This is a genomic window from Arenibacter troitsensis (assembly GCF_900177645.1).
GTDB classification, from domain to species: domain Bacteria; phylum Bacteroidota; class Bacteroidia; order Flavobacteriales; family Flavobacteriaceae; genus Arenibacter; species Arenibacter troitsensis.
In genome coordinates this window covers 271,061-328,731 of sequence record NZ_FXAO01000004.1, presented here as the reverse complement: position 1 = coordinate 328,731, position 57,671 = coordinate 271,061, and the positions used below count along the sequence as shown (strand labels likewise).

Below are 57,671 nucleotides of genomic sequence, written 5' to 3'. Positions count from 1 at the left end.
CGGTACTTGGAAGAAAGCAAGGTACATCCCAGTTTGCCAAGAATTATGACCATACAGAATCCATACAGCCTTTTAAATAGGCTTTTTGAAGTGGGATTGGCAGAAATTTCACATCGTGAAGATTTAGGCTTGTTGGCTTATTCCCCTTTGGGATTTGGTACTTTAAGCGGCAAGTATTTGGGTGGGAGAAAACCTGGGAATTCCAGGATTGCCCTTTTTCCGAATTACAATAGGTACAGTAGCGATACGGCCGTTAAGGCAACCCAAAAATATTATGACTTGGCCCAGGCCAATGGTTTGTCATTGGCGCAAATGGCACTGGCCTTTGTAAATTCGAGACCATTTTTAACGTCCAATATAATTGGTGCCACCACTATGGATCAGCTCAGGGAAAATATAGGGAGTATAGAGGTGCAATTGAGCGAAGATGTACTTAAGGGTATTGAGGCAATACATAATGAAATTCCTGATCCAGCTCCTTGAGAATATGATAGCGATGAATTTTTTAAAAGTAGGTTTTTGGCAACTCGGCTTAATTGTAGTGGTTGTGGTATTGATGATGGTTCTGGCAAGGATGTTTAATTCAAAAAAATAACGAACAAATATTAAGGAGTTAGGAGAATAGACTATTGGCCACATCTTCGATCTTGGAGGCCAATTGTATTCGGATTTGGGTATTTTTCAAGGTTATCTTGTTGTTTTTGGAAACGTAGATGGTGCTGAAACCCAATTTTTCAGCTTCCAAAATGCGTTGATCTATACGTTGTACCGGCCTTATTTCGCCAGCAAGACCTACCTCGGCAGCAAAACACACCCCTTTTTCTATGGGAATGTCCTCGTTACTGGAGAGAATGGCTGCAATAACGGCAAGGTCAATAGCGGGGTCGTCCACAGATATTCCCCCGGTAATATTGAGAAAAACATCCTTTGCCGCTAACTTAAATCCGGCCCTTTTTTCCAGAACTGCCAAAAGCATGTTTAACCTCTTTGCGTTGTAGCCGGTGGTGGAACGCTGTGGTGTGCCATATACTGCCGTGCTTACCAAGGCTTGTATTTCTATCATTAAAGGGCGCATACCCTCTACGGTAGACGCAATGGATGTGCCGCTTAATCCTTCATCATTCTTGGAAATTAGAATTTCGGAAGGATTGTTGACTTCCCTTAAACCGCTTCCCTGCATTTCGTATATTCCCAATTCCGAAGTAGATCCAAAACGGTTTTTTAGAGATCTTAGGATCCGGTATACGTAATTTCTATCGCCCTCAAACTGCAATACGGTATCTACCATATGCTCCAATATTTTGGGCCCTGCAATGGTACCGTCTTTGGTGATGTGGCCAATGAGGATAACCGGAGTGTTGGTTTCCTTGGCAAATTTTATTAGTTCCGCCGTGCATTCCCTTATCTGGGAAATGCTACCTGCCGTAGACTCAATGTAATCTGTATGAAGGGTTTGTATGGAATCTATTACTACAATGTCGGGCTCGGTGGCTTCGATCTGTTGAAATATATTCTGTGTTTTGGTCTCGGTGAGTATAAAACAAGTTTCGCTATTGGGATGAATGCGATCGGCACGCATTTTAATTTGTTTTTGACTTTCTTCCCCGGAAACATATAAAGTTTTATAGGGGAGTTTAAGGGCTATCTGAAGTAACAAGGTACTTTTTCCAACTCCCGGTTCCCCGCCCAAGAGGGTTAGGGATCCAGGGACCAATCCACCACCTAAGACCCTATTGAACTCAAGATCGAAAGTATTGAGTCTTATTTCCTTATCGATGCTAATTTCATTGACCCGTAATGGTTTTGCAATTTTTTTTGAGGGTTGGGAAGAACTTTTCCAGGATACTTTTTCCTCTTTCTGAATCACCTCTTCCACAACGGTGTTCCATTGCTTGCAAGCTCCACATTGTCCTACCCACTTGGCATATTGCGTTCCACAATGCTGACAAAAAAAAGCAGTTTTTATTTTGGCCATTATTTAGATTATGGTTTACGCTAAGGTAGTAAGAAGTTTGAAAAGGAGGCAGGGATTTGTACACTTAGGTTAAAATGAAACCGACTGCATTGTAGTTTATTGGGTAAGGACAATACCTTTTTCCCTGCAAGATGGATTAGTAGCTAGGAAGTTAACGTCGTGGGTAGTGCAACCTGCTTCAGGGTTAAAGGATTTCTTAATTTCCCCTAAGTATTTATGCAAAGGCTATTTTAGTATCCAAAATCTGCTTTGAGGGCATCAATTTTTTCCAAAGCCATTTCTTTGGTAAGAAAATCAATTTCTTCCATGCCAAAGGCCTTTTCAAAAGTTCTAAGAGCCTTTTTTGGTTCGCCCAATTGCTCGTAATATTCGGCTTCAAAATAAAAACCCAACATCGTATTGGGATACTCTCTTTTACAAAGATCAGACAAGGGTTTAAGGGATTCAAAATCTTCCTTTTTTCTAGAGGCGGCGTAAATGGCCATAATGTCGTTTAGACTGGTTGTTTTTTTAAAGCCAAAAAGATTTTCTATAGAAGCCTGTTTATCGGCCAAATAATCAAAGACAGGTCCAACTTGGGTTAGAATCTTTTCTTTGTACTCCTTTGGACTTATGGGTTTAAACATTCCGAAGATATTGTCGAAGGCTTTCCCAATGCCGTAGGTGGCAACAGAAATATGGTCGGCGTTCTCGTATTTATCAAAGAAATAGTGCAAATTATCACTATCCATTGCTTTTAAGTTTTGATCCAATGTCAGGACCCTATTACTATTTTCACTTTTTTCGCCCTCCAAGATCAATTGGTAGAATATTTTCTTTTTCATCACCGATAATCTGGCAGGTACCCTTGTTTCCATTTCGGGGGCCAAATAAGGTGATATACTTATATAGGCATTGAAAAGGGAATCGTCCTTAAAGAGGTAGAAGTTTCCAAAATTCGCAGTGATATCGTATCCCACGAACATTTTAAAAGGGGCCGTACTGAATTTGGTTTCCAAATAGGGAATAAGTTCCATTCCCAAAAATTCGAAGAACAGTTTACCTTTTTCATTGGGGAGGCCACTGTCGGGCTCAAAGGCACAATCCTGATCCCTTAGGTTATTTTTAGATTGATGTACGCCAACTACTATAGCTTCCGGCATACCGTGGAAGTTACTATAAAATTTTGCATTGGCCACCACTTGGTCAAATAGATATTCCCCATCGAGGACAACAATGACCGGATATTTTTTTTCTGCGGTATAGGTTTCGGGGAAGTAGTATTGAACATCCCTGCGCTCCTGTAACTTGAAGGATTCGAATATTTCTTGGGTTACCTGAGCATTGCTGCCAACACAGACCAACAAGGCCAATAAAGTAAAAAAACGTTGCATAGAACAGTATTTGGGCAATAGAAGACTATTTGTTTCTGTTCCATAACGGTAAAATCAGAAAAGATATTGCGCCAAAAACCACTATCATCAAAGTTTGCGAAATCCACATAATCCATCCAAAGGCATCCCCGGAAACCTTGCTAATACCAAAAATTGCCAAGGCACTACTTACGGCAATGGGATAAATGCCTATACCGCCATTGGTAGCAGACATGGCAAAGGCTCCTGCTACAAAGCCTACCAGTAGCTGACTAACACTTAGGTCCATGGTTTCCAGAACCGTATATTTTATTACCCAAAACATTGCTATATAGGCTAGCCAAATAAATAAGGTGTGTAGAACAAAACCCCATTTATTTTTCATTCTAAAAATGCTGAGGATGCCCTCCAAAAGGCCTCGTAGAAAGGTTTTTAGTTTAAGGGCAAATTTTGATTTTGATTTTTTTACCACGTACATCCCCAAGGAAAGGACTAAAATTCCGGCTGCAAGTAGTACCAACAGCAGTGCAAGATTAAAACCTTTTTGTTGCAGGAAGCCCCATATGATGTCGGTTTGAAGGAAGAATGCAATAGCAACAATCAGGAATAGCATAACCAAATCGATGACCCTTTCGGTAACGATGGTTCCAAAGCCTTTTTGGAAGGGAACATGCTCATAGGTGGCCAAGGCGGTAGCCCTTAATATTTCTCCGGATCTTGGTATGCCCAAGTTGGTAAAATAGGCTGATAATATAATCAATATATTGTTGAAAAGCTTTGGCCTATATCCTAATGGCTGTAACAGGTAATTCCATCTTACAGCTCGGGAAAGGTGTGTAAGGATTCCCAGGAAAACGGATACCCCTACCCAAAAAAGGTCTGCATTTTTTATGTAATGTATAATAACCGACCTATCCTCTTCGGAAGTGGAATAATAAGAATACCACACTAAAAAAACTCCCAGCAGGATGGGGAGAATTGTTTTTAGGGTATTCTTTATGGAAGACTTCAAAACTAGGTCAAAAGATTGGTTTCCTCATTGGGGAAAACCAAGGATGGATTGAATTTCTTGGCCAGTTCAATATCCATGGTAGCGTAGGTTATTAGAATTAAAACGTCGCCAACGGCTACCTTTCTTGCGGCAGCGCCATTTAAGGTTACCTCCCCACTGCCTCTGGCTCCGGGAATGGCATAGGTTTCCAGCCTTTCACCATTGTCGTTGTTGACAATCTGAACTTTTTCACCTCTAATAATATTGGCCGCGTCCATTAAATCTTCATCAATGGTAATACTGCCTATATAGTTGAGGTCAGCACCCGTCACTTTTACGCGGTGTATTTTAGATTTTACTACTTCTATTTGCATGGGACAAAGTTAATCATTTATGCCAATTAGATTTCCAAATTAATTGTGGTCGGCAGTGTGGAAATGGTTTTCAGCCTTAAAGGGCAATGTTGTCTATAAGCCTAACATCTCCCGCATAAACGGCGATAAAGGCCCTATATTTTACCTTATTGTTTTTTCTTTTAACCGGTTTCAATTGGTCTGCATCTGCAATTTTAACATATTCCAGGTTTAGTTTTGGATGGGCATCGAATTGTTTTTTAACCCAATCCACTACAAAATTAGCACTTTTCGTGCCAAATTTTTGTTTGGCAGCTTTTAGGGTTTTGTAAATAAAACCAGCCTCTTGTCTTAATTCGGTGTCCAATCGTTCGTTTCTGGAGCTCATGGCCAGTCCGTTGGCTTCCCGAACTATAGGGCAGCCTATAATTTCTACGGGCAAATTGGTGTTCTCTACCAGTTTTTTGATGATTTGGAGTTGTTGAAAATCCTTTTCCCCAAAATAAGCCCTGGTTGGAGAGATTAAACGCAATAGCTTTTCTACAATAGTTCCTACACCGTCAAAATGTCCTTCCCTAAATTCCCCTTCCATAACATTCTCCAAACCCTCAAAATCGTAAGTTTTGGAGGTGATTTCTCCAGAATAAATTTCTGAGGCAGATGGGGCAAAAACCACAACGGCATCGGAAACAGATTGTAATAGAGCCAAATCGGCTTCCAAGGTGCTTGGGTACTTGTCCAGATCTTCCTGGTTATTGAATTGGGTAGGGTTTACAAAAATACTAACCAAAGTGAGGTCATTTTCTACAACCGATTTTTTAACCAATGATATATGTCCCATATGCAATGCCCCCATGGTTGGTACCAAACCAATCGATTTGGTTTTTTTATGGGAGTCTAAATAAGACTTAAGTTTCTTTTTAGTGCTAATTAACTGCATTCGATTTACTTAAAAGAGAGCAAACTTACTATAATTACTGCTAATCTGCATAATTTTTGTAATTTTGCACTTTCTCTTACTCTATTAATAAAATATTGCTTTTATGAATGGCAAAAAGATATTGTTTGTATCTTCAGAATTAGTACCCTATCTTCCAGAGAACGAAGTTTCCTTAATGTCTTACGAAACCCCAAGAATGGTCAATAGTAACGGTGGCCAGATAAGGATTTTTATGCCAAGGTTTGGGAATATCAATGAGCGTAGGCATCAATTGCACGAGGTCATTAGGTTGTCTGGGATGAATTTGGTGATTAATGATATGGATATGCCATTGATCATAAAAGTAGCTTCTATCCCTAGGGAACGTATTCAGGTTTATTTCATTGATAATGATGAATATTTTAAAAGAAAGGCAACCTTTACGGACGAGGATGGAAAATTATTTTCGGATAATGACGAAAGGGCCATATTTTTTGCCAAGGGTGTGGTAGAGACGGTCAAGAAATTAAATTGGTCTCCCGATATTATACATGTGCATGGATGGATGGCATCTTTGCTTCCGCTCTATCTTAAAAAATTCTATGCCGACGAGCCTTTATTTTCCGAGAGTAAGATCATTATGTCCGTTTATGGTCAGGGATTTGATGGTATTTTGGATAAAGACCTTATTAAAAAGATTGCCTTCGATGGGGTTCCTGAGGAAAGTATAAAAGTGCTTGAGGAGCCCAATTATAATAATTTGTTAAAAGTTGCTGTGGATTATGCCGATGCTGTTATTTTAGCCGCAGAAGATATTCCGGCCGACTTGGAAAACTACATATCCAAGCTTGAAAAACCTGTATTGCCATTTGTTCCTTTACAGGAGTTTGAGGAGGCTTACGTGAATTTTTATAACACCAAAGTTTTAAAATAATCTAAATGAATTTATTGAACAGATTAAAAATGCCTACCGCAGTAGGTATATTGCTTGTTGTGGTCTTGGGTTCCTGTGAGGAGGATTTGACTACCGTGGGTAGTGGTGTAGTAGGGGGAGAACCATTTACGGCCGGTAAGGCGGTTTACGATGTGTTTGCTTTTAATAAAAGGATTGAAGCTGTAAGGACCAATAAATTACCGGTTTATCAAATAGGGAATTATACAGATCCCATATATGGGAAAACTGCAGCTAGTATCACCACTCAGGTACAATTGTCCGTGGCCAACCCTACTTTTGGAAATTATTCCGCATCGGTCGAAGAAACTGCAGATACAGATTCCAGTACCCTTACCATAAAAGAAAATGAGACGGTGGAAGAGGTAGTTCTTTTCATACCTTTTTTAACAAATCCGAAAGGTGATAGGGATTTGGACGGTGTTGCCGATGAGTTTGATGATGATCCAGAGGATGCCAATAGCGATAGTGATGGGGATACCTTAACGGATATCCAGGAAAAAGCGCTTGGCACGGATCCCTTAAATCCGGATACGGACGGCGATGGCACCAATGATAGTCTGGACGATGATACTGCTGCAAACCGGTTCCCTGTAAAATATGACCTGGACAGTATTTTTGATATAAATGGGAATATTCCGGAATCCTTTAATTTTAAAGTAGAGAGATCAACTTATTTCTTAAGGGATTTGGATCCCAATACCAATTTTCAGGAAGCGCAACAATATTATTCATCCCAACAGTTTTCTCCTACCTTTGTGTCCGATCTATTGTTCGAGGGTCCGGTAGAGGTCAGTAATGTGGAGGAATTGATCTTTAAGGAAGACGATCCCGAAACCGAGGATGTGGACGAATCGGAGGAAGCGCCAACGAGGATAGCACCTGGAATTAGGGTATCCTTGAATGCAGCATTTTTCCAAGAAAATATTTTAAATAAGGAAGGTTCATCAGAGTTGTTGAGTCAGGCGAATTTTTCCGAATTTTTCAGAGGGGTACATTTATCCATTCCCGACGATGTTTTGGTGTTGTTGGATATTACTCGGGGTAATATTACCATAAAATATAAATATGACAGTGTAACCAGCTCTGCGGACGATACTATAATAGAAAGTGAGAAAGAATTTGTGCTAAATTTTATTAGGCGCGATACCAGTACCGGATCAGTTATTGGCAATGCAGTAAATACTTTTATTAATGAAGCCTATCCCGCTGAAATTGCGAATGGATTGGATAATGGCGAAAATGCCTCTAAAATCTATTTAAAAGGTGGGGCGGGTAGTTTTGCCCAAATTAAACTTTTCGACGAATTAAATGGAGATGAGATCATCAACCAGATTAAGGACAAGAATTGGATCATAAATGAAGCCAATTTGGTGTTTTATGTAGATCGAAGTACTTTGGATGCTGCGGGCACTGTTATAGAGCCTACAAAGTTGTATTTGTACAAGGACAATACCAATGCTCCTGTATATAACCAATTTTTGGAATCCGAGGAGGATTTTAATTCTGGTAATTTTACAAACTATGATGGTGGGCTAAACAAGGTAAGTGGTAAAGGGCAGTCCTATAAAATTAAGATTACCAATTACATCAACGACCTAATAGTGAGGGATTCTACCAATGCTACACTTAACCTGGCATTGACTTCGGACATAAGGATTTCATCCACCGGAAAGGCCATGTTGGCGAATAGCACGGAGGGGGAGGTACCTGTAATGTCCTCTGTAAACCCTTTTGGGACTGTTCTTTATGGGAGTGATAATTTACCCAGTGGGCAGGAGGATAAAAGATTAAAACTCGAAATTTTCTACACCAAAGCAAATTAATAGCCAGAAAAATACCACTTATAGTGTTTTTACGTTAATTAACTAAAAGTTAAATGGTGTTATATAACAAGGAGTTAAATTTGTTATATAATACCTTTTATTTATTGCTAACCATTAAACTTTAACATATGTGTGGAATTGTTGGATATATTGGGCATAGGGATGCCTATCCCATTATTATTAAAGGACTTCAGCGATTAGAGTACAGGGGATATGATAGTGCGGGGATAGCCTTGTATGACGGAAATGAAATAAATCTATCCAAGACCAAAGGGAAGGTAGAGGATTTAAATAATAAGGCCAAAAGTACTATTTCTTTAGAGGGGAAACTGGGGATAGGTCATACAAGATGGGCTACACATGGTGTCCCAAATGATATGAATTCGCACCCCCATTATTCCAATTCTGGAGATTTGGTAATTATCCATAATGGAATTATAGAGAATTATGATGCTATAAAGAAGGAATTAACTAAAAGGGGCTATACTTTTTCTTCAGAAACGGATACGGAAGTATTGGTAAACCTTATAGAAGAAGTAAAGCGCAAAGAGGGGGTAAAGCTTGGAAAGGCCGTTCAAATTGCTTTGAATGAAGTGGTTGGGGCATATGCCATTGCCGTTTTTGACAAGCAAAAACCAGATGAAATAGTAGTAGCCAAGCTAGGTAGTCCTTTGGCAATAGGTGTAGGGGAGAACGAATTTTTTATTGCTTCCGATGCTTCACCATTTATAGAATTCACCAACAATGCCATCTATTTGGAGGATGAGGAAATGGCGGTTATTAGATTGGGGAAGGAAATTAAACTTAGAAAAATAAAGGACGATGCCATTGCCTATCCTTCCATACAGGAATTGGCACTTAATCTTGAGGAAATTGAAAAGGGCGGTTTTGATCACTTTATGTTAAAGGAGATCTACGAACAACCAAGAGCTATTTTAGATACTTATAGGGGGCGCCTATTGGCTAAAGAAGGGATAATAAAAATGGCGGGGATAGATGATAATCTGGAAAAGTTCCTGAATGCCAATCGAATTATTATTGTGGCGTGCGGTACGTCTTGGCATGCAGGATTGGTGGCAGAATATATCTTTGAAGATTTGGCCAGGATTCCTGTAGAAGTGGAATACGCTTCTGAGTTTCGCTATAGAAATCCAGTTATCACCGATAAAGATGTGCTTATTGCCATTTCCCAATCTGGAGAAACGGCAGATACCTTGGCAGCCATTAAATTGGCCAAGGAAAAGGGAGCCTTTGTGTTTGGAGTGTGTAACGTGGTTGGTTCATCCATAGCCAGGGAAACTGATGCTGGTGCCTATACCCATGCCGGTCCCGAAATTGGAGTGGCTTCGACGAAGGCATTTACTACGCAAATAACCGTACTGACCTTATTGGCATTAAAATTGGCCAAAGAAAAAGGAATTTTCAATAAAACCCGTTTTCATGAACACCTGAGTGAATTGGAGAATATTCCCTCTAAGGTAGAAAAGGCCTTGCTTTCCAATCCTCTGGTAGAAATAATATCCAATGTTTATAAAGATTCCACCAACTGCCTTTATTTAGGGAGAGGGTACAATTTCCCTGTTGCCTTGGAAGGTGCTTTGAAATTAAAGGAAATAAGTTATATACATGCCGAGGGCTATCCTGCGGCAGAAATGAAGCATGGGCCAATTGCTCTTATAGATGAACATATGCCGGTAGTGGTTATAGCAACCAATAAAGGACATTATGAAAAAGTAGTGAGTAATATACAGGAGATAAAATCGCGAAAGGGAAAAATTATCGCTGTGGTTACTGAAGGAGATGTTCAGGTTAAGGAGTTGGCGGACCATGTAATAGAAATCCCGGAAACCTTGGAGAGCCTAACCCCTTTATTGACCACTATTCCACTTCAGTTGTTATCGTATCACATTGCGGTGATGAGAGGCTGTAATGTGGATCAGCCCCGTAACTTGGCCAAGTCGGTTACCGTGGAGTAGATTCCTCTTAATAAAACTATAAAGACATCCGTAAATGGTGGTCCAAAATGGCCATTATTTACGGATGTCATTTTTTTGTGACCAATATTTTGCCAAAATTTTAATTAAAAATGTTAAATTTTGAGTAAAAAATACTATGCACGCATAATTTATTTGATTTTCCTATTGTCAAATTGAAATTTGGTGTATATTGGCAATTAGGTGATATCTTACCATAAACTGATACTAATTTAACTCAAAAATTTATGAGATCAATTCTTCTATTATTCTTTTTCATGTTTGGAATGTTGGCGCATTCACAAACTATTATTAAAGGGAATGTGGTGGATCAAAACAATGACCCGGTACCTGGAGCCAATATTGTAATTATGGGCAAAGCCATTGGTACAGTATCCGATTTTGACGGGAATTTTATATTGAACACTTCTGAGAACCCCCCATTTACATTGAATATTACCAGTATTGGATTTGTAGCTTCTACCGCTAATATTACCCAAAACAATCAGACTATTGCAATTGTATTAAACGAGGAACAGACAAGTTTGGACGAGGTGGTAATTTCTGCATCAAGGACTCCGGAACGCGTTTTTGAATCCCCGGTAACGGTGGAAAGATTTGGACTTAGTGAGATCCAGAATACCGCTTCGGCCGATTTCTATGATGGGCTGGAGAATTTAAAAGGGGTAGATGTAAACACTAATAGTTTAACTTTTAAATCCGTTAACACTAGGGGTTTTGCTTCTTTCGCCAATACGCGATTTATGCAATTGGTCGATGGGATGGACAATTCTACTCCCGCGTTAAACTTCCCTATTGGAAACTTGGTGGGAATGATAGAGACGGATGTCCTAAGTGTTGAGCTGTTACCTGGGGCATCTTCGGCACTTTATGGGGCCAATGCCTTTAACGGAATACTTTTTATGCGCAGTAAAAGCCCTTTTGATCATGAAGGAATTAGTGTGTCTATAAAAAGAGGAGTCACCTCTCAAGAGTCGGCAGGAACTAATCCGTATACTGATTTTGGTATTCGTGCTGCTCATAAATTCTCCGACAAATTCGCTGGAAAAGTAAATTTCGGATATTTAAAAGGTACAGATTGGGCAGCAACTAGTGAGGTTGATAAGTTTGATCCATCTAGGACAAGGGCCAATTATAACTATGATGGAATTAATATATACGGAGATGAAGTCTCCACGAACATTAGATCTGCTTCCGGCTTGGGAATTATACCAGATGTAGAGGTAAGTAGAACAGGGTACAATGAGGGTGACTTAACCAACTATAACGCAGAAAGCATTAAAGCAGATTGGGGATTATACTATCGTCCAATTGAAGACAACAGCCTTGAACTTTCTTACGTGGGTAAAGTGGGTACTGGGACTACCATTTATCAAGGAACAAACCGATATAATATCAATGGTTTTTTTCAAGAACAACATAAATTGGAAATTAAAAATGACAATTTCTTTTTACGGGGATATGTAGTAGGGGATAAAGCAGGAGACTCTTATGATATGGTGTTTACGGGGATTAACATTAACAGAGCTTGGAAATCAGACCAAGACTGGTTTGGAGATTATATAGCAACTTATGCCGGAATAGAATTGTCCGGAAATCCTTCTGGTTTAACCGATGATCAAAAGCATGCACAGGCGAGAGCTGTTGCGGATACGGGTCGTTACCTGCCAGGAACACCTGAATTTGAAGCCGCATTTAATAAAAGTATAAATGATCCGGATCTATCAACGGGTTCTAAGTTTCAAGATGCCTCTAAATATTACCATGCCGATGGTAATTATAATTTTAGCCATTTGATTGATATTGCCGAAATCCAAATTGGAGGATCCTATAGAAAATATAGTTTAAATTCGGGCGGTACCATATATACCGATACTGATGGTCCAATTGATTATTCTGAATATGGTATTTATACCCAAATTCAAAAAAAGATTGAACTTTCTGATGTGAAAAGTATAAAATTGACAGGATCGGCACGTTATGATAAATCTGAATTTTTTGATGGTTTCTTATCGCCACGTATTTCTGCTGGTTTGACACTTAATAGGGATCACAACATTAGAGCCTCCGTGCAAACAGGATTTAGAAACCCCACCACACAAGATTTATTTATTGGGTTAGATGCGGGAAGAGCAATTTTAGTTGGTTCCGCACCGGATAATTTAAATCGTTATTCTGATACCTATGATGTAAGCTCAAGCGGTCAATTGTCCGGGCAGCCTGCCTCAGTAGTACAAACGGGAAGAGCGGCCTATGAAAATTCCTATTCAGCGCAGTCCGTGGAGACTTTTAAGATTACGGATAACGTGGCTGATTTAAAGGTTTCAAATCCGGAATTGGTAAAACCCGAACAAGTTACTTCTATTGAGGTTGGGTATAGAGGAAAGATAGATAAACTTGTAGTTGATTTTAGTGCCTATTACAATAGTTATAAAGACTTCATTTCTCAAGAAGTTGTTGATGCACCTTTTTATGGTATTGCCGGTGATGGCAACCTCTCTATTGATGCTATCCGAAACGATGATGTTCAGCGCTATAGTGCCTACACCAATACTGATGCCGATGTTAATTCTTACGGAGCTTCAATTGGTTTAGACATGAAAGTTCTAGGTAATTTTGATTTAGGAGGTAGTTATACTTTTACAAAGTTGGATTTTGATAGGGAAGCCAATCCAGATGTTATGTTGAATTTTAATACCCCGGAGCATAAGTTTAAGGCCAATTTTGGGAATGAGGAATTATTCAAAAACTTTGGCTTTAATATCGCCTACAGATTTAGTGATGATTATTTTTGGGAAGCCACTTTTGGCAATGGTGTTGTGCCGGAATTCCATACACTTGATGCACAAATTAGCTACACTGTTCCGAGCATCAAATCTTCCTTTAAGTTAGGTGGAACCAACATTACCGGCAAGGAGTATTTTACTGCCTTTGGAACTGGTTTTATTGGTTCTATGTACTACCTATCTTGGACAATTAATAACTAATATCAAATCATAATTTGACATGAAAAATTTAAAATATATATTCTTAGCATCTTCACTGGTTTTTTTTACAAATTGTAACGATCCGGAAGATGTTGATTTGAACCCTATTGTGGAAGAGGAGGCAAGACCCGCATTGACTGCTGGTTCTGCTGATTTTTCCAAATATGTAGCTATAGGAAATTCATTTACGGCTGGTTTCACTGATAATGCGCTATTTATTGCATCACAGCAAAATTCTTTTCCTAATCTATTATCGCAAAAATTTTCATTGGTTGGCGGTGGTAATTTTTCCCAACCATTAGTGAATGATAATTCTGGAGGACTTGTATTAGGAGGGAATCCTGTTTTAGATCCGCAATCCGGAAAAAATCTATTCGCTCCAAGACTCTATTTTTATTCTGATACCAATTCGGCATGCCCCGATAATACTGGTCCTGTTGTTCTTGGAATTGACCCTAACGATCCCAATACACAAGCAACTAGTTCTACAACAGATTTTTTATTGAATAATCCAACCGGACCATTTAATAATATGGGTGTTCCTGGCGCAAAAAGTTTCCATCTATTGGCACCGGGTTATGGAGCCTTGGCCAACTTTTCCTTAGGCTTGGCAAATCCTTATTTTATAAGAATGGCCTCAGAACCCAATGCTAGTGTTTTAGGTGATGCTCTTGCACAATCACCAAGTTTTTTCACACTTTGGGTCGGAATTAATGATGTTTTGGGGTATGCACTTTCTGGTGGGGATGGGTCTAATGCCATCACGCCATTGGATGGAGCGCCAGGAGTTGGTTTCAATCAAACTTATGCAACCTTGATCGGAGCTGTAACGGCAGGTGGGGCAAAAGGTGTAGTGGCAAATATTCCTGATGTAACAAGTATTCCACATTTTACAACGGTACCATATAATCCCTTAGACCCTAATGACGAATGTTTACAAGCTTATTCGGATCAAATACCTACATTAAATGGGGTGTTTGGTCAGTTGAATCAGGTATTTGCCTATTTGGAGAGTCAAGGAGTTCCAAATGCAACAGACCGACAAATTGCTTTTTCCACGACTGAGGCAAGTGCGGTTGTGGTCAACGATGAATCTTTAATCGATTTATCAGCTCAAATTGCAGGAGTATTGAAGTTGAGTCCTACGTTTCCTGCGTTTGTGCAATCATTTGGTTTGCCAGTTGAAGCGGCGCCGGTGGTAGCCGATCTTTTTGGTTTGACTTACGGACAAGCAAGGCAGGCTACTGCAGACGATTTGTTGGTATTGCCTAGTTCATCTATTATTGGTACGGTAAATACCAGTTCGGTAGCCTTTTTAATGTCTCAAGGACTATCCCAGGCGTTGGCTGGTCAATTTTCAGTAGAAGGGGTGTCTTTGCCATTAGCAGATAAATGGGTTTTATTGCCAAGTGAACAAGCAGAGATTGCTGCAGCAACGACAGCCTTTAACACAACTATCGCAGCAACGGCTACTCAAGCAGGTTTGGGCTTGGTGGACGCCAATGGCTTAATGAAAAAATTGGCAGATGGAGGAGTTACCAGTGGTAATTTTATCTTAACGTCCGAATTGGTGCGCGGTGGGGCATTTTCTTTAGATGGTGTTCATCCAACAGCCAGGGGTTATGCTTTGATAGCCAATGAATTTATGAAAGCGATAGATGTTACTTATGGTTCAAATTTTGAGGCATCAGGTTCTTTATTGGATATAGGCGACTATCCAACGAATTATTCTTCAACACTTCAATAATATATAGTTAACTTAAATACAAATACAGCACCTTATTAAAGGTGCTGTATTTGTATTACTGATTTTAATTTTCTGTGTTTAAGTTAATATTGCTTATTATTTGAAAACTTTTTCCGGTTGAATAGCAAACGCTAAGAAAGGAGAAAAAGCTAATTAAGGGGTGGAAAGCAAGATTTTTTAGCAACTGGGAAAAGTATACCTGAGTTCTTCCATAAAAATTAAAAAAACAATTTCTTTTTAAGAATGGAAAACATATCTTTGCAGCCTTAAAAACAAAGCGGTATGTCGCGCTGTTTTTATTTTAAAGATAACAGTAAAACGTAAATACTCAAGTAATGTCTAAAGTTACAGGTAAAGTTTCCCAAATCATCGGCCCGGTAGTTGATGTTGAATTTCAGTCCGGAGCGGACCTTCCCAAGATTTATGATTCTTTGGAAATTATCAACAAAGATGGTTCCAAGTTGATTTTGGAAGTACAGTCCCACGTAGGTGAAAATACGGTTAGGACTATTTCTATGGATTCAACAGATGGGTTAAGTAGAGGAGTTGCCGTTGAAGCAACAGGAAGCGCAATCCAGATGCCAATTGGTGATGATGTTTATGGTCGTTTGTTCAATGTAATTGGAGATGCTATTGATGGACTTGGGGATTTGCCCAAAGCCGGTAAAAACGGTCTTCCAATTCACAGGGATGCCCCTAAATTTGAGGATTTATCAACTTCTACCGAAGTTTTGTTTACTGGAATTAAAGTAATCGATTTGATAGAGCCTTATGCCAAGGGTGGTAAGATTGGTCTATTTGGTGGTGCGGGTGTTGGTAAAACCGTACTTATCCAGGAATTGATCAATAACATTGCAAAAGGACATGGTGGACTTTCAGTATTTGCAGGAGTAGGGGAACGTACCCGTGAGGGGAACGATCTACTTCGTGAGATGTTGGAGTCAGGAATTATAAAATACGGAGATGATTTCTTGCACTCTATGGAAGAAGGCGGATGGGATCTATCCAAAGTAGATAAAAAGGTAATGAAGGATTCCAAAGCGACATTCGTTTTTGGACAGATGAACGAACCTCCTGGAGCCCGTGCACGTGTGGCCTTGTCTGGATTAACAATTGCGGAATACTTCCGTGATGGTGCTGGTGAGGGGCAAGGAAAGGACGTTCTTTTCTTCGTAGATAATATTTTCCGTTTTACCCAGGCTGGTTCTGAGGTATCGGCCCTTTTAGGACGTATGCCATCGGCGGTAGGTTACCAACCAACTTTGGCAACAGAGATGGGTGCCATGCAGGAGCGTATTACATCAACCAAAAGAGGTTCCATTACTTCCGTACAGGCGGTTTACGTACCTGCGGATGATTTAACGGATCCTGCTCCGGCAACAACATTTGCCCACTTGGATGCTACTACTGTATTGTCTCGTAAAATTGCGGAGTTGGGTATCTATCCTGCTGTGGATCCTTTGGATTCAACATCAAGGATTTTGACCGCAGAAATTTTAGGTAAGGACCATTACGCCTGTGCCCAAAGGGTAAAGGAGTTATTGCAACGATATAAAGAACTTCAGGATATTATTGCCATCTTGGGGATGGAAGAATTATCTGAAGAGGATAAATTGGCCGTAGGTAGGGCTAGACGTGTACAACGTTTCCTTTCACAGCCATTCCACGTAGCTGAACAATTTACAGGTATCCCCGGAGTTTTGGTAGATATTAAGGAAACTATTAAAGGATTTAATATGATTATGGATGGGGAGTTGGATCATCTTCCAGAATCTGCCTTTAACCTTAAAGGTACCATAGAAGAGGCTATTGAAGCTGGAGAAAAAATGCTTGCTGAAGCGTAAATGAGTAGACCGCAATCAGTTAACGATTAACAGGATTTAATTGAATACTGGCTGCTGAATACGAAATACCGATAAATATATGTATCTAGAAATAGTATCACCGGAAGCAACATTATTTGCAGGAGAGGTAACAGCAGTAACGGTACCTGGCGTAGATGGTGAATTTCAAATGTTGAACAACCACGCCCCTATCGTTTCCCTACTACAGGAAGGAAAGGTAAGGATAAAGGGTTATATAGTATTGGACGAGATTTATGGAGACAAGTTTTCCAAAGCTTCCAATGGCGACACTATCCTTGAAATTAGTAGTGGTACTGTTGAAATGAAGAACAACAAAGTAATTGTACTGGCAGATTAACAATTTATTATGCCATTCATAAATTAAGCAAAAGCCGTACGTTTCGTATGGCTTTTGTTATTTTAAGGCCGATGGGTAAGAGCAAAATTATAATTTCTGAGGGAGTAAGGCCATTATGGCAGACCTTGATAGCTTCGGTTTTTTATACCTTGGCCATTATATTACTGGCCATGTTCTTTTTTGGATACGAAATTGTTCCTTCAGACGTAAAGGACAACAGCCGAAATTTTGGAGTATTTTATATAGCTACGGCCTGTATGGCACAGGGAATTATATTTTCCAATATAAAGAGCATTTTCTTCGATCTTGAAAATCAAAAATATAAGGAAGAATATCGGGTAGGGCCTATAGGTTTAGGGAGATGGAAATCCTTACCCAAAATAGAGTATGTATCCGTTTTTAGACAATTAAAGGAGAATAGATCGTATACCTATGAGGTTAACTTGTGGGTAAAGGGGAACAGAAGCTTTACCATTTATGAGGGCTTGGACCTGGGAACCACCTTTGCCATGGGTGCAACTACGGCCAAGACTTTAAATGTTGATATGTTGGATGCAACAGTGCCCAATGATTATAAATGGGTAGATCCTTAGTTTCCTTGTCCATTTTCTAGTCTTTTATCTTAATAGTACGTCCTGTTTTTGAACTCTTTACGGCTGCGTCCAGAATTTCCATGCTAATCATATTGTTTTCCAAAGAATATGGGTCGTACCTTTCTAGGATAGTTTCACCTCTAATTACGGAAGCTAAGAGGGCAAAGGGTTCGTCAAAAGGGGCGTCCCTTTCCCCCAGTTTAAAAATTTCCTCATCATAACCACTGTATCCTTCCGAAATACGTAGCCGCAGGTCATGTTTGTTATCGGCATATATAGCTCCCCTTTCCCCATAGATTTCCATATCCTTACGGCCAATGGGCCAGTTCCATGAGGGTTCCAGTATGGCCATGGCCGTGTCATAGGTAAGAATAATGGTAGCATCATCGTCTACTTTCGGGTTGTTTTCGGGCTGTAATTGTTGGGTTACCGCGGTGACCGAATTGGGTTTTTTACCCTGTTGGATCCATGTCATTAGATTGGCACCGTAGCAGCCAAAGTCCATGATGGCACCTCCTCCATTGAGCTTGGGATCGGTTAGGAAATTTAAAAATTCGTCACTTACCCCTATTTTTTTTGGTCCTTTATGTCCGTCTCTCACTATTACCTTTCTTAGAGCGCCTATAGTGCCCTTATGCAGCAGTTCAAAGGCCTTTACATTGGTAGGATACCAAGAGGTCTCATAGTTGGTGAGTAAATGAATATTATGTTTTTTGGCCAGGGCCTCCATTTTCTTGGCATGTTCCAAACTAACGGCCAAGGGTTTTTCTACCATGACATGGATGCCTTTAGGGGCACAGGTTTCTACAATGGCAAGGTGGTCGTATATGTTTCCGAAACCTGCCACGGCCTCTGGCTTAACGGCCGTAATCATCTCCTCTATGGTATTAAAGACCATTTCCATGGGAAAGCCGTGCTTCTCCGAAAGGCGCTTCGCTAGATTCCGATCGGTCTCCACTATACCTACCATGATAACATCGTGCTTGGCTTCCCTACTTAAAATCCAGCCTACATGGCCATGGGTAAGTCCGACCACTCCCAATTTTATAGGTTCCTTCTGTGCCAAAGCACTCGTTAGCGTCAATAAAATGAAACAAAGGGAAAGTGTAATGTATTTTTTCATGGTTATATAGTTCCTAAGAGACCACGGTAATTAGGCTTACCATGGTCTTTGAAAGATACTACATTTTTGAATGCAAAAGATTCAACTAACAGGGGATAATTGACCTATAACGACCTCTATTACGGCCCCTTCGGTAGCCTTTCGGTGAGCTGCTATATGTGCGCTGTTGTTGTGTTGTTGCCAATGATCATAACTCACCCAATTTTCATAAAAGAAAAAGCGATCTGGGTTTTCATTGTCCTGGTGTAGATCGTAATTTAGGCAGCCTTCCTCCTTCAGAGTGGGAGGTATAAGTTTTAATAGGGCTTGCTTTACAAATTCTCGCTTTTCGGTTTTTGCCAAAATACTGGCCGTGATGGTCAATTGCTTGTTACTCATTTTTAAGTTAATTTTTATTTTTTAAATATATGGAACTTCTGGGGCATGGGGAAAGCTACTATATATTCTTTGGAACTAATAGTTGGAATTATCAATTTGACTTTTGAACATTTATTTTCCATTTTTTTGGGGAGTAGCACGCTGCTAAGGGATCTGGTCTAAAATGCACCTTTGGCGTTATTTTTTGTGGCGTTTAAACTTTCCCCCGGCATTTCTCCCCTTATATTATGAAATTCCGTTTTTATTAACCCGGCTTCTTTTAGATACCAATCCTTGGTAAGGTTTTCCGGGATATTATCACTTGTTTCCTTCATCCATTGGTTTAATATTTTTCTCATACTTTTCAAGGTTTCGGCGTACTCTGGCAAGGAGGCAACATTGAGTAATTGAAGGGGATCCATACTATAATCGTAGAGTTCTTCATAAGGCCTTGGCACCATGAACACATCTGCCTGTATGGCAGAAAGTTTTCCTTGATCTTTTAAAATTTCCAATTCCTTAAAGGAAGGACTGCCAACAGCATCTGCCGGCCCGTTTTGTGGTTGCATGGGTCTCGAATTTAAGATATACATATAATTATTGTTCCTGACCATACGTTCAAGTGCTTCATAATCGTGCCAATTGTGCTCGGCAAAAAGATGGTTGCGAAAATCTAGCTCCGGGTCTATTAAAAGTTTGGCGAAACTATAGCCCTGAAATTGGGCGGGACTTTCAATACCTACCAGAGTTAATAGTGTAGGGGCAATATCCACGGCACTTATCAGGCTTTTACTACTAACATTTTTATTTTTTATTCCGTTGGGCCAATGCATGACAAATGGAGTTTTCATACCTCGGTCGTTAACCCTTGTTTTACTGTGGGGAAAGGGTCGTCCATTATCCGACATAATAATTATTAGGGTATTGTCCAGCTCTTTTTGTGCCTTCAGTTCTTGGACCACCTCTCCGATATAGAAGTCGAATCTTTTAATTTCATCATAGTATTTGGCTAAATCGGCCTTGGTTTCGTCTCCATCGGATAAATAGAATGGGGGTTTTAATTGGCTGGGTTGGTGTGTTCCCGAAAATTTATTGGGTCCCCATTCGCGGTGGGCATCATAGGATGCGAACCACATAAAAAAGGGTTTGTTTTTAGGTCTTTTCTTTAGTGAGTTGACCCAGCTCTCCTCGCCTCCATCCCCGTTTTCAATGCGTTGCTCATGCATTACATCAAATCCACGTTTGGCATAGGGCCCCATATGGAACTTGCCGGCCAGGACGGAATAATACTTATTGTTCCTTAATAATTCCGGAAAGGATACCATGTCCATAGGAGGGGAGGTATGTAATTCGGCAGCTCCGGTATTATGGGGGTATCTTCCTGTAATTATGGAATTTCTGCTGGGGCTACATGAGCTTGCCGTTAAATAGAAATTATCAAATTTCAACCCCTCTTTTGCAAGTTTATCAATATTGGGAGTTTTAACCTGTGTATTCCCGTAACAACCAAGGTCGTCCCAACTAACATCATCGGCTATAAAGACCATGATGTTCAACTTTTCATTTTGCGCATAGACCGTACTGTAGAAGGACAGGTATAGTAGTATTGGGATAAAAAAATGCTTCATAATTTTTGAGTTTGACTTAAAAAATTGATTAACAGCTTTTCCTTTTTTTGAGGTCGGGGACTTAAAAGTATACAAAACTATTAAGCAGGGAAAATGCTATTTTACCAGTGGTCTGGATGAATTATGATATATTCTATTGTTGGACAATTGAATTGGATTAATCAAGGGTCTCCAATATGCGATTACCAAGGTTGTCTATGTTCATATGGTTTTTGTGAAAGGCGGATAGATTGGAAAGAATAATTACCCCATTTTGGTTCGCAATATTAAGCACAATATTGGACCTGTAGCCTCCTGTACCACCGCTATGCATAATCAATGTTTTACCTATGTTTTTTTGAATGGCCCAGCCCAGGCCTATCTCCGCTTTATTGGGCTCCAGACTAAAAGTAGCTTTTCTTGTCAATGATAATATTTTATCGGAATCATTGAATTGTGCTTGGGCAAATTTTGATAGATCGGCTACCGATGATAGTATTCCGCCGGCGCCCACCAAAACGTTCAGATCCCAGTTTGGAGTTTCATTTCCATTTTCATCAAGTCCCCTGATCAATTGGGACCTAATTTGGTCTCTATCCGTTGTAGTGCGGACCAGTTTGTATTTTGTGCAAATTTTGGATTGGAGTAGGTTTTCATAGGTTGTGCTATCTATTTTGCTTAACATAAAACCCAACAATCCTACTCCTAGGTTGGAATATTCGGATTTTTCCCCAGGATTTTGGTTTAGTTGCAGGTCCTGGGTTACATATTGTTTTAATTTTTGTTCGTCATAATCTTTGTAAGGGTTCTTTAGGTCTACAGAATCTAGGTGCAGGTTGGTGGGTAGTCTTGGCAGTCCTGAGCAATGGTTGGACAACTGCTTAAAGGTGATTTTAACATTGTCTTTAAGCGGCCAATCCAAATAATCGTTGATATTGTCATCCAGGCCTAGTTGTTGGTTTACTACCATATCCGCCAAAAGGGTAGCGGTAAATACTTTGGAGATAGAGCCAATTTCAAAAACACTGTCATGGTTGTCAATATTAGAAATAGTATCGTTCTCACGTTTTATTCCATAGAAGTTGGTGGTTCCATTGTGTAAAATGGCAACGGCCAACTGGGTGTTATTGGGGAATTCTTTGGTTTCCGCAAAAATATATTTGGCCTGGAGTTCCGTGATATGTTGGCTATAATCTTTTTGACCGTTATAGGCGACTTTTTCATTTGTACATCCACCAATGGCATATAGGAGTAGGATTAAAATAAAATATTTTTTCATCTGTTAGGTATTCCTTAGGATTAAAACAAGGAACATTTCCAACCGACCAATTTGCAAATTAAACATGTTGATCTATTAAAATCTGGTTACCATCCGGATCGGTGAGCATAATACTTGCCGGTCCCGTAGTTTTTTCATCTGCCTCCTGCTCCAATTTTAGTTGGTTACTTTTTAGATGTGCCTGAATTTTTCTCACGTCATCAAAATTTTTCAGGGTGTTGGCATTCTCGTCCCAGCCCGGATTAAAGGTAAGGATGTTCTTAGGGAACATGCCTTGGAACAAACCTACCAAGGCATTTCCATTTTTCATAATCAGATAATTCATTTTTAGGTCTCCAGCAAACACGGTAAACCCCAATTTTTCATAAAATTCTTTGGACAGGTTTAAATCCTTTACGGCCAAACTAATCGAAAATGCTCCTAGTTCCATAATTGTTTTTTTAAGGTGTTAATTCTAAACAACAATTTGTTTAAGATGTGATTTGGGGAATGAGGCAGGAAAGTGCCAACTATACTAAGATAGGGATTTTCAGGGATTGGAGTTAAAATACGTGCTAAGCATTCTTAATAAAAGGAAGGGTATAAAAACGATCAGTAGCCTTTCTCGCAACAAGAATTCATGATGCCTTTATTTTTGAAACGGGGCAATTATGCAAACCTTTGCACATTTAATATAGTCCTATCCTTATATTTACATTATATTTAAATATCTATTACTATATTTAACAATACTATATTATCCTTTTTGATCAAGGAATCGTTTTAATATAATCTTTATATGTTCCATTTAAATAATGGCCTGATATTCCAAACAAGTCTGACCATAAGGCCAAGTTAAAATCAATATCCCCAAACACAAATAGTATAAAAAAATAAACCATGAATAACTTAACCAAAACCGCTTTTCTGATTATTCTATTTTTGTTATTTAATCCTTTAAGCGCAAATGAAACCCCAATAGATTCTGTAGACTCCTATTTAAATGCCGTACAAAGCCTAGTAAAAAGTAAGGATAGCTTTAAGGAGGATTTTTTGGATATTGAATTCTTGCTACACAAAAATAAACATGCCCAGGGCAAGGAAAAAGTGCGGACTTTATTGAATCTATACACTGCCTATATCTATAAATCTGGAGAAATTGCCAATGACTACAACGATCAGGCCATGGCTCTTGCGGAGAAATTGGCGTTTAAGGAAGGAATACTCAAGGCAAACTACAACAGGGCATATTTTATGTTTGTCCTAGGTGATTTTGAGGAGTCCATGAAAATGGTCCTCGAAATCCAAAAGGTTGTTGGGGCTACAACCTATGAGGAAATTTACGCCGATATTTCAACTTTAAAGTCGTACATCTATTCAGAAAGAGGTGAATATGACAGGGCTCTGGAAACGGGTCTAAAATTATTGGATAGTGCGGAAAAAAGTAAAAACGACTATCTTTTGATGAAGGCCAATTCGGCCTTGTCACATTATTACCTCAGGATTGAGAACTATTCCAAATCCCTTAGTTATTGCTTAGAAGGTCTTCGCTACATCCTTAAACTAAAAAAAACGCAATACATCTACCCAAAAATAGATGAAATAGCCCGAATGACGGCAAAATTAAACGACCCCAAGGGAGCCTTGAAAATCTATGCCTTTTTCCTCGAAGTTGAAAAAGAACTACCCCCTGCCGGCAGTTATATATTGGCTTCCGTGCACAGCAATATGGCCAATATTTATATATCCATAGGGGAACACGAAAAGGCCTTGACCCACATTTCAAAAGCGTTGGAAATTAATTTTGAGAATAATTACCTTTTTAGGATACCAAGGGCACTTACCATACAGGCCGAATTATATTTGCAGACCAAGGACACTGCCCAAGCGATTTCCAATTATGAAAAAAGCATAGAAGCTGCAGAAAACATTGACGCCTTCGATGTTGTAAAACAAAATAGTTATATTTTGAGCCAGCTTTATGAAAAAACCAATCAAATCGCCAAGTCCAAGGATTATAGGTCTTTATATAGGGCCATAAGCGATTCATTGTTTACCAATGAAAAGGAACAAAAGATCATTATTCTTGAGACCAAAAGAAAAATAAAGGAAGTCCTCCAGAACAAAAAAATTCTGGAATTGGAAAACAAGGCACAAAAGGCAAAGTTCCGGGCCATTATCATTGTACTCATTTTATTATTTGTGATAAGCACAATTTCCATTTATTCCTATTTGAAAGTAAGGAAAAAAAATAGACTACTGTTGTTAAGAACGATAGATCTGGCGGAAATACAACTCAGAATGAGCGAAAAAATCAGTGGATTTCAACATATGGAAACCCAATGGTCCGTTGAAAGAAAAACTTCAGACATTCCTAAAACACAACCTAGAATAGATAAGGATATTAAGAATATTATATTGACCAAATTGGAGAAACTGGAAAAAGAAAACTTTTTCTTGGACCCAAATTGTAATTTGCACCAACTTTCCGAACAACTAAAAACCAATCCCAAATACCTTTCCCAAGTCATAAACCAGGAAAAGAAATCCAATTTTAATAATTACATCAACGAATTAAGAATAAATTACTTACTCCCCAAGTTGCTTAAGGATATAGAGTTTAGGAACAGCAAATTAAGTTACATTTCATTTTCTCTTGGGTATAACAATTTAAACACCTTTAATGCAGCCTTCAAAAAGCGACTGGGTATACTTCCCTCCAACTTTATTAATGAACTTAATAACGCTTTTGAAATTAAAAGCAAATCTCCAGCACAACCTTCCTATAAACTAAAAAAGATTGGGTAACCGGCTTTTCGTTTCCATTTTTACTGTTTTGGCACTTGGGCAAGCAATGATGAGATCCATACTTTTTATGTGGACTAGTGAATAGTGGATTGTTTAAAACTGGAGCAAAACCGGTAAAATTAACCCTACTAAGAATAGGAACCGGTAATAAGGACAATTGGACCGGATTACATTAGGGTTTAAACTTTAGTTTCAAGATAAAATGGGTCTTGGCTGAAAAAGGAATATAGGCGCATCACCTAAGTAAAACAAAAAGGCAGTACCCGATAAAGGGTACTGCCTTCCATAATTACAAAACTAATTTACTCAAACAACAATCTTAATCTATATAACCATACAGATCAATATTACTATAGGTGCCTTATTAATTGTACCCCGGGTTTTGAGGTGTCAAATTTGGATTGTTGATCATTTCCTGCTCAGGTAGAGGGAACAATAGATGCTTCTCCTGCAATGCCTGATCCGAACTAAGGTTGATATGCCCTACGAAATCATCAAAAGTCCCAGTTTCACTGTTCAACACTTTTCTAAGACGTACCATATCGAACCAAGTAATCTGCTCATAGCATAGCTCATGCCATCTTTCCTTCCATACGGCTTCTCTTAAAGATGCCTGGGTAAAAGCACCAAGAAGCGGAGTGGTCAGCTGCGCACGATCCCTTATCCTGGTCAAGGCATCCACTGCATCTTGATTTGGACCTGCAGCTTCGTTGGAAGCCTCAGCATAGATCAACAATACTTCCGCAAAGCGAATTATAGGCATATTCAGGTTGTCTTTTGCGGTACCCGGAACACCAAAAGTACCGTTAGCTATAACATTGAAGTGCTTAAAAATATAGGGGGCGCCCAAATCAAAAAGTTCACCACTACCATTGGTATAGTAACTGCTATAAAACCAACCCTCACGGTCTACTGCCCTAAGATCACCAGCCTCGTAGGAGTTATAAAATTCTATTTCGGGTACCGTACTTCCAGTTCCGGATGGCCCTCTATAGGTTACCGGCTGGAAATTAGGGAACATATTGCCCATAGGGTTTCCTGCCACTTCATCATTGTATTGTAAACTAAAAACGTGTTCTACCATATTGCCCAAAGTCTCATCGTGTACCTCTCCGTAGGTATCAAAAAGATCTAATGGTCCTGCATTATCTATAACCTCCTTGGCCTTGCTGGCGGCATCGGCATAGCGTGCCGTTTCATTCAGCGGATGGCCGGCCATGGTAAGATAGACCTTGGCCAATAAGGATTTAACAGCGGACTGTGAAACTCTACCACTTTCATCTGTCCATGATAAACCAGCTCCTTCGGCCGCCAACAAATCGGCTACAATTTGATCATAGACTGCACTCTGCGGGCTACGGGTAGGATTAAAATCTTCGGACGTAGCACTCTGTGGCAAGGTAATCAAGGGAACATCGCCCCAAAGTCTAACCGCATAAAAATAACCCCAGGCCCTAAAAAACCGTGCCTCACCCAAAACCTTGTTTTTCTGTGCCTCATCCATGTCAATACCTGGTACATTTTCAAGTACCAAATTGGCGTTGGCAATAAGCTTGTAAACTCCTCTCCACCAATTCCTGATATGTAAGGTATTTGCATCGTAGGACAAGGAATACAAGTTGTTCAAATCTGAATTCTGGGCCGTTTGCGTGGTAGAGGTCCCTGTAACCGCTTCCAATAATTGCCAGTTGGACGAGAAGATTCCTGCACCATCACCCACAAACCTTGCATCCGCATATACAGCAGCAATAGCCGATTCTGCATGTTTGGCCGTGGTGTAAAAACTGTCCGGCGTTAGATTTGATGGATCGGATTCATCCAAAAAATCGGAACAACCCACTGTTGTAAGCAACATTAGCAAACAGAGGTAAAACTTTCCAATGTGTTTTGTTATATCAAATTTCATAATATCTTATTTTAAATTTTATTAATTACAGACCGACTTGCAGACCTATTACGAATGTTGTCGATTTTGGATATTCATGCCACTTCATCCCTTGTGAAAAGACATTGTTGCCCTCACCACCACGAATAGGGGTTACCTCGGGATCTCCAAGTAGTTCATCATCCACCAATAAAAAGAAATTTTGTGCCGAAGCGTACAATCTCAATTTATTCAAATGCATTTTTTCAACCAAATTTTGATCAAAAGTAAAGCCTAACATAATGTTTCTACCACGAACAAAGGAACCATCCTTTACCCAATGTGAATCCACGTTGGTCACATAACCAGCACGCGTATCCCTCACCTGTGCAATCATGGTATCTTGGTTATCAGGAGTCCAAGCATTCAAGACAGTAGTGTAGCTATTGGCAAGAGCCTGCCTATCTTCACTGGAGTGTAGGTTCATGTCCATTACATCGTTACCCCAAGAATATTGTAGTTCCAAGGTAAAGTCCAGGTTTTTATAGGAAACATAGTTCGTAAGTGTTCCCCATGCTGTTGGGTATCCGTTTCCTATAATGGACCTATCCTCATCATTTATAATATAATCCCCATTAAAATCCTTATACTTAATATCTCCAGGCAATATGGTAAGTCCGTTTCTATAACTTACAAATTTAGCGGCTTCAGCGGCCTCATCCGTACCCCAAGTTCCCAAACGGGTAAGTCCCCAGAAGGCCCCTACTGGCTCACCAACCCTAATAATACTGGTCTCATTGGTTATTCCTGGTCCACCTACACCAAAAATATCGGAAGGTGTGGCCAAGGAAAGTACCTTGTTCCTGTTCATGGAAATATTAAAGTTGGTATTCCATGTTACATTTGCGGTAGCTATGTTTTTGGTGGAAAGCCCTAGTTCAAGACCTTTGTTTTCCATGGACCCTACATTTCTCCTAATAGTAGCATACCCACTGGATTGCGGTACAGGGGCATCCAAAAGCATATCGGTCGTTTTTCTATAGTAATAATCGGCTTCCAAGCTAATTCTATTTTCAAATAGCCCTAATTCTAACCCAACATCGTACTGCGCGGTCTTTTCCCATTTCAAATCCGGATTCGCCAAGCGATTTAAACCGGTTCCACCAACACGACTATCGCTCCATATGGTAGCGTAGTTAGAGCTTAAAAGAGACAAGGAAGAATAAGGAGGTATTTCGGAGTTACCGGTAACCCCATAACTGGTTCTAAGTTTTAAATTGGAAATAAGAGCATTGTCTACAAGAAAATCCTCGTCCGAAATCCTCCAGGCAACTGCTGCTGAGGGAAAGAAGGAAAACTTATTGTTGTCCCCAAATTTTGAGGAACCATCTGCCCTACCTGTAACCGTAAATAGATACTTGCCATATAGGTTATAATTCAATCGTCCAAAATAGGAATTCAATGCTTCCCTGTTTGCAAAAGATTGAACCGCTATATTATCCGATCCTGCACCCAAGTTGTTAAATTTAAAAAAGTCGGTTGGGAAGTTCCTGGAATCAGCATTGACAAAGAATTCATTGGATTGTTGCCAAGACACCCCCAATAAAGCGGTCAATGAATTGTTCTCGTTGATTTCCTTATTATAGGTAAGGTAATTTTCAATAGACCAAAACGTCTGCTTTTCATTGCTCGCTTGTGCACGGGCCACTGCATTGTTATCCAATACACTGTTTCGGAATTCATTGTTCTCCTGGGTAAGGATATTGGCTCCGATTACCGTCCTCATTTCCAATTCCTTGGTTAAATTAAGATTGGTATAAAAACTTCCGGCCGTAGTTTGGGTATTTAAAATATACTCATTATTTTCAAGCCAGTTCACCGAATTTCGGGTACCTTCCGCATAGGGATAATCCCTGTTATTGGCGTAAAGACCTTCCAATGGTCCCCCAGTGTGCAAAGGACCGGGATAAAAAGGATAATCCTCCACCATTCTACGTGGCACCTGATCGTTGGTATCGGCCAAATTCTCTGTCTGGTTATTATAGCTCAGGGAACCTCCGATCTTTAACCATGTCTTAATCTGATCATCAATAGAGAAACGTCCTGAATAACGCTTTAAATAGGTATTCTTAAGAAGTCCTTGTTCATCCCTAATACCAAGGGAGATGGCATATGTTGTTCTTTCGTTGCCCCCTGAAAAACCCACCTGATGGTTTTGTGATAATTTATGTTGCACCACTTCTTTGGACCAATCCGTATCATAGATGGCATTACCTTCACTATCAAACAAATAAGCCACATTGGGATTGGCCCTTTTAAGCCTGGGCTCGTACTGTGCATAGTTCCCAGCTGCCCATCCAGCAGGATCAAATTTCTGGGTGTTTTCCCAAGAAAGCTGCTCTATCATGGCATATTGTTCGGAATTTAAAACCTTGGCCCTATTGGGACCAAATTGGTTTACACTGTACTCCACATCGTATGTTACCCTACCCTGTCCGGCACGACCTCTTTTAGTAGTTACCAGAATAACACCGTTGGCACCACGAGCCCCGTAGATAGCTGTGGATGAAGCATCTTTCAACACTTCAATAGATACTACATCGTTAGGGTTTAGATAATCAATAGCCGAACTAAAGTTAGCTTGATTCCCTTGGGGTAATTGCACTCCATCTATAACGTACAGCGGGTTGTTGGAGGAGTTTATAGAACTAAAACCCCTAACCCTAATGTTGGATTTACCACCTGGGCGACCCGAGTTGGTGTTCACCTGTACCCCAGCAATTTTACCAGACAAGGCCTGATTTAGGGAAGTGGCAGGACGTTCCTGAAGCTGGTCTGCATCTACTTGCCCTACGGCACCGGTAAGATCCGATTTCCGCTGACTACCGTAACCGATCAATACTACCTCTTCCAGTTCGCTGGCATCCTCCTCCATAACTGCGTTAATAGTAGATTTGCCTCCCACAGGTATTTCCATGGTTTTAAAACCTATATAACTAAAAACTAAAGTGGCATTACTACTCACATTGTCCAAGGAGTAGTTACCGTCAAAATCTGTTTGGGTTCCGTTGGTTGTACCTTTAACCAATACGTTCGCCCCAGGCAAGGGTCCGGATCCATCCGAAACACTTCCTGTCACTGTTTGTGCCCCAGCCAGTCCGAAACATAAGAATGCTCCCGCCAACAATAGGCATTTACCTAGTGTAATCTTCATAAATAAATTTTTTAGTTAGTTAATTGTTTTTAATTGCATGCCCAGCCTGGTTAAAAGCCTAACATACATTCGTTAAATATATCTTAACGAAAATGGAAAGTTGCGGATAAGAAAAAAAACAACTCTAAAATTCATGAATTTTAGAGTTGTTTCCTACATTTTTTCAAGTATTCCTAATTGCTGCCGTTATTAACCTGGTACGTTACACAAATGGGAACATCTGTTTACGGTTGCATAAAACTTGTATGTTCTACTTCCCTTGACCTGCTCTCTATTGTATTTTGGCTTACCTATCTTATTATCATTATTCTATTTCAAAATTATTTTTCTCAAGGAATTGCCATACGGGGTTTCGAGCAATACGGCATATACCCCAGAGGGCAGACCGGAGATATTGAAGGGAATGTTATAAGACCGCTCTCCCCTTGCTATTTCAGAGGCCATTAGGGCGTTGTTGTAATTAGTTGTTTTTATTATAGACAGTAAGACCAGCCCTGATTCGAATTATTAAAACTTTCTGCATTGAGCTATTTTAAATAATTAATTACAACCGGTCAAGTATAAGCGTAGTGCGGGATTTTGGAGCAATTCACTGTCTGCCCACTGTAAAGTTTATTACAAGCAAAAGTGCTCAATTTTAGCACTTCAGCCCTCATTACGCTTATACAATGTTACCATGCGTTTTTATTATTTTCTTAACCAAGTTACCAACCACTCAGCATTTCCATCGGGATAAAAAATCGCATAGTCGTATTTTGAACCATCTTTACTGTTTGCTTTCTTTATATACCCATATATGGAATAATATTCTTGCTCTGCCCAATAGCTCCCTTTGTTAGTTATAGGCAAAATCGCAACGTGTTGGTAATCTATAAATCCATCTCCTAAACCGAGTTCCCAAGGAATCCATTTTGATTCTGATGAGTTCGGTGTTGCCATTAATATAAATTTATCTGAAGCTTTTATTCTACTTCTTAGTATGGCGGCAGTTTCGCTACTTGGTTTATCAGGTAAAGTATCATCCAAATAATCAATGTATATTTTCACTCCGAGACTTTTCAGAATATTTACAATAGGCCTTACAAACTGACTATCTTTTCTCCTGTATGATAAGAATACTTGTTTTTCAATTTTTTCATCAGATCTGAGGCTTTCATTAACTGAGAAAGCTTTGGTAAAGGTCTGTCGTTGAAGGTCATTAAACGTGATATACGCCATTATTCACTGATTTTAGATACCCATAGTTTATGTTCTCTACTTATAGATTTTTCAGTATCGTATATAATCTCTTTTGTTTTCTGTTCTGATGGTTGAAATAGCAACTTTTTCTTAAAATCTTTAAGTTCATCGATAGCAACACTATAGGTAGAACTCAATTCTTCATATCGTTTAGTTTGCTTCCATGAAAAAATGGCAGCAGCTAAAGTTGTGAATAAGCCTAAATATGCAAAATTGGGAATGATTCCTATCATTGTGAGTATTGTCAAAAATGCTCCTAACCCCATTGATAAGATTCCCAACCAAAAATAAGTCTCGCCTTTTCTGGAATTAAAAAGTGTTTTCTTGTAATAATATTTTTCTTGATCGTTTAAACGATGTTTTATGTAGAATTCAATTTTTTCAGAATTGCTCAAGTCAAAATTGTTTCTTATCCAGTCAGGGTTATCATTATCGCTGGAAACTGGCGAAAGAAATTTCAAATAGCCTGATAAATCAACTTCAGATTTCATGAATTTAATTTTTTCGTGAAATATTGAAAGTGCGTTTGAAAAAGAGTCATCATATTGATTTACCTTGAAAAACAATAACCAAGACTGGCTCAATGTGCTTTCAGCTAAAAATCGAGCCTTCTGCCATCCATCCATGAAATTTGATTTGAATTGCATTACCATGAGAATTAAAACTCCAATTATCAAAATTAATTGAATAGTATGCTTTGTGTTCTCCAAATTGGAGTTAAGCTCAGGTATTGATGCAATTATGGATATAGAAAGCAAGAGCATTAATTGGGCTCCAACATTTCTTAAATATCTTTTTTGGCAATATTTGGATAAGTTATTAAAGCATTCGTATGAATCTGGGCCTAATAAATCTCTATCAAAAGCTGTTCTTTTCATAAATCTAGTCGTTTAGCCCCAAACTCTGGTAAACTGAATCTTTGTAATGCCAATCTTCTCTCTTAGATAAATCCAAGGTTTTATGGAAGGGAGGAAAATCATCTAAAGCGTATTTAATCATTCTCATTCTGAAAGGAATGTGAATTGCATTTTGACCTTTTATAATTGGTGGGCACAAATTATTGTCAATGCTTCGATAATTATTGAGATTTACTGCTATAATAGGTATATTGTTGGTCAGAGCCTTGTCTAATTCCCATCTTACAAAACGGTATAGGTTTTTCGTGCTATTTCCTATCAAAACAATAGCCTGTTTGGCATTAGACATTCTTTCTGATAACCTTTGTTTTATGTAATCTTCACTTCTAGCTTGATTAGTCAATGGCTTTAAATCATGGGCATCGTAAAAATTAAAGTCAATATTCTCAAGTGCTTTCCAACCTTTCATTCTTGCATATGCCCACATGTCATTATCTCCGTCAAAAATTACATAGGTTTTGTTCTTGTAGCTCATAAGTTTCTTGTTTTAAATGCATGGTAACAATGGTATATGATCAATGATCATATATCTTTTATAAGGTAGGGTTTGGTTATAAGTCATATCTTTCCATAGGATCATAAATTGTCAGATATTTATTAATTTCATCTATTTATTGTGAATTGGAAGTATCCTATTTTTCTTAAGTACCTGAAAACTCATTGTTGGTATGATTTATTTCTGTATTTAATATTAACATCTACTCTAAATAATAGCAGATTAATATGGGGGGAAGTAATCGCTAATATAATTTAATTTTTAAATATAAAGAACGGAGATTTGTTGGCAATTTATTTACGGTAAACCGCAATAGGACTTGTTTTTTAAAGATGTCGTAACTTCAGGTTTGAAAAAGCTCAAAGTCGGGAGACTTTGCCTTATGAATGTAGTCGTATATTTCCGCAAGGTCCTCAACGGCTTTTTTAGTCAGTTTGTATTCAGCCATGCGAATGTTTTTTCGCTTTTAAGGATTCGAGATGCTTTTTTGGGTCAAAATCCTTCGCAATTTCACTTTCAATTCCTTCTTGAATAGCAGTTTTCAAGGCTATGACCTTATTTTCTTCTTCCTCTAATAGTCTTAAACCAGCACGAACAACTTCACTCACATTTTTAAATCGGCCTTCTTTAATTCGGTTTTGAATGAATTGGTCAAAATAATTTCCCAACGATATGGATGTGTTTTTACTCATTATGATACATTTATTTCAAATATACCAAAAATTGGTAAAAAATAAAACTCTAAAAGAACACTCAACGCTTGTAGTAACTAGGTTATTGTAGTAATATTTTTGTTGCCAAGTTTGTTTAATGGCCATATTAATTCTTTAAATCACGACTTAAGTTTTGTAGTAACGGGCTTTGTGTGCTGGCATGGATATGCACCGCCAAAGAAATGTGATCCATTAGAATTTGTCTAACGAAAATATTTCCAGGCTGGCGCATAGTTTGTGTTAGATGGAGATTATCTCACTTCATATGCACTACCACATCTTGAAACATAAACGGATTTCTGCTAATTAATAAGTCCTTGCCGCTTGCGGTGGTTACATTCTTAAGGATTATTTCATCGGTTCTGATATATGGAAATTTCTCCTGATACGTATCATCCGTCATTTCTTCATTAAAGTTTTTAAAAATGGCTGGCCCTTCGTAGTCTTCAGGATGATTGCTGTCATCTATGCGTAGGTTTTCTATGGTAATCCTTTCCGGCATATAACAGGTATAGCCAAAATTATGCTGCCCGGAGTAGGAACCTCCTATAATGTTGGCCTCGCTGGGTTTGCCCCCTTCGGGTATAAAAACGCAGTTGCGGATCACTATCTCTCCCTGCCATGTACTACCATAATCCTCGCGCAAATTAATTAGGGTTTTACCCAGGATAGTACTGTTCTCCACGGTCAAGAGACCGCTACCTATGGCATTGATACCCATATGGCCAAGGGTAGAATTTAGGATGGTGGCATTGGCTACTCCCTTATGGGCATCGAATCGGGACAAGGTGCAGTTGTCATAGACAAGGTTCTTGGAGTAATTGGAACTCATTATGCCCCAATAGGTATTGTCATTTATATCATTGGTCTGACTGCAGTTCTCAAACGATACATTAAGGCTACGGTTTACGAGAAGGTCGTAGGAGCCCATGGATACCGGTTTGCCAGCGGAGCCTATAGTACGGTAGGTTTTATGTCCTGTAAACAGGGAGTTCTTCACAGTTACATAGGCACAGTCACGGATATTGATAAAACCGCCATAGGGCGCTCCCAGTTCTCCTTCCCCAATGATGTGGTGCTCAAGGCCATCGACCACCACATTGGAACGGTTGACCCCGATGTTTCTACTATAATAATTGTACTTGGAATCCGCCTTATTGGCAATGGTGGTAAAACGCCCTCCCGTTATGTTTAGCGTTGTGGTGTCCAAGGGAATGGCGGTCACATTCGAAATCTGCTCAAAATCCCAAATAACGGGGGCATCCAAATCCACATTTCCGTTTTTGTCAACGACAAAGATATCGGTTTGCTGGGAGCCATTGTCTTGGTTCAGCCCAAAACGGATATAGTGCCTTACATTGGAATTCGTAACCGTGATAAGACAGGACTGAGGCAAAAGGACGTCTATTTTTTCCTGGTTTCTTTTAAGTGATGTTATGCCATCCAGTGTAAAGGGTTGCAGGTTCGAAATCACCTTAAAAACGGAGGCTTTGTGGTTTTGGACTTCGGTATCATCAATGATAAAGGCTGCCGATCCAAAATCGGTATCGGTTTGGATGACCGCCGTACGTTCCTTGCCTCCTATGTAGTAAGTGAAACCCTGGTCGGCCTTCACCTTAAGTCCATAAAGATTGGCAAAGGCATGGGTTGCAGCAATAGCGTCCATATCATCTGTTTTGCCATCACCTATGGCGCCGAAATCACTATAGCGTACCCATCCAAGCCCTTTAAATTTAAGGACGTTTTTTGGGGATATATTTACATGCAATTGCCCATTGATATCCGCTTTTACTTGGGTTTTTTTCTTTTTGGAGGTGATTATTACATTTTCTAACTGCCCATGTGCCAAAAATAAACACGAAAAGAAGAAGATTGTTAAAACGTAATATTTCATCATGGGCGCATGCTTTGGGTCATTAAGTTGAAAAAATCTAACTGACCTTATAAATATATAAAAAGTTGGTATTAAACAGCAAAGCATGCATTGTCGAAGGGCACCCTTGCTCACCAGTGTCCTAGAAATACCGGTTAAGTAATTTGGGTTACTATTTAATAATATGGGACATACGAGCATGCCGATTCGGACAGGGTTGAGCTAGCAAAGGAATTTGTGGAGAAAAACTATTTAATCTGCACTAACGGAGGTTAGTGTGGCATATTTTTCAAATCTTGCCTACCAATAATGGCCTTTATTTCAACAGTGTCATTCTGTATTCTGTAATAAATACTATCTGAACCGCAAACACAACGTCTATAGCCTTCTTTGATAAAATCAACTGCTTCAAATGAAAAAGGTAGTTGGGCAATAATGTGAAAATATTCGAAAAATGAATAGTAGTATTGATCAGCTTGTTCAACACCAAATTTTCTTACTAAGTATTGATGAATTCGTATCAAATCCACTCTGGCAGAGTTGCTTAATTTATAGTTAGCCACGAAGTAAGGACTTGGATTGCTCTAATATTTGTTCTTTACTATCTTCAGTAAATCCGCTGTTCTCTGCTTTTTCTAATTTAGCTCTGATCCAATCTATTTGGACATGTTGTTTTCTAGCTTGTCTGATCAAATCATTGACCAGTTCACTTTTGCTAGAGTACTCCTTATTGTCTACTTGTTTTTTTAACCATTCATCGTTGGGTTCTGTGAATGTAATACTTTGTCTACACATAATTTTAATTTTGGTGTAAAAATACACCGAAAACGAATCAAATACAAATTTCTCATGTATCTTACCTAGCTTATCGCATGGGTAGAGCCTGCCTGATGGCTAAAATAGGCTTACGGTTATTCCATCTTATTTCCCAAAAATCATTACCGCAATACGATCAACTTCCAATCCTGCCCTCCTGCATGGTAGGTTTTTAGTTCCTCAAATCCCACAGCGTAATGGGCTTCCAAAGAACGGAGGTTGGTGGCATCTACCTCGGTAACGATACTGGTAAAATTGGGCAGTAGGGTATTCTTCATGGTTTCGTACAACTTTCTAAAAATACCCTGTCGCCGGTACTCCTTGTCTATACAGATTTGCCCCATAACCATATAGGGGTCCTCTTTGGGTATTACCCCAGCTATTTCCAGAAACATGGGCTTTAAGACCTCTACGTCATTTCCAAACCGGGGATGCATGCAAAGTGCGTAGCCCACCACTTTATCTTGGTCTTTGGCAATGATATGGGGACAGGCAGCATTCATTTCGGTCAGGAGTTCCAAAGTATGGGATACCGTAACAAAGCCTTCTTTTTCCTTTTCATCCGCATCCACATTTTGTAAGTGGTTCTTTTGTTGCAGATCCAATATTTGCTGTAATTCAGCTTTTGTGGTACAGCGGGTGAGTTTTATTGCCATTTAATCCAATTTTAACCAAGCCTTTCTATTTTTTAACACCTGCTTGCTGACTTTGTCTCCATCCTTTTCAATTAATTGTATGCTGTAGGCCGGGTTTCCGGTTAAAACCACCGTGGTAGATTTTGGAAGGCCATAACGGGTATAGGCCACTTGTAGAGTGTCGCCTACTTTATATTGGTTTATAAGGTCGTTAAAACGCTGTGTTGCAGTCAAAGGAACGTTATTGATGGCGGTAATAACATCCCTGGCGTCCAGGCCTGCGGTATAAGCTGGGCTCCCTATTGGGGTATTTTCCTGAATGCTACCCATACCAAATCGGTTGGTGCTCACACTCGCCCCAAAATAGGGTTGGTCCATGGCCTGCTTTAATGCAACCCCTACCGAGGCAAACAATGCAGCATAATCCGGCATTTCACTTTGGTATATGTAATTATCAAAGAAACTGTTTCCAAATTCCTTGCCCGCGTATTGTACCAAGGTTTGGCGCAGGTCATGCAGGGTATAGGGAACATCATTTTTCCCATAGGTCCGCCACACCAATTTCATATAATCGTCCAAGTTAAGTCCGTTTTGTCGCAACGAAAGGTCCAGGGCCAGTCCCAAAACACTGCCATAGGAATAGTAGGAGATAAAGGTGTTTTCCCTATTCACCGGATCCACAGAGGTGGCAGCGTCCACAAAGGGCGCTTGGTAGCTCATTTCTATAGGGTTAAAGAATTGCCTGGCCGGAGAGTTCCAAACATAGTTAAAAGTACCCGTTAGGCCCTCTACATATTCCTCTGGGGTGATGATTCCGGCCCGACAAAGGATAAAATTGGTGTAATAACTGGTAAAACCTTCCGCAAACCAAAGTTCCCCGCTCATATTGGCTTCGGCAAAATTGAAGGGTTCCAAGGCCTGGGGACGAATACGTTCCACGTTCCAACCATGAAAAAATTCATGGGCTACGGTGCCTATATTGTTCTTCATTCCGCCTTCGGCCAAGCCTTCCCTATCCGTTAAAATGGTAGAATTCCTATGTTCCATGCCATCCCCGGAGGCATTGGGGATATAACAGGCCAAGAAGGTATAGGTGCCATAATCGTAGTTGGGCAATTCACCAAACACTTCCATTTCGGCGAGAACTACTTTTTTTACCTGTTCAAAATAGGTGTCCAGCTCTGCTTCCGTTCCGTTGTGGTGCAATACAAATTGTATGTTCTGTGGGGTACCGTTATTATCTACCACAAATTGGCGTAGTCCATAATTACTGATTTCCGTTGGACTGTCCATAAAATACTGTAAGTTGGGTGCTGTATATGTAGTGCCCGATACCTGTGGCATTTGGGTAGCCACCTTCCAGTTGAGGTCTTCCCTTACCTTAAAATCAACTTCTATTTTCCGATCGCCCAAATGGTCCACATACATAAAGGTGGCAGGGATGTTCAAATGGGCATGGGTCTCATCAATTTGGGCATAGGTGCCATCCCCACGATTGGCAAAAAGCGTATAACTTACTTTTACTTCCCCATCATGGCCGCTAATATCCCACTGGTAAGGATTGGGCCTGGAGATTTCCAAGGCCTTTCCCTTGCTATCGGTTGCCTTAAAATTGTATACGTTTTTTGCAAACTCATGTAGGGCGTAGCGCCCAGGGGAGGAACGGCCCATGCGTACTGAAAGTACACCCGGATTCAGCGATGGAAATGTGGCCGTGATTTCAGCTTCGTGGTGTTCGGCATTTTCAAAAGAAATGCTGTATTGGTTGGTTTGGCCATGTAGGCCACAGCTAATGGCAAGAAAAAGGAGGCTTAGAATATTGATTTTCATATAATTTGATTTCGATACTTTTTTATTGTCGGGAAATCTAAACTGTTCTAAGGTCCCCCAATGATTATTTTACAAGGCTTTGTACAAACGAATATACTATATAAATACAGGATATGCTACATTTGCAATATGACGGAATTCCCAAAAAAATTGATGGCAAAACTAACCGAAAGACAGACGAATAATGCCCTTCGGAAATTGCCAATGCCCAAGGGTCTGATCGATTTTTCCTCCAATGATTATCTGGGCCTTGCCCAAAACAGGACCATTTTTAAGAACGCCTCAAATATCCTGAAAAAGAAAGGTGTCATTGCCAATGGAGCTACGGGGTCCAGGCTGTTATCCGGTAATAACGGACTGTATGGGGAATTGGAAGTGGTGTTGGCCAGCTTTTTTGGGTCTGAATCGGCCTTGGTCTTCAATTCGGGATACGACGCCAACATAGGGTTTTTTAGTGCCGTGCCACAGCGCACGGATGTTGTTTTTTATGATGAACTCTCACATGCCAGTATCCGTGATGGCATTGGGATGGGCCTTGCCCAAAGCTATAAGTTTAAACACAACCAATTGGAAGGTCTAAGCGGGCAAATAGACCGTGCCAGGGAAAGAAAGCCTGATAGCGATATTTATGTGGTTACGGAATCGGTTTTTTCCATGGATGGGGATACTCCGGATTTAAAAGCGCTGGTGGAATTGTGCATCTCCAAAGGGGCCTATTTGGTCGTGGACGAAGCCCATGCGGTTGGGGTATTTGGTAGCAGGGGAGAGGGATTGTTACATGAGTTGGGGCTGCAGGACAAGGTATTTGCCAGGATCATCACCTTTGGGAAGGCCATGGGCTGTCATGGTGCCGCAGTATTGGGAGGCGATGCCCTAAAAGGTTATTTGGTAAATTTTGCACGCAGTTTTATTTATACAACAGGAATGCCCCCACATTCCTTGGCAACGATATTGGCAGCTTGTGAACATTTGTCCATTTCAAGAGGTGGGCAAATGCAACTTAGGCGGAATATCAACTTTTTTAAGGAGCAGTTGAGGGGCCATAACCTTGCGGCCCATTTTATTCCCAGTGATTCGGCTGTGCATTGTTGCTTGGTGGAAGGCAATGAAAAGGTAAAAAAATGGTCGCTACAGTTGCAGGATAAGGGTTTTGATGTAAAGCCGATTCTTTCGCCTACCGTGCCAAAAGGTCAGGAGCGATTGCGATTTTGTTTGCACAGTTTTAATACCGAAAATGAAATTAAGGATGTACTTTTAATATTGGCCGAAGTATTTGATTAGAGATGAATCCAGAATTTTATACCCTTGCTGCCTTTGAATATGTAGCTGACGTTCAAATACTAAAAGGCCGATTGGAGGCCGATGGTATCCCCGTATTTCTTAGGGATGAGAATACCCTTAATTCGGACCCCCTGATCAGTAATGCCATAGGCGGAGTGAAGCTACAGGTATATTTTTCCGATAAGGAAAGGGCTACTGAAATCTACAATGAAATTAGGGCCTATGCCGTGGACGACGAAGGTAATTTTAGGCGTTGTCCAAACTGCAAGGCACAGAGAATGGAGATTTATTATAACAGGAAAGGGATTTTTTATAAACTTTTTCCATTTTTTGAAAAAAGAAAGTATAAATGTCTAAATTGTGAGTTTATAACAGAACCAAGCTAGAATGAAACAATTTTTTGTAACAGGAATATCAACAGATGTAGGAAAGACAATAACCTCGGCAGTCTTGGTCGAGGCCTTGCAGGCAGATTATTGGAAACCCGTTCAAACAGGTGAGGATTCCGATAGTGAAACTATTTCCAATTTAATCTCCAATACCAAAACCGTAATACATAAAAGCAGCTACTCCCTTAAGGCACCCATTAGTCCTCATGCGGCAGCTGCCTTGGAAGGGGTCTATATTGACCATAACAAAATACATGAGCCCAAAACAGACAACCATATGGTAATCGAAGGGGCTGGAGGTGTTTTGGTGCCGCTGAACGATTCCGATACCTTATTGGATATTATTATGCCAACTTATCATGTGGTTGTTGTGGTGAAACATTATTTGGGCAGTATCAATCACTCTCTGTTGACTATTAAATGGCTCTTGCTCAAGGGGTATGATGTTGCCATACTTTTTAATGGCGAGCCAAACGCCGCCTCCGAGGATATTATCACCAAAATTACCGGAGTACCTGTTTTGGGTAGAATTGGTCATGAAGATACTCTTACAAAAGAGGTGGTTAAGAAATACGCGGAACAATTGCGGCCTGCACTTATGGCTTGGTAAGGTCATTGGCCTTTAAAAATATTCCTTGTATCTGACAGGGGTTAAGGATTGTTTGTCTCCCTTAAATGAATTGGGATTGGGATAGTGTTTTTAGTCATTATTCCCCATCTTTGCACCTCTATTTAAAAAGGAAATTCAATTGAAAAGTCTTTCGGAAAGGGATCAGAAACACCTTTGGCACCCGCTTACGCAGCATAAACTGCATCCTAAAATGTTGGGTATTGTTAAGGCAAAGGGAGCGGTTTTGGTAGATGAGCACGGCAAGGAATATATAGATGGCATATCATCCTGGTACACCAGTGTCTATGGCCATTGCAATGATGCCATTATATCCAAGGTATATGCACAAATGCAGCAGTTGGACCAGGTGGTCTTTAGTGGATTTACCCATGAGCCTGCCATAGCGCTTTCAGAGGCCCTTATTTCGTTGCTGCCACAAAATCAGCAAAAATTGTTTTTTTCAGATAATGGTTCCACGGCTACCGAGATCGGGATTAAGATGGCCTTACAGTACCATCATAATTTGGGAAAAAAGCGTTCTGTTTTATTGGCGTTTGAAGATGGTTTTCATGGCGATACCTTTGGGGCGATGTCCGTCTCTGGACTGTCTGTTTATAACGGTCCTTTTGAGGATTATTTTATTGATGTAAAAAGGATTCCAGTTCCTACGGAGGACAATCTTGGGAGCCTGTTACATGAATTGGAAAATACCATGGATCTTGATGCTGTGGCCGGATTTATATACGAACCCTTGGTACAGGGAGCTGCAGCCATGAAAATGCATAAGGCGGAACATTTGGAGATAATTTTAAAAGTGATAAAATCGCATGGGGTTTTGGCCATTGCCGATGAGGTGATGACAGGCTTTGGGAAAACCGGAAGGCATTTTGCTTCGGATCATATGACGGAGAAGCCCGATATTATCTGTATGTCCAAGGCTCTTACGGCCGGGATGCTTCCCATGGCGGTGACCAGTTGTACCCAGAAAGTTTATGATGCCTTTTACAGTGATGACATTGCCAAGGGACTTTTTCATGGCCATACCTATACCGCAAACCCCTTGGCCTGTGCCGCTGCCTTGGCGGGAATTGAATTGTTGACCTCAGAGGAAATTCAAAAGAATATAGGTCGTATAATACAATGGCACCAAGAGTTTGATGCAGAAATTAAAGATCACCCTAAGGTGGCTGCCACTAGACAGACCGGTATAATCTATGCCCTGGATCTTGATGTTGTTATGGAGCGCTATGGAAATGTTAGGGACAAACTGTTTCAACATTTTATGGGTTCCGGCGTATTTTTGCGGCCCTTGGGAAATACCATATATATTTCGGCACCCTATATTATTACCAAAGATGAAATGCAAAGGATATACGTTAGTATAAGGGAAGTCCTTGAAAAATTTTGATGAATGCAGAACGAATCTATTTATATCACCGCATTGTCTTCCATTTCTCCTTTAGGAATTTCTTTGAAGGAGATCTGGGAAAATTATAAGTGTCCAGACCATTTTTTGCAACAGAAAAGCTATGGCGATCTAACCGCCTGGGGTTCCGCCTTAGCAGAAGATGCGCAACAGAAGATAGAGGAATTAAAAAATTCGGATTCCAAATATAAAAACTTGGATCCCTCTGTGCTGTATGCTATTTATGCGTCTAGGGATGCTATAGGACAAGCGGGTTGGAAGGATGACGATTTTGGAGTAAACATTGGCTCCTCCAGGGGCGCTACTGGACTTTTTGAAAAATACCATAGCGAATTTATCCAAAATGGCGAGGCCACTACCTTGTCCTCGCCTACTACGACTTTGGGTAATATTTCATCATGGGTTGCCCATGACCTACAGACCCGAGGGCCTGAGATATCACATTCCATTACTTGTTCCACTGCCCTGCATTCCCTCTTGAACGGGGTGGCATGGTTGAAAAGTGGTATGGCCAATAAATTTTTGGTAGGGGGAAGCGAGGCGCCATTAACGCCCTTTACCATTGCACAGATGAAGGCCTTAAAGGTTTATTCGCGGTTTGTTGCAAACGACCCTAGTGGTTATCCATGTCGCGCTTTGGACCTCGATAAGAAACAAAATACCATGGTATTGGGTGAAGCTGCTTCCATGGCCTGTTTGGAGAAAGACAATATCCAAAATGCCCTTGCCCGTATTGAAGGCCTGGGTTATGCCACGGAAATATTGGAACACAATATTTCTATATCCTCTGATGCCGTCTGTTTTCAGCGATCCATGAAAATGGCTTTGGGCGGGATAGATCCCAAGGAGGTGGATGTGGTGGTATTGCATGCTCCGGGAACCATTAAAGGCGACTTGTCCGAGGTAACCGCCATCAAGAAAATATTTGGAAAAGATATGCCGGCCTTGACCACTAATAAATGGAAGCTAGGGCATTCTTTTGGTGCCTCTGGAATGCTGAGTTTGGAATTGGCGGTGTTGATGTTGCAGCATCAAGAGTTTATAGGAGTGCCATATGTGACATATGAGGCTATGCCAAAACAGATCAATAAGGTGATGGTAAACGCAGTTGGTTTTGGGGGGAATGCGGTGAGTGTTCTTTTGGGCAAGATTTAATTGTAGTAGCAATCGGAACTACGAGAAATCTGTTGTACCATACTATTGGGGGGAGTCTTTATAATAAATTCTACAGCTAATAAGCTATGGGACAGAATTTAGAATTATCTTTTCTTTTTCTTTGGATTTTGCCAAGTGTTGAACACGGAATAAACAATCACTTTTTTATTGGTGATTTCATATATAATTAAGAATGGAAAGCGTTTTAAAAATGCTTCTCTATAGGGTTTACGTTTTTGGGGAAAGCATTTGGGGTTGGCTATAATTCGTTCAAAATAGAAATCCAAATGTTCCAAGAATTCCTCGCCTAAACCAATTCTTTTTTCCTCGTAATAGAGATAGGCTTCAATAATTTCTAGATTGGCATCGTTTATAACCTCTAAACTATATGCCATTATTGTGAAGCATTTCTAGCGTTTTGTTTGACTTGTTCCCAAGTTAATGTATTACTTTCTTCATTGACATGGGCTTCCTTACGCTTATCGATCATTTGATATTGTTCTTCACTTAAAGTAAGCTCTTGCTCGTCATTTTGATAGCTTTCCGCTAATGCTTTAATCATTTTTAAAAGCCTTAAGTCTGCCTTATCTATATACTCCCGGACCGTATTTCTTAAATCGATGCTTGCCATAATAATTTCTTATTGCCTATAGTAAAGATACAATTTATATCCCATAAGTTTCTTTCCTTTGAGATCAATAAGGTGATGGTAAACGCAGTTGGCTTTGTTGGGAATGTGGTGAGTATTCTTTTGGGCAAGCCTTAACTCTCTTTTGGCGGGTTTTTATTAATATATCAACCTATTTTTTGGTCAATTCCTGGCTAACTTATGTTCTAAAAGCAGTTGAAAACTGCAATAATCGACGAATTAAGGAATGGAATTTTGCAATTTCTGCGGATATTAGGTTATTTTTGACCCCTAAATAAATGTTGGCTTAGGGATTGCAGCGGCATCCTTTTTATGTTTACCGCGCCTGGCGAAGGTAAACTGAAAAAGATATAGCGGAAAGCCCGACCCCGACTTCCTTGCTCTCTCCTGCAAGGTGTAGACCTACAAGGTCGTCAAGACCTTGCAGGTCCTCCTTGTAGGTGTTGGGAGAGAAGGAAGTTGGGGAAAGCCCCAAGAACTAAAAAGTATGAGCGAAGTAAGACATAACTGGACCAAACAGGAAATACTGGATATTTACAACAAACCCTTTATGGAGCTGCTTTACGAGGCGGCTACCGTACATAGGGAAAACCATGACCCCAATACGGTTCAGGTATCTACCTTGCTATCCATTAAAACCGGGGGTTGCCCTGAGGATTGCGGGTACTGTCCACAGGCTGCACGCTACCACACCAAAGTGGAGGGCAACGACCTTATGACAGTGTCCCAAGTAAAGGCCCAGGCCTTGCGTGCCAAATCCGCTGGAAGTTCTAGAGTGTGTATGGGGGCAGCATGGAGGAACGTTAAGGACGGACCCGAGTTTGATCAGGTGTTGGAAATGGTACGTACCATTAACAAGCTGGATATGGAGGTTTGCTGTACTTTGGGAATGATTACTGAAAATCAGGCGCATCGTTTGGCGGAAGCCGGACTTTATGCTTACAACCATAATTTGGATACTTCTGAGGACTATTATAAAGATGTTATTTCTACCCGTGCTTTTAAGGATCGTTTGGATACCATAGACAATGTCCGCAAAAGTAATGTTACCGTATGTAGCGGTGGAATTATTGGTATGGGCGAGGCTTTGGAAGATAGGGCGGGGATGTTGGTGGCACTTTCCACCTTGGACCCACAACCGGAATCCGTGCCTATTAATGCCCTCGTAGCTGTTGAGGGTACTCCTATGGCCGATTTGCCACCTATTCCAATATGGGATATGGTGCGTATGGTGGCCACTACCCGTATTGTAATGCCCGAAACCCAGGTTCGGTTGTCGGCCGGGCGTACACAAATGAGTAGGGAAGGTCAGGCCATGTGTTTCTTTGCAGGTGCCAACTCTATTTTTGCAGGGGACAAATTGTTGACTACCCCTAATCCTGACGTTAACGAGGATATGGCTATGTTTAAGCTTTTGGGGCTAAACCCGCAAAAGCCCTTTACCAAGGTTTCCCAGCCAAAAACAGTGGAAGCGGAAGACTCCCAATACCAGGGCAAGGGCGAAAAGCCGAAATGGACCAGGCCGGGACATACCATAGATAGGAACGAAGCCGCTAAAAAGAAGGCCAATCTTACTGAGTAATCCTAATATTGGATTATATTTTTAAGATAATTATTTTAGGTTTTTTAACTTTGTTAGCTTTAACAACCAGATTAGATTGAACTTAAAGGAGATTCCTAGGGTAGCCAATATTACCAAAGAAGAGTTTCTCAACAACTATTTTAGGCCACAGAGACCAGTGGTCATAGAAAAGTGTATTGAGGAATGGCCGGCTTATTCCAAATGGAGTTTTGAATATATGAGGCAGGTGGCTGGTAACAAGACAGTTCCGCTATATGACGATCGTCCCGTACATCATAAAGACGGGTTTAACGAGCCCCATGCCACTATGAAAATGTCCGATTATTTGGATCTTTTGCAAAGTGAGCCTACCAAATACCGTATTTTTCTATGGAATATTCTTAAGGAGGTTCCGGAGCTTCAAAAGGATTATACGTTTCCAGATTTTGGCCTTAATTTAATGAAAGGCCTGCCAATGCTTTTTTTTGGAGGGACCAATTCCCATACCTTTATGCATTATGACATTGATCTGGCCAACATTTTTCATTTTCATTTTGCGGGAAAAAAAGAGATCATCCTTTTTGCACAATCTGAAAATAAATACCTATATAAGGTGCCGCATTCGTTAATAACCCATGAAAGCATAGATTTTTCCAATCCCGATTATGAAAAATGGCCTGCATTAAGAAATGCATCCGGGTTTAAAACCCATTTGGAACATGGGGAGGTCTTGTATATGCCCGAAGGGTATTGGCACTATATGAAATATATTACCCCCGGTTTTTCTATGAGTTTAAGGGCAATTGCAAGAAATCCGGTGAACTTGGGGCGGGCCTTCTACAATGTATTGGTCATGCGTTATTACGACAATATTATGCGAAAATTAAAGGGCCAGGAGTGGATAGACTGGAAAAATGCGCAAGCCATAGAAAGGACAAATAAACAGTTGTCCTAGGTATTATATGTAAGGAAAGGAATATCTTTGTCCCCTTTAAATAAAATTACATTAAGAAGATTATTATGAGAAAATTATTGTTTGCATTGGTATTTGTTTTGGCTGCATCATCTGTTAATGCACAGGCATTTCAAGGTAAGGAGGATATGAAATTTCAGATAGGCACCAATTTCCAGGAGAATGGTACTGGAATTGTAGTTACCTATGATTACGGTTTGGGAGAAAACTTCTCACTTGGCCTTTCGTCCTCTTATGTATTGGGAGTGGCAGAATTGATCGATGCCGATTTTGGGGACAGAATAGACCTAAAGGCAAGGTTCAATGCCAATCTGGGCAGTGTTTTTCAGTTAGGTGACAATGTGGATATTTATCCTGGGTTGGACCTTGGTCTTAAAAATTTTGGAGGTCATTTGGGGGTACGCTACTTTTTCAGTGATGGCTTTGGGGTGTTTTCCGAATTAAATGCACCCCTGGCAAAATACAATACGGACAGCCTAACACCGGCTGAGAAATTGCACAATCAGTTTGTATTTACCATCGGAGCTTCTTTTAATCTTAATTAACATATAAGACCCTCGGCCCTTTCACAAAGTAGGGGCTGAAGGTCTATTTTACTTATTGGGAACCAGTTCATATATTTTTTCGTAGACCATTCCACTTTCCCACCCGCGATACAAAAGATAGTCTGCGAGTTTTTTTCTCCGCTTTTGTGCGTCTTTTTCCTTTATTTCAGCCAAGCGTTTTTTTGCCAATGCATTAAACGTTTTAACGTATTCTTTGGGCTCTATTTCCTTCAGGGCCATGTTTATATTATATTTGGAAATCTCCCTGTGCTTCAACTCGTTTACAATTCTGTTTTTACCCCATTTTTTAATATTGAATTTTCCCCTGGCGTAACTTTTGGCAAAGCGTTCTTCATTTAGGAAATTTTCTTGGATCAAATGTGCTACTATCAGGTCTATGGCCTGGGGAATCATGTGCATTTCCCTAAGTTTGGAAATTACCTCCTTATGGCAACGGTCCTGATAGGCGCAATACCCTTCCAACTTTTTGGTGGCTTCGTCTACGGAATAAGAATTTTTTGGTGAAATCATTAGGTCATTAAGGCTCTGGATGGTCAATTGCTCCTGTAAATTTTTTAGAGTATTTCTGTAAAGATACGTTGGTTTGTGGAATTGATAAATCTAGCCTTATATTTTATTCAAGGCCTAAAGTTGCTGGTCTAATAGTGAGGTTATTTTGGAGTTGTTAATTAGTGAAGTATTCATAATGTAATTATATTTACGATTCATAAAAAACAATCTTTAATATGAATAATAAATTTAAGATGTGTGTGTTGGTATATAGCTTTATAATGGCTTTTACAACTTTGTCCTTTGCCCAACAAATAAATCCCATAGAAGGGCGTTGGGATATGGTTATTTCCCAAGAGGGGAAAGACCTTCCATCCTGGTTGGAAATCCGACACTCCGGATCAAGAACATTGGTAGGACGGTTTGTTTATGCCATGGGTAGTGCCAGGCCAATTTCGGAGGTAAAAATGGTGGATGGAAAATTTAGTTTCGCCATACCGCCGCAATGGGAAGACGGCAATACCTATATGGAGTTCGAAGGCAGCATGAGCGGTGATGTATTAAAGGGGACCATGTTGTACACCAATGGTAAGACTTATAACTGGGTGGCTACCCGTGCCCCTAAACTGGAGTATACCAAAAACGCAAAGTGGGGCAAGCCCATAAAATTGTTCAATGGAAAGGATTTAAGTGGATGGCAGGCTATGGGAGAAAACCAGTGGATAGTGGAGTCAGGGGTGCTAAAAAGTCCCAAATCGGGTTCCAATTTGGTTTCGGAACAAAAGTTCGACGATTTTAAATTGCATTTGGAATTCAAGTATCCCAAGGGGAGTAACAGCGGGGTTTACCTACGGGGGCGCTATGAGGTGCAGATTACCGACAGTAAGGGGGCAGAGCCTTCGGATGTTGAATATAGTGGTGTATACGGCTTCCTGACCCCAAATGAGGTGGTGGCCAAGGCTGCTGGGGAATGGCAGGAATATGATATTACCTTGATCGGTAGAAGGGTAACGATTGTGGCCAATGGTGCCCAGGTGATCTGCGATCAGATAATTCCGGGTATTACCGGTGGGGCTTTGGACAGTAAGGAGGGTGAACCAGGACCATTGTATTTCCAAGGGGATCATGGTCCTATAGAGTTTCGGAATATAATTATTACTCCAAGGATAGATTAAATCTGTAGCGTAATTTAATGTGCCAAAACAAAAAAAGCGACTCCGTTATGGAAGTCGCTTTTTCGTTAGTATATGGTTTTACCGTCTTTGTTCTTAAAACGATATTCAAGATACGTGTAGGCATCCCTGGGTTGAATCTTAACCCATCTTTTGTGTTCCAAAAACCATTTGGAACGTATGGATGGAAACCCTTTGGTTAAATAGGCAGCGATAAATGGATGTATGTTTAAGATAATTCCATTATCCTTCGCCGGACCTTTTAAGAGTTTTTCCAGATCTGCATTTATCTTGTCGATCAAAACAATTGGAGCTTCTACCTCCTGACCGGAGCCATTTGGATTTTCCTCACTTGTTTTGATGTTCATTTCGGGTCTAACCCGTTGTCTTGTAATTTGTATAAGCCCAAACTTACTTGGGGGTAGTATTTTGTGTTTGGCCCTGTCATCTTTCATCTCATCCCTAAGGTGATCAAAAAGGCGTCTTCTGTGTTCGCCTTTACCCATGTCGATAAAGTCTACCACGATGATTCCTCCCATATCCCGCAGGCGTAATTGTCTTGCGATCTCGGAGGCGGCCAATAAATTTACTTCTAGGGCAGTGTCTTCCTGATTTTTGGCCTTGTTGGAACGGTTACCGCTGTTAACGTCTATAACGTGTAGCGCCTCCGTATGTTCAATGATTAAATAGGCGCCTTTGCTCATGGAAGCCGTACGGCCGAACGAAGTTTTAATTTGTCTTTCGATCCCAAATTTTTCAAATATGGGAACATTAGAATTATACAATTTTACAATGGATTCTTTTTCCGGTGCAATTTCATGCACATAATCTTTTACTTGCTCAAAAAGCGTTTCGTCATCAACGTGGATTCCGGTAAAGGAATCGTTAAAAACATCCCTAAGAATTGAAGAAGCCCTTGTAAGCTCTACCAACACTTTGGACGGATGCGGTGCTTTTTGGATCTTATTGCACATTACTGACCATTTGTTCAGTAAATTCTGCAAGTCTTTGTCTAGTTCTGCTACTTTTTTGCCTTCTGCTACTGTTCGGATAATAACGCCAAACCCTTTTGGTTTAATACTCCTTACGAGTCTTTTTAACCTATCTTTTTCTTCTTTGCTTTCAATTTTCTGTGAAACTGAAACGCGGTCGGAAAAAGGGACCATGACCAAGTATCGGCCAGCTATGGAAAGTTCAGAGCTTATTCGTGGTCCTTTTGTGGAAATGGGTTCCTTTACTATTTGTACGAGTAAGGATTGATTGGCTTTAATAACATCATTGATGCTACCATTCTTGTCAATATCTTCTTCAAACTGAAAATTACTTAAGGAGTAGTCCTTAAGTTTTCCAGTGCTAACTTTTTTTATGAATTTCAACATAGAAGCTAGTTGCGGCCCCAAATCGTGGTAATGTAGAAAGGCATCTTTCTCATACCCTACATTTACGAAGGCTGCGTTTAGTCCAGTTACCGGCTTTCTTACCTTGGCAATTAAAATATCGCCAACGGCAAAGTCGTTACTGTCTTCTTCTTTGTGTAATTCAGTGAGTTTTCCATCCTTTAGCAAGGCAAAATCCACGGCATTGGAACTAGATCTTACGATTAATTCTCTATTCACCTGAATTAATTTATATTCATCCCACCACTCTAGAAATCAAGAGGGGACAAATGATTAAACAATAATTTGTACAGGTTGTATAAACCCGTCGAAATTCTATTACGAATTTCTATGTCAAGGAACGTATAAAAGGAAAAAGTAGTTGTAACAACTACTTTTTCTTGTGTCGGTTAGCTCTCCGGCGTTTTTTACGCTTGTGGGTAGCTACCTTATGTCTTTTTCTTTTTTTACCACTAGGCATAGAGGTCTACTTTTTTAGATTAATAATATTTTATTTGACTTGTACATTACTTTTTACACCTTCTACAAATACCTTGGCCGGTTTAAAGGCAGGGATGTTGTGTGCGGGGATTTTTATGGTAGTATTTTTGGATATGTTCCTACCTGTCTTTTCAGCTCTTGTTTTAATGATAAAACTGCCGAAACCTCTTAAGTATACGTTGTCTCCGCTTTCTAAAGACGTTTTTACCTCATCCATGAAAGATTCCACAGTTGCTTGCACATCTCCTTTTTCAATTCCCAGTTTTTCTGAGATTTTCGTTACAATTTCCGCTTTCGTCATTTTAACTAAATAAATTTCTAAAGAATTTTTTTTTCGGGATGCAAATATATGAATTAAATTCAATCTTTCCTTGCTAAGGAACTTAATTTTAAGTGGGTAAACCATTACTTTTGTAAATTAGGCCCTTGTAAATGAACTTTTCCAGAATAATTTTAGAGTGGTACGACCTAAATAAAAGGCTTTTGCCTTGGCGCAATACCAATGAGCCCTATCGTATTTGGCTTTCGGAAATAATGTTGCAGCAGACCCGTGTAGCGCAAGGTATACCTTATTATATGAGGTTTGTAGAGGCTTTCCCCACAGTACAGGATTTGTCCTCGGCGTCCGAAGAGCAGGTGCTTAAATTATGGCAAGGTTTGGGGTATTATTCCAGGGCCAGAAACTTACATGCCACAGCAAAAATAATTACTGAAAAATATAATGGAAAATTTCCAGATACCTATAAGGAGCTTTTGCAATTGAAAGGTATTGGGGATTATACGGCCTCTGCAATAGCTTCAATTTGTTTTGGCAGGCCAGAAGCTGTTGTAGATGGGAACGTGTACAGGGTTCTGTCTAGATATTATGGTATAGACCTGCCAATTAATGGTTCGGAGGGTGTTTTATACTTTAAAGAATTGGCCAAAGAAATTATGGATGCCAAAAATATAAGGGACTATAATCAGGGGATTATGGAATTTGGTGCCCTCCAGTGCACTCCTAAAAATCCGGACTGCAATAGCTGTCCCTTGCAGAAATCATGTGTGGCCCTTGCTACTAACCGTATTGATATACTTCCGGTAAAATTAAAAAAGAATAAGGTACGCAATAGGTATTTCAATTATTTGGTGCTGGTGGACGAAAATAAACAGACTTTATTGCAGCAGCGCAAAGGAAATGGTATTTGGCAAAATTTATATGAATTTCCATTGCTGGAAACCGAAAAGTATGTCGGTCACACGGAAGTTGCAGACAATCTAAAGGAATTGGTAGCTCTGGAGGAGCCTTCGGAAATATATCTTTATAACGAAAATAAAATAGTTCATAAACTTTCGCATCAACATTTGCATACTAGGTTTTGGATCATCACCTTTGAATCCAATCTTGAAAATGGAATACAAATAGCTGAACTTCATAAATATCCTGTTCCAGTTTTAATTGCAGATTTTATAAAAACGTTTAAAATTTAGTACTTTTGGACTTTACTTTGAGTTATGAGCGGAACACTAAATAAGGTAATGCTGATCGGGCATTTGGGAGATGAGGTTAAAATTCACTTTTTTGAAGGGGGAAACTGTATAGGGAGATTCCCATTGGCTACCAATGAGACCTATACCAATAAGCAGACTGGTGAAAGGGTAACCAATACGGACTGGCATAATATAGTGGTTCGGAACAAGGCAGCTGAAATTTGCGAAAAATACTTAAGTAAAGGGGATAAGATATACGTTGAAGGCCGACTTAAAAACCGTCAGTGGCAGGGAGAAGATGGGAATACCAGGTATACTACCGAGGTGCATGTTCAGGATTTTACTTTTCTGACCACAAAAAAGGAGAGTATGGCCAATGCGCAAACAAGCAGCCAGAATCAACCACAACAGGGTGCCCCTGCCACAACAAATAAGGCTAATGAGCCGTTAGGTAACAACGGACCTGAAGAGGAAGATGATTTACCATTTTAGATTAATTAAATTTAAAGACTGACTATTGGACCCAGACCCCCTTAGTTTATTATTGAATTTTATTGCAATCGATAACGGTTTTGCTTTTAAAATCGTATTACTTTTTATTTTGTTGACTTTTTCCGCCCTTATTTCTGGGGCTGAAGTTGCTTTTTTTGGCCTTTCCCAAACCGAAATTAATGAGATAGCGGAAAAAAAGACGGCCAAAGGGAAAATCATTGTTACGCTCCTGGACCGTCCCAAAAAACTTTTGGCCACTATATTGATTGCGAACAATGCCATAAATATAGGGGTAGTATTATTGTTCAACAATATAGGCGACACCATTTTTGCTGAAATTACCTATGTTATTTTAGGACTTGTTCCGGTGCGCTTTCTCTTGGAAGTAGTAGTGGTTACCTTTTTAATATTGATGTTTGGTGAAATTTTGCCGAAAGTATACGCCAATCGCAATAGACATACCTTTGCCTTTTTTATGGCCTTTCCTTTAAAGGTATTGGATTTCCTATTTTCACCTTTAAGTCTGCCAATGAGGTCTGCTACCATTTTCCTGTACAATAAATTGGGAAAACAGAAGTCCAATCTTAATGTGGGACATTTGTCCCAAGCCTTGGAGCTCACGTCCGAGGGTGATACTACGGTGGAGGAACAAAAAATTCTAGAGGGGATCGTCTCTTTTGGAAATACGGATACCAAACAGGTAATGCGACCTAGGATCGATATTTTTGCCCTTAATGAGGAAATGAAGTTCCCAGAGGTTTTGGCAGAAATTAAAACTCATGGATACTCCAGAATACCCGTTTTTTCACAAAATATGGACAATGTCTTGGGAGTACTGTATGTTAAGGATCTCTTGCCTTATATAGACCGAAAAACCTTTAATTGGATGTCCCTGATCAGGGAGCCTTATTTTGTTCCGGAGAATAAAAAATTGGACAATTTGCTGCTCGATTTCCAGACCAAGAAAAATCATTTGGCCATTGTGGTGGATGAGTATGGGGGTACTTCGGGAATAGTTACGCTTGAAGATATTATTGAAGAAATTGTTGGGGATATCAGTGATGAGTTTGATGATGAGGACCTAATTTTTTCCAAGTTGGACGATTTTAACTTTGTCTTCGATGGTAAAACAGCTCTCAAGGATTTTTATAGAGTGGCCAAAATTGAGGATGAGGATGATTTTGAGGAGAAAAAAGGGGAATCCGAAACAGTTGCAGGTTTTGTCCTTGAAATTGCAGGTAGCTTCCCTAAAAGGGGTGAAGTGGTAAAGTTCAAAAATTATCAATTTATTGTAGAGAGCCTGGATAAAAAGCGATTGAAACAAATAAAAATTACATTGCCCCATGAAGCGTAGCCTTGGACTTATTGTTATATTGTTATCTCTTGTGTCGGCGTGTAAGGACGATGTTTTGCCGAAGCCTAAGGCAATGCTTAGGTTGGAATATCCAGCAGCTAAGGAAGCATTGTTGGAATCGGAACACTTTTCCATCAAGTACAATGAAATGGCCAAATTAAAATCGGAGTCCAATAACTCCTTTACATTGGACTATCCCCTAATGAAAGGTTCTATTTTTATTAATTATAAGGTAGTGAACGGTAATTTGGACAAACTGCTTACCGATGCCCAAAAACTTAGCTATGAGCATGTTGTAAAGGCCGATGGCATTTATGAGGAACCTGTAGTAAATGAGCCATATAACGTATATGGGATGTATTATGAAGTAAAGGGCAATGCGGCCTCACAATCCCAGTTTTATGTAACGGACAGTACAAAACACTTTGTGACCGGGTCATTGTATTTTTATGCCAAACCTAATTACGATTCCATTTTACCGGCTGCGGTGCATCTACAAAAGGATATTCGTAAAATTATTGAATCCTTACGATGGAAGGAGTAGGATTGTCCTAATTGCTTTGCAATAAATCTTCCGCCTGCTTAATGCTGGAATTTATTTGATCCTTCAGGGCTTTCACTTTAGTTTCTTCCTCATCCAGCCATTTTTGTTTTTCCTCCGTCAATGCTTTTCCGTTAAGTATCTCGTCGCCATCAAAACGATCGCCGAAGCCTTTCATCCAATCCATCATGGCCTTGTGTGCCTCCTTTAGATCCTCCCTTGCTGCCGCGTAATTATCGGAAGAGCTGTCGTTCGTAATTTTTTCGTCCAATTGGGACACTAATTTGCTTATAGTTCCCATTTTTGGCATTACCTCGTCATGAACGGCCATTACGCTTTTCATTTGTGAATTCTCCTTGTTTTGATCTTTACAGGAGTAGACTGCCGCGATTAGGACAGATAGAATGAGGATTAATTTAATTTTTGTCATTGGGTAAAGTTTATAGCTATTAAAGATGGTCAAAGTGACCATTAAGTTGTTCTTTTTGATGGGCAGACTGTTTTTTAAAAGGTCGGCGACATTACTTTTAAGATAGCAAAGATACTGAATTATCAACCTTCTATAACTGCATTTGAAATCCATTTTGGCTAAAATCGATGGGCGTTATATGGGGTACTTAAAATTGCTTTTTATGATAATTCCAACAAAATATAGCTTATAACCCCAATGATACCAATATCATCAACAAGCCTTTGGGCAAGGAATATGCCACTTAACCTTTATTGACGTTAGTTCTACGGTGGAGCTAAGGCAATTAGTGGTCAAAATCGATTACAAAATCAATTCCTTGTTAATTTGCGTGCATAAATCATTAAAATTCTGTAAATTAAATGCATAACCTAAAAATTCTATACCATGAAACTATTTGCACTCCCTATTAGGTTTGGCATAGCTGTTAGCGGCTCATTAATTGCCTATTTCTTATTGTTGTCCCTTTTTAATCTTCACACCAATATTTTTTATAGTCTTTTTAATGGTGTAATAACGGGGTTTGGAATATATGAGGCCATAAAATACTTTAGGCTTAAGGAAGGACCAGCTTTTAATTACGGCAAAGGTTTTACTGCCGGGATTGTAACCGGTTTTGTAGGCACATTGATTTTCACAATATTTTTCGCCTTTTATGCCACGGAGATAAATCTGGGATTTTTGGATGAACTCTCCAAAGTATGGTTTAGGGATTATAATACATCGGAGGGTATAGTTTTCTTTACCGTGGCCATAATGGGCTTTGCCACTACCTTGGTATTGACCCTTTCATTTATGCAATTGTTCAAGACCTCCAACAACCTTAAAAGAAAATCGGTTTAAAAAACTCAAAAATCACTTGTGGATTAAGGATTTAGCAGTATATTTGCACCCGCCTAAGTAAATATTAGGCTTGTTCTTAAATTTATAAATAACACAAGCTATGTACGCAATTGTAGAGATAGCAGGGCAGCAATTTAAAGTTGCGAAAGACCAAAAAGTGTATGTTCACCGTTTACAAGACGAAGAAGGTAGCAAAGTAACCTTTGATAACGTTCTTTTGTTGGAAGATGGCAGTAACATTACAATTGGCGCCCCAGCTATAGACGGAGCCGCTGTTGAGGCTAAAGTCATTAAGCACCTAAAAGGTGATAAGGTAATTGTCTTTAAAAAGAAAAGACGTAAAGGTTACAAAAAGAAAAACGGTCACCGTCAATATTTGACTGAACTGGTAATAGAAGGTATCATTGCCTCTGGAGCCAAAAAATCGGAGAAAAAAGCGGAACCAAAAAAAGAAGCTAAGCCTGCCGCTAAAAAAGCAGAGGTAAAAGCGGAAGCACCAAAGAAGGTGGAAGCGGAAGCTACTGAGGATTTGAGTAAAAACACGGTTGCCGAGCTAAGGGAAATGGCAAAAGCTAAAGGAGTTGAAGGTTATTCTTCAATGAAAAAAGCAGAATTAATTGCCGCTTTAAGTTAATAACAAGAATTAAAACAATATATCATGGCACATAAGAAAGGTGTAGGTAGTTCTAAAAACGGTAGGGAATCAGAATCAAAACGCTTGGGCGTTAAGATTTTTGGTGGACAAGCTGCCATTGCTGGGAACATCATTGTAAGACAACGTGGTACTAAGCATAACCCAGGTGAAAATGTTTATGCTGGAAAAGATCATACCTTGCATGCAAGGGTAGATGGTCTTGTAAAATTCCAGAAGAAAGCTGGAGGCAAATCATATGTTTCTATTGAGCCATTTGAAGCTTAATATATTCTAGCTTTATAAAGTTTAAAAAACTCTTTCCTTAATATTGGAAAGAGTTTTTTTGTTTATACGGACTCTGCTGAATGCTGTCTTTGTTTTACCACTTCTGATTTCTAAAATTCTTGGCCTTGGCAAAAGCAACCGTTTCTGATAAATAATCCACTAGGTCGTATTTGGGGATGGGCAATATACTTTCCAACAAACGAGTATCCCATTCATTGGGTTTGGAGGTCATGTAGGGGTGTAAATGTAGCCCAATGGTCTCGTAGTAAAACTCTTCCAACTTTGAAGAAAATCCTGTGGCAGTATTAATTTGATTTTCGGTAAAACTATAATTGTTGAAGCCTACCACCTTCAAAATTTTGGCAATGCCTTTCTTCATGTTCGTCTCTTCAGAATTAACAATGTTCAATTGTTCTATATTCGTATTGATCACTAGGGCAATGACCTGTGCGGCATAGTCCGTTGGAATGATATTTAACCCGGTGCCTGTCTTGGTCGTAATACGTATAACATCCTGGGAGTTGTTATTGTGAAAAAACTTCGCAAAAAGGTAAAATACCATGTATTTTGATATAAAATAATTTGGGCTCCCATAAATATTTCCTCCTAAAACACTGGGTCGTAAAATTTGTATTGGAATATTGTTCGCCTTACCAGACTCTAAGAGGAACTTTTCCGAAGCGTGTTTTGAGGCTTCGTAATGGTTGCGGTAGTAACCTTTATTAATGTTGGTATAATCGTTATGCATTAATCCGCCTATATTCCCTGCGGCAAATGCTGTACTTATATAGATG

At 39.8% G+C, this 57,671-nt stretch carries 56 protein-coding genes (2 of these 56 running past the window's edge); 26 read left to right on the top strand and 30 right to left on the bottom strand.

What is annotated here, in order from left to right; genetic code table 11:
* On the top strand, positions 1–483 hold the 3' portion of the coding sequence (locus B9Y87_RS11040) for an NADP(H)-dependent aldo-keto reductase (RefSeq protein WP_085499003.1). 558 nt of this gene lie to the left of the window's left edge; only the last 483 of its 1,041 coding nucleotides appear in the window; its start codon lies off the left edge, out of view; the stop codon is at positions 481–483.
* A gap of 130 nt (positions 484–613) precedes the next feature.
* On the opposite strand, the gene radA is transcribed toward B9Y87_RS11040, so the two are convergent.
* From radA to panC, 5 genes are all read right to left on the bottom strand, one after another.
* On the bottom strand, positions 614–1,975 hold the full coding sequence (gene radA, locus B9Y87_RS11035; protein ID WP_085499001.1) for a DNA repair protein RadA: 1,362 nt from the start codon (positions 1,973–1,975) through the stop codon (positions 614–616).
* A gap of 230 nt (positions 1,976–2,205) precedes the next feature.
* The gene (locus B9Y87_RS11030) at positions 2,206–3,348 is read right to left on the bottom strand and encodes an alpha/beta hydrolase (protein ID WP_085498999.1); all 1,143 of its coding nucleotides are present in this window, start codon (positions 3,346–3,348) and stop codon (positions 2,206–2,208) included.
* Between the two features lie 25 nt (positions 3,349–3,373).
* Positions 3,374–4,339, bottom strand: a complete 966-nt coding sequence (locus B9Y87_RS11025; protein ID WP_085498997.1) for a lysylphosphatidylglycerol synthase transmembrane domain-containing protein — start codon at positions 4,337–4,339, stop codon at positions 3,374–3,376.
* A 2-nt stretch (positions 4,340–4,341) separates the two neighbouring features.
* Positions 4,342–4,692, bottom strand: a complete 351-nt coding sequence (gene panD, locus B9Y87_RS11020) for an aspartate 1-decarboxylase (RefSeq protein WP_072860413.1) — start codon at positions 4,690–4,692, stop codon at positions 4,342–4,344.
* A gap of 76 nt (positions 4,693–4,768) precedes the next feature.
* Positions 4,769–5,611, bottom strand: coding sequence for a pantoate--beta-alanine ligase (panC, locus tag B9Y87_RS11015; protein WP_085498995.1), 843 nt, complete (start codon positions 5,609–5,611; stop codon positions 4,769–4,771).
* A 103-nt stretch (positions 5,612–5,714) separates the two neighbouring features.
* On the opposite strand from panC, the gene B9Y87_RS11010 reads away from it, so the two are divergent.
* The 8 genes from B9Y87_RS11010 to B9Y87_RS10975 all read left to right on the top strand — a co-directional run bounded on the left by B9Y87_RS11010 (position 5,715) and on the right by B9Y87_RS10975 (position 17,891).
* A complete protein-coding gene (locus B9Y87_RS11010) occupies positions 5,715–6,524 on the top strand; it encodes a glycogen/starch synthase (protein ID WP_085498992.1) in 810 nt (269 codons plus the stop codon).
* 5 nt (positions 6,525–6,529) lie between these two features.
* Positions 6,530–8,368: a DUF4270 domain-containing protein gene (locus tag B9Y87_RS11005; RefSeq protein WP_085498990.1), complete on the top strand. Its 1,839-nt coding sequence runs from the start codon at positions 6,530–6,532 to the stop codon at positions 8,366–8,368.
* A 128-nt stretch (positions 8,369–8,496) separates the two neighbouring features.
* Positions 8,497–10,344 carry a glutamine--fructose-6-phosphate transaminase (isomerizing) gene (glmS, locus tag B9Y87_RS11000; RefSeq protein WP_085498987.1) on the top strand — a complete coding sequence of 616 codons (1,848 nt, stop codon included), beginning with the start codon at positions 8,497–8,499 and terminating at the stop codon, positions 10,342–10,344.
* A gap of 245 nt (positions 10,345–10,589) precedes the next feature.
* Positions 10,590–13,349, top strand: coding sequence for a TonB-dependent receptor (locus B9Y87_RS10995; protein WP_085498985.1), 2,760 nt, complete (start codon positions 10,590–10,592; stop codon positions 13,347–13,349).
* Between the two features lie 19 nt (positions 13,350–13,368).
* A complete protein-coding gene (locus tag B9Y87_RS10990) occupies positions 13,369–15,096 on the top strand; it encodes an SGNH/GDSL hydrolase family protein (RefSeq protein ID WP_085498983.1) in 1,728 nt (575 codons plus the stop codon).
* 335 nt (positions 15,097–15,431) lie between these two features.
* Complete coding sequence (atpD, locus tag B9Y87_RS10985; protein WP_085498980.1) at positions 15,432–16,940, top strand: F0F1 ATP synthase subunit beta; 1,509 nt, start codon at positions 15,432–15,434, stop codon at positions 16,938–16,940.
* Positions 16,941–17,019: 79 nt separating this feature from the next.
* Positions 17,020–17,298: a FoF1 ATP synthase subunit delta/epsilon gene (locus tag B9Y87_RS10980; RefSeq protein ID WP_085498979.1), complete on the top strand. Its 279-nt coding sequence runs from the start codon at positions 17,020–17,022 to the stop codon at positions 17,296–17,298.
* Positions 17,299–17,369: 71 nt separating this feature from the next.
* Entirely contained in the window at positions 17,370–17,891 is a 522-nt protein-coding gene (locus B9Y87_RS10975; RefSeq protein ID WP_085498977.1) for a hypothetical protein, read from the top strand.
* Positions 17,892–17,907: 16 nt separating this feature from the next.
* On the opposite strand, the gene B9Y87_RS10970 is transcribed toward B9Y87_RS10975, so the two are convergent.
* From B9Y87_RS10970 to B9Y87_RS10950, 5 genes are all read right to left on the bottom strand, one after another.
* Entirely contained in the window at positions 17,908–19,014 is a 1,107-nt protein-coding gene (locus tag B9Y87_RS10970; protein WP_085498976.1) for a Gfo/Idh/MocA family protein, read from the bottom strand.
* 81 nt (positions 19,015–19,095) lie between these two features.
* Entirely contained in the window at positions 19,096–19,392 is a 297-nt protein-coding gene (locus tag B9Y87_RS10965; protein WP_085498974.1) for a putative quinol monooxygenase, read from the bottom strand.
* Positions 19,393–19,550: 158 nt separating this feature from the next.
* Positions 19,551–20,999 (bottom strand): sulfatase family protein, encoded by a 1,449-nt coding sequence (locus B9Y87_RS10960; RefSeq protein ID WP_085498972.1) that lies wholly within the window; start codon positions 20,997–20,999, stop codon positions 19,551–19,553.
* Between the two features lie 157 nt (positions 21,000–21,156).
* Positions 21,157–22,257, bottom strand: coding sequence for a serine hydrolase domain-containing protein (locus B9Y87_RS10955; protein WP_085498971.1), 1,101 nt, complete (start codon positions 22,255–22,257; stop codon positions 21,157–21,159).
* A gap of 58 nt (positions 22,258–22,315) precedes the next feature.
* Complete coding sequence (locus B9Y87_RS10950) at positions 22,316–22,687, bottom strand: VOC family protein (protein ID WP_085498969.1); 372 nt, start codon at positions 22,685–22,687, stop codon at positions 22,316–22,318.
* 449 nt (positions 22,688–23,136) lie between these two features.
* On the opposite strand from B9Y87_RS10950, the gene B9Y87_RS10945 reads away from it, so the two are divergent.
* A complete protein-coding gene (locus B9Y87_RS10945; RefSeq protein WP_085498967.1) occupies positions 23,137–25,044 on the top strand; it encodes a tetratricopeptide repeat protein in 1,908 nt (635 codons plus the stop codon).
* 364 nt (positions 25,045–25,408) lie between these two features.
* On the opposite strand, the gene B9Y87_RS10940 is transcribed toward B9Y87_RS10945, so the two are convergent.
* The 13 genes from B9Y87_RS10940 to B9Y87_RS10890 form a co-directional block, all read right to left on the bottom strand.
* Positions 25,409–26,950, bottom strand: coding sequence for a RagB/SusD family nutrient uptake outer membrane protein (locus B9Y87_RS10940; RefSeq protein ID WP_085498965.1), 1,542 nt, complete (start codon positions 26,948–26,950; stop codon positions 25,409–25,411).
* A 25-nt stretch (positions 26,951–26,975) separates the two neighbouring features.
* On the bottom strand, positions 26,976–30,122 hold the full coding sequence (locus B9Y87_RS10935) for a SusC/RagA family TonB-linked outer membrane protein (RefSeq protein WP_085498964.1): 3,147 nt from the start codon (positions 30,120–30,122) through the stop codon (positions 26,976–26,978).
* 309 nt (positions 30,123–30,431) lie between these two features.
* Positions 30,432–30,566, bottom strand: a complete 135-nt coding sequence (locus B9Y87_RS22305; RefSeq protein WP_262483178.1) for a hypothetical protein — start codon at positions 30,564–30,566, stop codon at positions 30,432–30,434.
* A 243-nt stretch (positions 30,567–30,809) separates the two neighbouring features.
* Entirely contained in the window at positions 30,810–31,340 is a 531-nt protein-coding gene (locus tag B9Y87_RS10930; RefSeq protein WP_085498962.1) for a toll/interleukin-1 receptor domain-containing protein, read from the bottom strand.
* Positions 31,340–32,239, bottom strand: a complete 900-nt coding sequence (locus tag B9Y87_RS10925) for an SLATT domain-containing protein (RefSeq protein ID WP_085498960.1) — start codon at positions 32,237–32,239, stop codon at positions 31,340–31,342. Before B9Y87_RS10925 ends, B9Y87_RS10930 begins: the two co-directional genes overlap by 1 nt.
* A gap of 4 nt (positions 32,240–32,243) precedes the next feature.
* Entirely contained in the window at positions 32,244–32,753 is a 510-nt protein-coding gene (locus tag B9Y87_RS10920) for a TIR domain-containing protein (protein WP_085498958.1), read from the bottom strand.
* Between the two features lie 364 nt (positions 32,754–33,117).
* Positions 33,118–33,222 carry a type II toxin-antitoxin system RelE/ParE family toxin gene (locus B9Y87_RS21800; RefSeq protein WP_139827211.1) on the bottom strand — a complete coding sequence of 35 codons (105 nt, stop codon included), beginning with the start codon at positions 33,220–33,222 and terminating at the stop codon, positions 33,118–33,120.
* Complete coding sequence (locus tag B9Y87_RS10915; protein WP_085498957.1) at positions 33,215–33,466, bottom strand: type II toxin-antitoxin system ParD family antitoxin; 252 nt, start codon at positions 33,464–33,466, stop codon at positions 33,215–33,217. The genes B9Y87_RS21800 and B9Y87_RS10915 overlap by 8 nt, the downstream gene beginning before the upstream one ends.
* A 277-nt stretch (positions 33,467–33,743) precedes the next feature.
* Positions 33,744–35,384, bottom strand: a complete 1,641-nt coding sequence (locus tag B9Y87_RS10910; protein ID WP_217807510.1) for a hypothetical protein — start codon at positions 35,382–35,384, stop codon at positions 33,744–33,746.
* Between the two features lie 248 nt (positions 35,385–35,632).
* The gene (locus tag B9Y87_RS10905; protein WP_085498953.1) at positions 35,633–35,923 is read right to left on the bottom strand and encodes a type II toxin-antitoxin system RelE/ParE family toxin; all 291 of its coding nucleotides are present in this window, start codon (positions 35,921–35,923) and stop codon (positions 35,633–35,635) included.
* Positions 35,916–36,155, bottom strand: coding sequence for a ribbon-helix-helix domain-containing protein (locus tag B9Y87_RS10900; RefSeq protein WP_085498951.1), 240 nt, complete (start codon positions 36,153–36,155; stop codon positions 35,916–35,918). Before B9Y87_RS10900 ends, B9Y87_RS10905 begins: the two co-directional genes overlap by 8 nt.
* A 143-nt stretch (positions 36,156–36,298) precedes the next feature.
* Positions 36,299–36,832 (bottom strand): GNAT family N-acetyltransferase, encoded by a 534-nt coding sequence (locus B9Y87_RS10895; protein ID WP_085498949.1) that lies wholly within the window; start codon positions 36,830–36,832, stop codon positions 36,299–36,301.
* Positions 36,833–38,641, bottom strand: a complete 1,809-nt coding sequence (locus B9Y87_RS10890; RefSeq protein WP_085498947.1) for a M61 family metallopeptidase — start codon at positions 38,639–38,641, stop codon at positions 36,833–36,835.
* A 153-nt stretch (positions 38,642–38,794) separates the two neighbouring features.
* On the opposite strand from B9Y87_RS10890, the gene B9Y87_RS10885 reads away from it, so the two are divergent.
* From B9Y87_RS10885 to B9Y87_RS10865, 5 genes are all read left to right on the top strand, one after another.
* Positions 38,795–39,922, top strand: coding sequence for an aminotransferase class I/II-fold pyridoxal phosphate-dependent enzyme (locus B9Y87_RS10885; RefSeq protein ID WP_245808693.1), 1,128 nt, complete (start codon positions 38,795–38,797; stop codon positions 39,920–39,922).
* Between the two features lie 2 nt (positions 39,923–39,924).
* Positions 39,925–40,308, top strand: a complete 384-nt coding sequence (locus tag B9Y87_RS10880) for a putative signal transducing protein (protein ID WP_085498944.1) — start codon at positions 39,925–39,927, stop codon at positions 40,306–40,308.
* Position 40,309: 1 nt separating this feature from the next.
* Positions 40,310–40,921, top strand: coding sequence for a dethiobiotin synthase (bioD, locus tag B9Y87_RS10875; RefSeq protein ID WP_085498942.1), 612 nt, complete (start codon positions 40,310–40,312; stop codon positions 40,919–40,921).
* Between the two features lie 139 nt (positions 40,922–41,060).
* A complete protein-coding gene (gene bioA / locus B9Y87_RS10870) occupies positions 41,061–42,329 on the top strand; it encodes an adenosylmethionine--8-amino-7-oxononanoate transaminase (RefSeq protein WP_085498940.1) in 1,269 nt (422 codons plus the stop codon).
* Between the two features lie 3 nt (positions 42,330–42,332).
* The gene (locus B9Y87_RS10865) at positions 42,333–43,502 is read left to right on the top strand and encodes a beta-ketoacyl synthase N-terminal-like domain-containing protein (protein WP_085498938.1); all 1,170 of its coding nucleotides are present in this window, start codon (positions 42,333–42,335) and stop codon (positions 43,500–43,502) included.
* Positions 43,503–43,606: 104 nt separating this feature from the next.
* On the opposite strand, the gene B9Y87_RS10860 is transcribed toward B9Y87_RS10865, so the two are convergent.
* Both B9Y87_RS10860 and B9Y87_RS10855 read right to left on the bottom strand, forming a co-directional pair.
* The gene (locus B9Y87_RS10860) at positions 43,607–43,897 is read right to left on the bottom strand and encodes a type II toxin-antitoxin system RelE/ParE family toxin (RefSeq protein WP_072860455.1); all 291 of its coding nucleotides are present in this window, start codon (positions 43,895–43,897) and stop codon (positions 43,607–43,609) included.
* Positions 43,897–44,133, bottom strand: coding sequence for a hypothetical protein (locus B9Y87_RS10855; protein WP_085498935.1), 237 nt, complete (start codon positions 44,131–44,133; stop codon positions 43,897–43,899). Before B9Y87_RS10855 ends, B9Y87_RS10860 begins: the two co-directional genes overlap by 1 nt.
* Before the next feature lie 505 nt (positions 44,134–44,638).
* Between B9Y87_RS10855 and bioB the strand changes: the two genes are divergently transcribed.
* From bioB to B9Y87_RS10840, 3 genes are all read left to right on the top strand, one after another.
* A complete protein-coding gene (gene bioB / locus B9Y87_RS10850; protein WP_085498933.1) occupies positions 44,639–45,733 on the top strand; it encodes a biotin synthase BioB in 1,095 nt (364 codons plus the stop codon).
* A 70-nt stretch (positions 45,734–45,803) separates the two neighbouring features.
* Positions 45,804–46,667 (top strand): cupin-like domain-containing protein, encoded by an 864-nt coding sequence (locus B9Y87_RS10845; RefSeq protein WP_085498932.1) that lies wholly within the window; start codon positions 45,804–45,806, stop codon positions 46,665–46,667.
* Positions 46,668–46,732: 65 nt separating this feature from the next.
* Positions 46,733–47,230 carry a DUF6646 family protein gene (locus B9Y87_RS10840; RefSeq protein WP_085498930.1) on the top strand — a complete coding sequence of 166 codons (498 nt, stop codon included), beginning with the start codon at positions 46,733–46,735 and terminating at the stop codon, positions 47,228–47,230.
* 48 nt (positions 47,231–47,278) lie between these two features.
* On the opposite strand, the gene B9Y87_RS10835 is transcribed toward B9Y87_RS10840, so the two are convergent.
* Complete coding sequence (locus B9Y87_RS10835) at positions 47,279–47,761, bottom strand: regulatory protein RecX (protein ID WP_085498928.1); 483 nt, start codon at positions 47,759–47,761, stop codon at positions 47,279–47,281.
* Positions 47,762–47,976: 215 nt separating this feature from the next.
* Between B9Y87_RS10835 and B9Y87_RS10830 the strand changes: the two genes are divergently transcribed.
* Positions 47,977–48,915, top strand: a complete 939-nt coding sequence (locus B9Y87_RS10830) for a 3-keto-disaccharide hydrolase (RefSeq protein ID WP_085498926.1) — start codon at positions 47,977–47,979, stop codon at positions 48,913–48,915.
* Between the two features lie 65 nt (positions 48,916–48,980).
* On the opposite strand, the gene B9Y87_RS10825 is transcribed toward B9Y87_RS10830, so the two are convergent.
* Together B9Y87_RS10825 and B9Y87_RS10820 are read right to left on the bottom strand one after the other, a co-directional pair.
* Positions 48,981–50,528: an Rne/Rng family ribonuclease gene (locus tag B9Y87_RS10825; RefSeq protein WP_072860462.1), complete on the bottom strand. Its 1,548-nt coding sequence runs from the start codon at positions 50,526–50,528 to the stop codon at positions 48,981–48,983.
* A 271-nt stretch (positions 50,529–50,799) separates the two neighbouring features.
* Positions 50,800–51,090, bottom strand: a complete 291-nt coding sequence (locus tag B9Y87_RS10820) for an HU family DNA-binding protein (protein ID WP_031445631.1) — start codon at positions 51,088–51,090, stop codon at positions 50,800–50,802.
* A 131-nt stretch (positions 51,091–51,221) separates the two neighbouring features.
* Here B9Y87_RS10820 and mutY point away from each other — a divergent pair, with 131 nt between their 5' ends.
* From mutY to gldD, 4 genes are read left to right on the top strand one after another with little or no spacing between them, the layout of a single operon-like run.
* Complete coding sequence (mutY, locus tag B9Y87_RS10815; RefSeq protein ID WP_085498924.1) at positions 51,222–52,259, top strand: A/G-specific adenine glycosylase; 1,038 nt, start codon at positions 51,222–51,224, stop codon at positions 52,257–52,259.
* Positions 52,260–52,283: 24 nt separating this feature from the next.
* A complete protein-coding gene (locus tag B9Y87_RS10810; protein WP_085498922.1) occupies positions 52,284–52,751 on the top strand; it encodes a single-stranded DNA-binding protein in 468 nt (155 codons plus the stop codon).
* A gap of 25 nt (positions 52,752–52,776) precedes the next feature.
* A complete protein-coding gene (locus B9Y87_RS10805; protein ID WP_085498920.1) occupies positions 52,777–54,105 on the top strand; it encodes a gliding motility-associated protein GldE in 1,329 nt (442 codons plus the stop codon).
* Positions 54,095–54,649, top strand: coding sequence for a gliding motility lipoprotein GldD (gene gldD, locus B9Y87_RS10800; protein ID WP_085498919.1), 555 nt, complete (start codon positions 54,095–54,097; stop codon positions 54,647–54,649). The genes B9Y87_RS10805 and gldD overlap by 11 nt, the downstream gene beginning before the upstream one ends.
* 7 nt (positions 54,650–54,656) lie before the next feature.
* Here the strand turns inward: gldD and B9Y87_RS10795 are convergent, their stop codons facing one another.
* Complete coding sequence (locus B9Y87_RS10795; protein ID WP_085499248.1) at positions 54,657–55,076, bottom strand: hypothetical protein; 420 nt, start codon at positions 55,074–55,076, stop codon at positions 54,657–54,659.
* 426 nt (positions 55,077–55,502) lie between these two features.
* Here B9Y87_RS10795 and B9Y87_RS10790 point away from each other — a divergent pair, with 426 nt between their 5' ends.
* From B9Y87_RS10790 to rpmA, 3 genes are all read left to right on the top strand, one after another.
* Positions 55,503–55,958, top strand: a complete 456-nt coding sequence (locus B9Y87_RS10790; protein WP_085498918.1) for a DUF4199 domain-containing protein — start codon at positions 55,503–55,505, stop codon at positions 55,956–55,958.
* A gap of 100 nt (positions 55,959–56,058) precedes the next feature.
* Positions 56,059–56,592 (top strand): 50S ribosomal protein L21, encoded by a 534-nt coding sequence (gene rplU, locus B9Y87_RS10785; RefSeq protein ID WP_085498915.1) that lies wholly within the window; start codon positions 56,059–56,061, stop codon positions 56,590–56,592.
* A gap of 24 nt (positions 56,593–56,616) precedes the next feature.
* Positions 56,617–56,877, top strand: a complete 261-nt coding sequence (gene rpmA / locus B9Y87_RS10780) for a 50S ribosomal protein L27 (RefSeq protein ID WP_085498913.1) — start codon at positions 56,617–56,619, stop codon at positions 56,875–56,877.
* A gap of 94 nt (positions 56,878–56,971) precedes the next feature.
* On the opposite strand, the gene B9Y87_RS10775 is transcribed toward rpmA, so the two are convergent.
* A protein-coding gene (locus tag B9Y87_RS10775) for an SDR family oxidoreductase (RefSeq protein WP_085498912.1) crosses the window boundary here: on the bottom strand, positions 56,972–57,671 show its 3' portion. It continues 404 nt past the right edge of the window; 700 of the gene's 1,104 nt are visible here — the last part of the coding sequence; its start codon lies beyond the right edge, outside the window; the stop codon is at positions 56,972–56,974.

Coding starts and splice junctions, on each gene's coding strand:
- gldD (WP_085498919.1), top strand. CDS start 54,095: ATGAAGCGTAGCCTTGGACTTATTGTTATATTGTTATCTCTTGTGTCG.
- B9Y87_RS11005 (WP_085498990.1), top strand. CDS start 6,530: ATGAATTTATTGAACAGATTAAAAATGCCTACCGCAGTAGGTATATTG.
- atpD (WP_085498980.1), top strand. CDS start 15,432: ATGTCTAAAGTTACAGGTAAAGTTTCCCAAATCATCGGCCCGGTAGTT.
- B9Y87_RS10835 (WP_085498928.1), bottom strand. CDS start 47,761: ATGATTTCACCAAAAAATTCTTATTCCGTAGACGAAGCCACCAAAAAG.
- B9Y87_RS10885 (WP_245808693.1), top strand. CDS start 38,795: ATGGCAAAACTAACCGAAAGACAGACGAATAATGCCCTTCGGAAATTG.
- B9Y87_RS10980 (WP_085498979.1), top strand. CDS start 17,020: ATGTATCTAGAAATAGTATCACCGGAAGCAACATTATTTGCAGGAGAG.
- B9Y87_RS10920 (WP_085498958.1), bottom strand. CDS start 32,753: ATGAGCTACAAGAACAAAACCTATGTAATTTTTGACGGAGATAATGAC.
- B9Y87_RS10880 (WP_085498944.1), top strand. CDS start 39,925: ATGAATCCAGAATTTTATACCCTTGCTGCCTTTGAATATGTAGCTGAC.
- B9Y87_RS10900 (WP_085498951.1), bottom strand. CDS start 36,155: ATGTGTAGACAAAGTATTACATTCACAGAACCCAACGATGAATGGTTA.
- B9Y87_RS10790 (WP_085498918.1), top strand. CDS start 55,503: ATGAAACTATTTGCACTCCCTATTAGGTTTGGCATAGCTGTTAGCGGC.
- B9Y87_RS10895 (WP_085498949.1), bottom strand. CDS start 36,832: ATGGCAATAAAACTCACCCGCTGTACCACAAAAGCTGAATTACAGCAA.
- B9Y87_RS10975 (WP_085498977.1), top strand. CDS start 17,370: ATGGGTAAGAGCAAAATTATAATTTCTGAGGGAGTAAGGCCATTATGG.
- radA (WP_085499001.1), bottom strand. CDS start 1,975: ATGGCCAAAATAAAAACTGCTTTTTTTTGTCAGCATTGTGGAACGCAA.
- B9Y87_RS10990 (WP_085498983.1), top strand. CDS start 13,369: ATGAAAAATTTAAAATATATATTCTTAGCATCTTCACTGGTTTTTTTT.
- panC (WP_085498995.1), bottom strand. CDS start 5,611: ATGCAGTTAATTAGCACTAAAAAGAAACTTAAGTCTTATTTAGACTCC.
- rplU (WP_085498915.1), top strand. CDS start 56,059: ATGTACGCAATTGTAGAGATAGCAGGGCAGCAATTTAAAGTTGCGAAA.
- rpmA (WP_085498913.1), top strand. CDS start 56,617: ATGGCACATAAGAAAGGTGTAGGTAGTTCTAAAAACGGTAGGGAATCA.
- B9Y87_RS10955 (WP_085498971.1), bottom strand. CDS start 22,257: ATGAAAAAATATTTTATTTTAATCCTACTCCTATATGCCATTGGTGGA.
- B9Y87_RS11030 (WP_085498999.1), bottom strand. CDS start 3,348: ATGCAACGTTTTTTTACTTTATTGGCCTTGTTGGTCTGTGTTGGCAGC.
- B9Y87_RS10910 (WP_217807510.1), bottom strand. CDS start 35,384: ATGATGAAATATTACGTTTTAACAATCTTCTTCTTTTCGTGTTTATTT.
- B9Y87_RS10930 (WP_085498962.1), bottom strand. CDS start 31,340: ATGGCGTATATCACGTTTAATGACCTTCAACGACAGACCTTTACCAAA.
- B9Y87_RS10890 (WP_085498947.1), bottom strand. CDS start 38,641: ATGAAAATCAATATTCTAAGCCTCCTTTTTCTTGCCATTAGCTGTGGC.
- B9Y87_RS10965 (WP_085498974.1), bottom strand. CDS start 19,392: ATGAGTAACAAGCAATTGACCATCACGGCCAGTATTTTGGCAAAAACC.
- B9Y87_RS10960 (WP_085498972.1), bottom strand. CDS start 20,999: ATGAAGCATTTTTTTATCCCAATACTACTATACCTGTCCTTCTACAGT.
- B9Y87_RS10950 (WP_085498969.1), bottom strand. CDS start 22,687: ATGGAACTAGGAGCATTTTCGATTAGTTTGGCCGTAAAGGATTTAAAC.
- B9Y87_RS10855 (WP_085498935.1), bottom strand. CDS start 44,133: ATGGCAAGCATCGATTTAAGAAATACGGTCCGGGAGTATATAGATAAG.
- B9Y87_RS10865 (WP_085498938.1), top strand. CDS start 42,333: ATGCAGAACGAATCTATTTATATCACCGCATTGTCTTCCATTTCTCCT.
- panD (WP_072860413.1), bottom strand. CDS start 4,692: ATGCAAATAGAAGTAGTAAAATCTAAAATACACCGCGTAAAAGTGACG.
- mutY (WP_085498924.1), top strand. CDS start 51,222: ATGAACTTTTCCAGAATAATTTTAGAGTGGTACGACCTAAATAAAAGG.
- B9Y87_RS10820 (WP_031445631.1), bottom strand. CDS start 51,090: ATGACGAAAGCGGAAATTGTAACGAAAATCTCAGAAAAACTGGGAATT.
- B9Y87_RS10935 (WP_085498964.1), bottom strand. CDS start 30,122: ATGAAGATTACACTAGGTAAATGCCTATTGTTGGCGGGAGCATTCTTA.
- glmS (WP_085498987.1), top strand. CDS start 8,497: ATGTGTGGAATTGTTGGATATATTGGGCATAGGGATGCCTATCCCATT.
- B9Y87_RS21800 (WP_139827211.1), bottom strand. CDS start 33,222: ATGGCTGAATACAAACTGACTAAAAAAGCCGTTGAGGACCTTGCGGAA.
- B9Y87_RS10830 (WP_085498926.1), top strand. CDS start 47,977: ATGAATAATAAATTTAAGATGTGTGTGTTGGTATATAGCTTTATAATG.
- B9Y87_RS10840 (WP_085498930.1), top strand. CDS start 46,733: ATGAGAAAATTATTGTTTGCATTGGTATTTGTTTTGGCTGCATCATCT.
- B9Y87_RS10925 (WP_085498960.1), bottom strand. CDS start 32,239: ATGAAAAGAACAGCTTTTGATAGAGATTTATTAGGCCCAGATTCATAC.
- bioB (WP_085498933.1), top strand. CDS start 44,639: ATGAGCGAAGTAAGACATAACTGGACCAAACAGGAAATACTGGATATT.
- B9Y87_RS10945 (WP_085498967.1), top strand. CDS start 23,137: ATGAATAACTTAACCAAAACCGCTTTTCTGATTATTCTATTTTTGTTA.
- B9Y87_RS10810 (WP_085498922.1), top strand. CDS start 52,284: ATGAGCGGAACACTAAATAAGGTAATGCTGATCGGGCATTTGGGAGAT.
- B9Y87_RS11010 (WP_085498992.1), top strand. CDS start 5,715: ATGAATGGCAAAAAGATATTGTTTGTATCTTCAGAATTAGTACCCTAT.
- B9Y87_RS10795 (WP_085499248.1), bottom strand. CDS start 55,076: ATGACAAAAATTAAATTAATCCTCATTCTATCTGTCCTAATCGCGGCA.
- B9Y87_RS10915 (WP_085498957.1), bottom strand. CDS start 33,466: ATGAGTAAAAACACATCCATATCGTTGGGAAATTATTTTGACCAATTC.
- B9Y87_RS10995 (WP_085498985.1), top strand. CDS start 10,590: ATGAGATCAATTCTTCTATTATTCTTTTTCATGTTTGGAATGTTGGCG.
- B9Y87_RS10860 (WP_072860455.1), bottom strand. CDS start 43,897: ATGGCATATAGTTTAGAGGTTATAAACGATGCCAATCTAGAAATTATT.
- B9Y87_RS22305 (WP_262483178.1), bottom strand. CDS start 30,566: ATGGCCTCTGAAATAGCAAGGGGAGAGCGGTCTTATAACATTCCCTTC.
- B9Y87_RS10970 (WP_085498976.1), bottom strand. CDS start 19,014: ATGAAAAAATACATTACACTTTCCCTTTGTTTCATTTTATTGACGCTA.
- bioD (WP_085498942.1), top strand. CDS start 40,310: ATGAAACAATTTTTTGTAACAGGAATATCAACAGATGTAGGAAAGACA.
- B9Y87_RS10940 (WP_085498965.1), bottom strand. CDS start 26,950: ATGAAATTTGATATAACAAAACACATTGGAAAGTTTTACCTCTGTTTG.